Origin of the sequence: Roseiflexus sp. RS-1 (assembly GCF_000016665.1) — a bacterium.
GTDB lineage: Bacteria > Chloroflexota > Chloroflexia > Chloroflexales > Roseiflexaceae > Roseiflexus.
In genome coordinates this window covers 1843372-1901042 of sequence record NC_009523.1, presented here as the reverse complement: position 1 = coordinate 1901042, position 57671 = coordinate 1843372, and the positions used below count along the sequence as shown (strand labels likewise).

At 61.1% G+C, this 57671-nt stretch carries 43 protein-coding genes, 1 pseudogene and 1 riboswitch (2 of these 45 only partly in view); of the genes and pseudogenes, 30 read left to right on the top strand and 14 right to left on the bottom strand.

What is annotated here, in order from left to right:
* Positions 1-272 carry the start of a ClpP family protease gene (locus ROSERS_RS08035; protein WP_011956294.1) on the bottom strand. Its footprint begins 340 nt before the window's first position, so only the first 272 of its 612 coding nucleotides appear in the window; its start codon is at positions 270-272; its stop codon lies off the left edge, out of view.
* A gap of 319 nt (positions 273-591) precedes the next feature.
* Between ROSERS_RS08035 and ROSERS_RS08030 the strand changes: the two genes are divergently transcribed.
* Positions 592-867, top strand: coding sequence for a hypothetical protein (locus tag ROSERS_RS08030; RefSeq protein ID WP_041333317.1), 276 nt, complete (start codon positions 592-594; stop codon positions 865-867).
* Between the two features lie 157 nt (positions 868-1024).
* On the opposite strand, the gene ROSERS_RS08025 is transcribed toward ROSERS_RS08030, so the two are convergent.
* From ROSERS_RS08025 to pruA, 5 genes are all read right to left on the bottom strand, one after another.
* On the bottom strand, positions 1025-2071 hold the full coding sequence (locus tag ROSERS_RS08025; RefSeq protein ID WP_011956293.1) for a 2-oxoacid:ferredoxin oxidoreductase subunit beta: 1047 nt from the start codon (positions 2069-2071) through the stop codon (positions 1025-1027).
* A gap of 354 nt (positions 2072-2425) precedes the next feature.
* Positions 2426-4276 (bottom strand): 2-oxoacid:acceptor oxidoreductase subunit alpha, encoded by a 1851-nt coding sequence (locus tag ROSERS_RS08020; RefSeq protein ID WP_011956292.1) that lies wholly within the window; start codon positions 4274-4276, stop codon positions 2426-2428.
* Between the two features lie 257 nt (positions 4277-4533).
* Complete coding sequence (locus tag ROSERS_RS08015) at positions 4534-5250, bottom strand: expansin EXLX1 family cellulose-binding protein (RefSeq protein ID WP_011956291.1); 717 nt, start codon at positions 5248-5250, stop codon at positions 4534-4536.
* A 54-nt stretch (positions 5251-5304) separates the two neighbouring features.
* Positions 5305-6846: a carboxypeptidase M32 gene (locus tag ROSERS_RS08010; RefSeq protein WP_011956290.1), complete on the bottom strand. Its 1542-nt coding sequence runs from the start codon at positions 6844-6846 to the stop codon at positions 5305-5307.
* 328 nt (positions 6847-7174) lie between these two features.
* Positions 7175-8725, bottom strand: a complete 1551-nt coding sequence (gene pruA, locus ROSERS_RS08005) for an L-glutamate gamma-semialdehyde dehydrogenase (protein WP_011956289.1) — start codon at positions 8723-8725, stop codon at positions 7175-7177.
* A 336-nt stretch (positions 8726-9061) separates the two neighbouring features.
* On the opposite strand from pruA, the gene ROSERS_RS08000 reads away from it, so the two are divergent.
* The 12 genes and pseudogenes from ROSERS_RS08000 (at position 9062) to ROSERS_RS07945 (ending at position 22226) form a co-directional block, all read left to right on the top strand.
* Positions 9062-10954 (top strand): VPS10 domain-containing protein, encoded by a 1893-nt coding sequence (locus ROSERS_RS08000; RefSeq protein WP_011956288.1) that lies wholly within the window; start codon positions 9062-9064, stop codon positions 10952-10954.
* 501 nt (positions 10955-11455) lie between these two features.
* Entirely contained in the window at positions 11456-13414 is a 1959-nt protein-coding gene (locus ROSERS_RS07995; protein WP_011956287.1) for a sialidase family protein, read from the top strand.
* A gap of 500 nt (positions 13415-13914) precedes the next feature.
* Positions 13915-14226 (top strand): GntR family transcriptional regulator, encoded by a 312-nt coding sequence (locus tag ROSERS_RS27335; protein WP_083763274.1) that lies wholly within the window; start codon positions 13915-13917, stop codon positions 14224-14226.
* Positions 14109-14609, top strand: coding sequence for a GntR family transcriptional regulator (locus ROSERS_RS07985; RefSeq protein WP_442969654.1), 501 nt, complete (start codon positions 14109-14111; stop codon positions 14607-14609). Before ROSERS_RS27335 ends, ROSERS_RS07985 begins: the two co-directional genes overlap by 118 nt.
* A 27-nt stretch (positions 14610-14636) precedes the next feature.
* Entirely contained in the window at positions 14637-15923 is a 1287-nt protein-coding gene (locus ROSERS_RS07980) for an amino acid ABC transporter substrate-binding protein (protein WP_011956285.1), read from the top strand.
* A 6-nt stretch (positions 15924-15929) separates the two neighbouring features.
* A complete protein-coding gene (locus ROSERS_RS07975) occupies positions 15930-16799 on the top strand; it encodes a branched-chain amino acid ABC transporter permease (RefSeq protein ID WP_011956284.1) in 870 nt (289 codons plus the stop codon).
* Positions 16800-16813: 14 nt separating this feature from the next.
* Positions 16814-17818: pseudogene (locus tag ROSERS_RS24035) on the top strand (branched-chain amino acid ABC transporter permease).
* Between the two features lie 380 nt (positions 17819-18198).
* The gene (locus ROSERS_RS07965) at positions 18199-18960 is read left to right on the top strand and encodes a cyclase family protein (protein WP_011956283.1); all 762 of its coding nucleotides are present in this window, start codon (positions 18199-18201) and stop codon (positions 18958-18960) included.
* Positions 18961-18980: 20 nt separating this feature from the next.
* Positions 18981-19709, top strand: a complete 729-nt coding sequence (locus tag ROSERS_RS07960; protein ID WP_011956282.1) for an ABC transporter ATP-binding protein — start codon at positions 18981-18983, stop codon at positions 19707-19709.
* Positions 19696-20400: an ABC transporter ATP-binding protein gene (locus ROSERS_RS07955; RefSeq protein ID WP_011956281.1), complete on the top strand. Its 705-nt coding sequence runs from the start codon at positions 19696-19698 to the stop codon at positions 20398-20400. The genes ROSERS_RS07960 and ROSERS_RS07955 overlap by 14 nt, the downstream gene beginning before the upstream one ends.
* A 17-nt stretch (positions 20401-20417) precedes the next feature.
* Positions 20418-21350, top strand: coding sequence for a 3-keto-5-aminohexanoate cleavage protein (locus tag ROSERS_RS07950; protein ID WP_011956280.1), 933 nt, complete (start codon positions 20418-20420; stop codon positions 21348-21350).
* Between the two features lie 24 nt (positions 21351-21374).
* Positions 21375-22226: a sugar phosphate isomerase/epimerase family protein gene (locus ROSERS_RS07945; protein WP_011956279.1), complete on the top strand. Its 852-nt coding sequence runs from the start codon at positions 21375-21377 to the stop codon at positions 22224-22226.
* A gap of 83 nt (positions 22227-22309) precedes the next feature.
* Here the strand turns inward: ROSERS_RS07945 and ROSERS_RS07940 are convergent, their stop codons facing one another.
* Positions 22310-23275 carry a DUF4349 domain-containing protein gene (locus ROSERS_RS07940; protein WP_011956278.1) on the bottom strand — a complete coding sequence of 322 codons (966 nt, stop codon included), beginning with the start codon at positions 23273-23275 and terminating at the stop codon, positions 22310-22312.
* A gap of 995 nt (positions 23276-24270) precedes the next feature.
* Between ROSERS_RS07940 and dnaX the strand changes: the two genes are divergently transcribed.
* From dnaX to recR, 3 genes are read left to right on the top strand one after another with little or no spacing between them, the layout of a single operon-like run.
* On the top strand, positions 24271-26070 hold the full coding sequence (gene dnaX, locus ROSERS_RS07935; RefSeq protein WP_011956277.1) for a DNA polymerase III subunit gamma/tau: 1800 nt from the start codon (positions 24271-24273) through the stop codon (positions 26068-26070).
* Positions 26071-26085: 15 nt separating this feature from the next.
* Positions 26086-26388: a YbaB/EbfC family nucleoid-associated protein gene (locus ROSERS_RS07930; protein ID WP_011956276.1), complete on the top strand. Its 303-nt coding sequence runs from the start codon at positions 26086-26088 to the stop codon at positions 26386-26388.
* Positions 26389-26418: 30 nt separating this feature from the next.
* Entirely contained in the window at positions 26419-27036 is a 618-nt protein-coding gene (recR, locus tag ROSERS_RS07925; RefSeq protein ID WP_011956275.1) for a recombination mediator RecR, read from the top strand.
* A 4-nt stretch (positions 27037-27040) separates the two neighbouring features.
* Here the strand turns inward: recR and ROSERS_RS07920 are convergent, their stop codons facing one another.
* Complete coding sequence (locus tag ROSERS_RS07920; RefSeq protein ID WP_232282792.1) at positions 27041-28258, bottom strand: DUF3048 domain-containing protein; 1218 nt, start codon at positions 28256-28258, stop codon at positions 27041-27043.
* Between the two features lie 577 nt (positions 28259-28835).
* Between ROSERS_RS07920 and ROSERS_RS07915 the strand changes: the two genes are divergently transcribed.
* Complete coding sequence (locus tag ROSERS_RS07915; protein WP_011956081.1) at positions 28836-29798, top strand: IS110-like element ISRfsp2 family transposase; 963 nt, start codon at positions 28836-28838, stop codon at positions 29796-29798.
* 24 nt (positions 29799-29822) lie between these two features.
* On the opposite strand, the gene ROSERS_RS07910 is transcribed toward ROSERS_RS07915, so the two are convergent.
* Both ROSERS_RS07910 and ROSERS_RS07905 read right to left on the bottom strand, forming a co-directional pair.
* Positions 29823-30965 (bottom strand): tRNA-queuosine alpha-mannosyltransferase domain-containing protein, encoded by a 1143-nt coding sequence (locus ROSERS_RS07910; RefSeq protein WP_011956273.1) that lies wholly within the window; start codon positions 30963-30965, stop codon positions 29823-29825.
* An 18-nt stretch (positions 30966-30983) separates the two neighbouring features.
* Positions 30984-33308, bottom strand: coding sequence for a serine/threonine-protein kinase (locus ROSERS_RS07905; protein WP_011956272.1), 2325 nt, complete (start codon positions 33306-33308; stop codon positions 30984-30986).
* Between the two features lie 246 nt (positions 33309-33554).
* Between ROSERS_RS07905 and ROSERS_RS07900 the strand changes: the two genes are divergently transcribed.
* From ROSERS_RS07900 to ROSERS_RS07855, 10 genes are all read left to right on the top strand, one after another.
* Entirely contained in the window at positions 33555-36530 is a 2976-nt protein-coding gene (locus tag ROSERS_RS07900) for a HEAT repeat domain-containing protein (protein WP_011956271.1), read from the top strand.
* A complete protein-coding gene (locus ROSERS_RS07895) occupies positions 36493-37290 on the top strand; it encodes a response regulator (RefSeq protein WP_041333311.1) in 798 nt (265 codons plus the stop codon). The genes ROSERS_RS07900 and ROSERS_RS07895 overlap by 38 nt, the downstream gene beginning before the upstream one ends.
* 67 nt (positions 37291-37357) lie before the next feature.
* A riboswitch (glycine riboswitch) is annotated at positions 37358-37460 on the top strand.
* 132 nt (positions 37461-37592) lie between these two features.
* Positions 37593-38708 carry a glycine cleavage system aminomethyltransferase GcvT gene (gcvT, locus tag ROSERS_RS07890; RefSeq protein WP_011956269.1) on the top strand — a complete coding sequence of 372 codons (1116 nt, stop codon included), beginning with the start codon at positions 37593-37595 and terminating at the stop codon, positions 38706-38708.
* Between the two features lie 42 nt (positions 38709-38750).
* On the top strand, positions 38751-39140 hold the full coding sequence (gcvH, locus tag ROSERS_RS07885) for a glycine cleavage system protein GcvH (protein WP_011956268.1): 390 nt from the start codon (positions 38751-38753) through the stop codon (positions 39138-39140).
* A gap of 209 nt (positions 39141-39349) precedes the next feature.
* Positions 39350-40687 carry an aminomethyl-transferring glycine dehydrogenase subunit GcvPA gene (gcvPA, locus tag ROSERS_RS07880; protein WP_011956267.1) on the top strand — a complete coding sequence of 446 codons (1338 nt, stop codon included), beginning with the start codon at positions 39350-39352 and terminating at the stop codon, positions 40685-40687.
* A 37-nt stretch (positions 40688-40724) separates the two neighbouring features.
* Complete coding sequence (locus tag ROSERS_RS07875; RefSeq protein ID WP_011956266.1) at positions 40725-41633, top strand: phosphotransferase family protein; 909 nt, start codon at positions 40725-40727, stop codon at positions 41631-41633.
* Between the two features lie 12 nt (positions 41634-41645).
* Entirely contained in the window at positions 41646-43199 is a 1554-nt protein-coding gene (gene gcvPB, locus ROSERS_RS07870; RefSeq protein ID WP_011956265.1) for an aminomethyl-transferring glycine dehydrogenase subunit GcvPB, read from the top strand.
* A 759-nt stretch (positions 43200-43958) separates the two neighbouring features.
* On the top strand, positions 43959-44777 hold the full coding sequence (gene murI, locus ROSERS_RS07865) for a glutamate racemase (protein WP_011956264.1): 819 nt from the start codon (positions 43959-43961) through the stop codon (positions 44775-44777).
* 202 nt (positions 44778-44979) lie between these two features.
* Positions 44980-48177, top strand: coding sequence for a clostripain-related cysteine peptidase (locus tag ROSERS_RS07860; protein WP_011956263.1), 3198 nt, complete (start codon positions 44980-44982; stop codon positions 48175-48177).
* 192 nt (positions 48178-48369) lie between these two features.
* The gene (locus tag ROSERS_RS07855) at positions 48370-50658 is read left to right on the top strand and encodes a protein kinase domain-containing protein (RefSeq protein ID WP_011956262.1); all 2289 of its coding nucleotides are present in this window, start codon (positions 48370-48372) and stop codon (positions 50656-50658) included.
* Between the two features lie 7 nt (positions 50659-50665).
* Here the strand turns inward: ROSERS_RS07855 and ROSERS_RS07850 are convergent, their stop codons facing one another.
* Together ROSERS_RS07850 and ROSERS_RS07845 are read right to left on the bottom strand one after the other, a co-directional pair.
* The gene (locus ROSERS_RS07850; protein ID WP_011956261.1) at positions 50666-51307 is read right to left on the bottom strand and encodes a hypothetical protein; all 642 of its coding nucleotides are present in this window, start codon (positions 51305-51307) and stop codon (positions 50666-50668) included.
* A gap of 32 nt (positions 51308-51339) precedes the next feature.
* Positions 51340-52107, bottom strand: a complete 768-nt coding sequence (locus ROSERS_RS07845; protein WP_011956260.1) for an LLM class F420-dependent oxidoreductase — start codon at positions 52105-52107, stop codon at positions 51340-51342.
* Positions 52108-52290: 183 nt separating this feature from the next.
* Between ROSERS_RS07845 and ROSERS_RS07840 the strand changes: the two genes are divergently transcribed.
* The 3 genes from ROSERS_RS07840 to ROSERS_RS07830 all read left to right on the top strand — a co-directional run bounded on the left by ROSERS_RS07840 (position 52291) and on the right by ROSERS_RS07830 (position 54477).
* Positions 52291-53406: an NAD(P)/FAD-dependent oxidoreductase gene (locus ROSERS_RS07840; RefSeq protein WP_232282791.1), complete on the top strand. Its 1116-nt coding sequence runs from the start codon at positions 52291-52293 to the stop codon at positions 53404-53406.
* The gene (locus tag ROSERS_RS07835; protein WP_041333305.1) at positions 53342-53806 is read left to right on the top strand and encodes an NAD(P)/FAD-dependent oxidoreductase; all 465 of its coding nucleotides are present in this window, start codon (positions 53342-53344) and stop codon (positions 53804-53806) included. Before ROSERS_RS07840 ends, ROSERS_RS07835 begins: the two co-directional genes overlap by 65 nt.
* A 71-nt stretch (positions 53807-53877) precedes the next feature.
* Positions 53878-54477, top strand: coding sequence for a hypothetical protein (locus ROSERS_RS07830; RefSeq protein ID WP_011956259.1), 600 nt, complete (start codon positions 53878-53880; stop codon positions 54475-54477).
* A gap of 461 nt (positions 54478-54938) precedes the next feature.
* On the opposite strand, the gene ROSERS_RS07825 is transcribed toward ROSERS_RS07830, so the two are convergent.
* Positions 54939-55172 (bottom strand): hypothetical protein, encoded by a 234-nt coding sequence (locus tag ROSERS_RS07825; RefSeq protein ID WP_157041004.1) that lies wholly within the window; start codon positions 55170-55172, stop codon positions 54939-54941.
* A gap of 376 nt (positions 55173-55548) precedes the next feature.
* Positions 55549-57671, bottom strand: the 3' portion of a protein-coding gene (locus ROSERS_RS07820; RefSeq protein ID WP_442969653.1) for a S8 family serine peptidase. 1189 nt of this gene lie beyond the right edge of the window; 2123 of the gene's 3312 nt are visible here — the last part of the coding sequence; its start codon lies beyond the right edge, outside the window; its stop codon occupies positions 55549-55551.

The window sequence follows — 57671 nt, the reverse complement described above, 5'->3', positions numbered from 1 at the left end:
CACACATCGGGTGAAATTAGTTTCATCGTATCATAGATGGCGAGACCATCACGCACACTGCCGCCGGGGCTGTTGATGTAGAACCAGATGTCGCGATCCGGATCGGTATGTTGCAGGTAGAGCAACTGCGCGACAATCAACGACGCAACTTCATCGTCGATTGGCGTGCCGAGCATGATGATGCGCTCCTGCAACAGGCGCGAGAAAAGATCCCACGAACGCTCGCCGCGCGGGGTGCGCTCGACAATTGTCGGAACCGGTACGTATGGCACAGTCAACTCCTGTATGGTACATTGATTCTGGATTAAAGTATACCATGCTCGTTGAAGGTTGAAGGTTGGGACGTTGCACGTTGAAGGTTGTAAGGTTATAAGGTTGAAGGTTATAAGGTTGAAGGTTGTAAGGTTGAAGGTTAAGGAAGGTTGGGACGTTGGGCGGTGAACGGTGCGCGGTGAAGGTTGCAGGTTGCAGGTTGCAGGTTGGGGTGTTGGGCAGTGAAGGTTGAAGGTTGAAGGTTGGGGCGTTGGGCGGTGAACCTGGACGGTGAACGTTGCGCGGTGGACGTTGAACGTTGAATACGGAGCACGGACTATGACTGCACACGAACCACGCCCCGCGTGTCGGATCGGGGTCACGGCAGAAGACCTGGCGCGTGAGGCGGATCGCGCGGTGTTGTACGGCGCTATCCTGGCAGCGCAGCGACCAGAGGTGCGCATCAAGCCCCACCTCGCAGATGCAGTCGCCGATCTGCTGCCAGCGGTGCGCGCCTATCTCGAAGGCGAGGAGAATGAACTCGCTGCGTATGCGCTGGCGTATGCGCGCGCATGCGGCGCGGAGGCGTTCCTGCGCGCGAAACGGAAGGTATAATCAGGTCGAAAAAGACGCCACACCCATCTGACGCACGCTTTTGGAACAACAAGGGGCAGCCAGAGGCATTGAACGACGCAGGAATGAAAAAGGCAGCCGAAGGCGCTGCCTTTGGCTACCCCTTTCCGGTGCATATCCACGCAGTGTGCAAAGCCCGCTACACAAACTCCTGCATTGCCCGCTCAAAACGTTCGCGTGACGGGCGCAACTCCTCTTCGGGCAGATACGCGAGCGGCGTACTGGTCAGGTGCATCACCTCGTGCAGCGTCTGTCGCTGCGTATTGATGTACAGCAACCCGGTGATAAACTCGTGGTTCTGGCGCGCCTTTTCCAGCAACTCGATCGCGTGCCACTTGTTCGTCGGATCGTAATCGCGCCCCAGTTTGCGCAGTTTGATCATCGGTCCGTCGTGCAGCTGAACGTAACGCTCATCTCCCTCGTCGTAATCGACATGCACCTCATCGAAACGCGGGATAAACTGAATGTCCTGCAAGCGCTCCTCGTGCGCTTTGCCATAGTCGTAGCTCTTGGTCGAGTCGTGGTGGTTGTTGAACGTCACACACGGGCTGATGATGTCGATCACCGCCGTACCGTGGAACGACATCGCCGCCTTCAGCAGTTCGCGCACCTGTTTCGCATCGCCAGCGAAGGATCGCGCCACAAAACCGCAGTCAGCCGCAAGCGCCTCGATGCAGATGTCGATCGGCGGCAGAACATTCGTCCCTGCGTATTTGAGCTTCTGCCCGACATCGGCGGTTGCCGAGAATTGACCCTTCGTCAGACCGTAGACACCGTTGTTTTCGACAATGTACACTACCGGGACATTACGGCGCACCATATGCTTGAACTGCCCCAACCCGATACTGCCGGTGTCCCCATCACCGCTGATCCCGATTGCCAGCAGGGTGCGATTCGCCAGCACCGCTCCAGTCGTCACCGAAGGCATGCGCCCATGCAGCGTGTTGAAGCCGAATGAACGGCTCATGAAGTATGCTGGCGTTTTGGATGAGCAGCCAATGCCGCTCATTTTGATGACCTGGTGCGGCGCCAGCGACAACTCGAATGCCGCTGCGATAATCTGGCTGGTGATCGAGTTGTGACCACACCCCTGGCAGAGGGTGGTTTCTCCACCCCGGTAATCCTGACTCGTCAGACCGATTCTATTGACCTGCGGCTTGCCGTTGGTTTTGGTTTCGACAGTCATACCATACCTCTCATCTGTATGAATGGAATCTGCGCCTGCCAGAGACACGACATGGCAGATTGTAGCAGTTCTCACAATGGTTGAACCTGTTGGACAGGGTTGAACACTCCATGGATGACCGCAACCAACATCGCGCCTCCACACGGCGACCGAAATGATGGTCTTTGAGTAAATAATCCGCTCCAGCCCGCGCAGGCGGGCTTCGCCCTGGCTAGCCGAGGGCTTCAGCCCCACGGCTAGCGCGGGATAGCGGAATAAATGCTCAATCTCCATAATTTCGGTCTACACTACGCCTCGCGCGACATATCAGACACGAACGATGGTCAACATACCTGAGAAATGCTGTAAATAAGGTCATTCCCGCTCAGCCTGTTCAGCACGCATGATTGAATCCACCACAAATTGCGCCGTCATCGGCAGACCATTGCAGATCCGAACCGACCGGACGCGCGCAGCATACTCCGGAGCATGCAGTTGCACCAGTTGCGCCATCTGACCATCCTGGTTCAATTCGACGATATAGACCCGCTCATACCGCGCCAGGAAGTCGGTGAGCGTCGCCTCCAGCGGCAGCGCACGGATGCGCAGATAACTCGTCTGTATCCCACGCGCGCGCAGCATATCACCCGCCTCACGCACCGCCGGGTCGGTCGAACCATAGGCGATGATGCCGATGTCGGCTGCTTTTGCTTCCAGGACGATGGGTTTTGGAACGAGAGTGCGCGCTGTGTTGTGCTTGCGCGTCAGACGATCCAGATTCTGCTGCCAGTCGGTTGGGCGTTCGCTGTAGAGTGCATATTCATTATGTCCAGTACCGCGCGCCAGATGAGCAGCTCGCGGATTCGGGTTGCCAGGAATCGTGCGATACGGAATGCCATCGCCATCGAGGTCCTTGTAGCGCCCCCAATCCTTGAACTGCTCCAGCTCATCCGCGGTCAGCACCTTACCGCGGTCGAACGGCTTCTCAGGGTAGGTGAACGGCTCGGACATCCAGTTGTTCATGCCGAGATCAAGATCGCTCAGCACCAGGACTGGCGTTTGCAGACGTTCCGCCAGATCAAATGCAAGGTAGCCGAACTCGAAGCATTCGGTCATGGTGCCGGGGAACAGGACGACATGGTGCGTATCGCCGTGCCCCATGTAGTAGGCAGAGAGAACATCCCCCTGCGACGTGCGCGTTGGCAGACCGGTGCTCGGTCCCATGCGCTGCACATCCCAGATGACGCATGGAACCTCGGCAAAGTATGCCAGGCTCACGAACTCGTTCATCAACGAGAGACCGGGACCGGAGGTGGCAGTCATCGCGCGGGCGCCGGCCCACCCGGCGCCGACGATAATACCGGCTGCCGCAATTTCGTCCTCGGTCTGAATGATCGCATAGGTCGTTGTTCCGGTTGCGGGGTCGGCGCGCAGGATCGGCGCCAGTTCCGTCATGGCGTCGACCAGACTGGTGGATGGGGTGATCGGATACCAGGCGCACACGGTCATACCCCCCATCAGTGCACCAAATGCGGCAGCCGTATTCCCATCGACCAGGATCAGTCCTTGTGTTTTCTCCATCGGCTCGACGCGGAACCGATCGACCTTCGACAGGTTAGCGCGCACCCATTCAGCCGCCGCAACGACAACGCCATAGTTCAGGGCGATCGGCTTTGGCTTACCTTTGAAGTGTCGTTCAATCGCAGCCTTGATTTCGTTCATGTCGATGCCAAGCAGTTCCGCCACCGCGCCGACATAGACCATATTGGCGATATAATCGCGCAGTTTCGCATCCGCACCCGATTGCCTGACCAGTTCGCGCACCGGCAGCGGATAAAAAAAGACATCCGAACGCGGATTGGTGAACTTCACATCATTCGGGTGGATGCAGACGCCGCCAGGCACAAGCGACGCCAGGTCTTCGTCGGCAGTGCGCTGATTGAACGCAACCAGTATCTCGGTTGTATCGCGACGCGCCGTATACCCATCCTTGCTCACCCGAATGGTGAACCAGGTGGGCAACCCCTGAATGTTCGACGGGAACAGATTTTTGCCGCTTACCGGGACGCCCATCTTAAAGATGGCGCGCATGAGCACGTTGTTGGCCGTCTGGCTACCGGAACCGTTGACCGTTGCGGCGACAATCGAAAAATCGTTGACGATGGGTTCGGATTCCAGGTGATCGAGCGGACGGGGCTGGGTTTCAGTTTCGATAACATGTGTCATAGGTGCTCTCCAGACGTGTGAGGCGGGTACACCGCCAGCATCGTACAGACACACGAGGGTGATGAAGGCCGCCACAAAACCGGCACTCCTTCACCACCCTCTCACGCGCGGGCCGTCATGGCCGTCTGTATGATCGCGTTTCATGCGTTATGAGACCATTCCAGCGACGCGGAGAACTTTGCTCATCGTTCCTTGTTCGATAGCAACGATATTATACCCCTTTTTTGTTGCATGGTGCACAAAGAATGTGGCTTGATTCACGGCGCAGGCGGAAACTGTGCAGCGCCGTTGATCACCCCGCCTTCGATCAGTGGAACGCCCGTGTCGGTCAGAACATTGCCGTACACGTCGGTCACGCGAAAGGTGTAAGGTCCCGGTCCCATGCCGCTACTCGCCACGAAGTAGTTGTCCATCACGCGCGGCACGGTCTGCCATTGACCATCCGAACGCAGATACTCGAACCGGGCGACCGGATTGCGGTGATTGCGGATCTGCACCGCCGTCCACCATTGACTGCTGCCTTCTTTGAAACGATAGGCGATTGGTCCTGTCAACGCCGGACTCACGATGCGCCAGCGAATCGGAACGCGCCCGGCGGAGAGATCGGCGATGCGCGCGAACGCCTGGGGACTCATATCGACATCGCCGCGTGCGCATTCAGGGCACCGATCAACAATGCGCACCACGACCCTGCCCTTCGGACCAATGACTTCAATAAAGGTGCCACACAGCGCCGCATTGTCGTAGTCGGCATGGTTCATCGCCGCGACCATCAGGTCTTCTGGCGATGGATCGAAGGAGCAATTCCCCGTACCATCGGCGTTGTAGTACGTTCCTTCGCCGGTACGATAGGTCGCGTCACGGATAACGAGCGGCAGGTAGACGGTATAGGCGCCGTTCTGCGCTCCGACGACCGGAATGCCGCCTACGATCAGCAGCCATGCGCAGGCAAAAACAAGAATGCGAACGGGCATGTCACCTCCTGCCGGTCACGCCGGAAGATGGCAGGCATCGTCGATCCACGCTGGCTATGCGACCACCTGATGGAAGGGAATGTACGCGATGCCGTATATCTCGCCATATTTGCGCCACAGATACGCCAGGTACGGCTGCACATCGAGCGACCTGCCGGTCGCGCGGCGCAGGATGTCATCAGCGTCGAGAGCGCGCCCATAGCGGTAGACGTGTTCGCGCATCCATTCACGCAGCGTACCGAACTCACCGCGCCCGATCTGCTGCGGGATGTCGGGATGGTCACGCAATGCCGCTTCATACAATTGCGCACTCATGATATTCCCCAGGGTATACCCCTGGAATGCCCCGCCAATCAGACCGCCGTACCAGTGAACATCCTGCAACACCCCGTCGCGGTCATCCGGCGGCGTCACACCCAGATCGCTGCGATAGCGTTCGTGCCAGGCTTCGGGCAGGTCGCGCACAGCGAGCGTTCCTTCCAGCAGCGCCAGTTCCAGGTCGAAGCGCAGAATGACGTGCAGGTTGTAGGTGACTTCGTCCGCTTCGGTGCGAATGAGCGAACGCTGCACTTTATTGATGGCGCGGTAGAATGTTTCAAGCGACACGTGCCCCAACTGGTCGGGGAATGTCGCCTGGAGACGCGGATAGAAGTGCTCCCAGAACGGCAGGCTGCGCCCGACGATATTCTCCCACAGGCGCGACTGACTTTCGTGCATCCCGGCAGATGTGCCGGAAGCGAGGGGCGTACCCTCGAATTCGAGCGCGATCCCCTGCTCGTACATCGCGTGCCCTGCTTCGTGAATGGTGCTGAACAGCGCCGATCCGAGATCGTACTCATCGAAGCGGGTCGTGATCCGCACATCGTTCAGCGAGAATTTGGTCATGAACGGATGCAGCGTCTTATCCTGTCGTCCACGGGTGAAGTCGTACCCCAGGGCGGTAATGACCTCAACGCCGAATGCCAGTTGTTGCGCTTCGGGAAAGAACTGGCGCAGGCATGAATCATCGACAGGCGGTTGAGCGGTCACCTGCTCGACCAGCGGCAACAATCCCTGACGGAGTCCGGCAAAAACCTGTTTGATCGTCGCAGTGCGCATGCCATAATCCGCCATATCGATCAGCGGATCGGCGATATGGTCGTAGCCTGGAAAGAATTCCGCGAAGCGCCGACTGAGATCGAGCGTGCGTTCCAGGTAGGGCAGCACCGCCGCAATATCATTCGCCGGTCGGGCGCGCGACCAGACATCGTAACTGACAGCCATGTGCTGGTACAGTTCAGCCGTGAATGCGGCAGGAATCCGGGTCGCGCGCTCATAGTCGCGCCGTGCAACCCGAATGAGCGCCGCATCGGGCGAATCGGGCGGGAGCGACTCTTCATAGGGGCGCAACGCATCGAGCAAACGCCCGATCTGCGCGTCAGTTCGCTTCTCGTGCGCGATCCGTCCCAGGGTTGCCAGTTGACGTCCACGCGCAGTCGCGCCACCTGGCGGCATGTAGGTCGTCTGGTCCCAGTTCAGCAGCGCGGCAGCCATTTCCAGATCGTAGATTTCGTGGAGACGCGTCTTGAGTTCGGTTAGTTGCGGAGGTATATGCATAGTGAAACCTTATCTGGCTGCAACGTTCAACGTGCAACGACCTTCCCACCTTCATAATACCGGTCAAGAGGACGAGAACGCATATCAACCTGCAACGTTCAACGTGCAACAACCTTCCCACCTTATACCAGTCAAGAGGACGAGAACGCATATCAACCTGCAACGTTCAACGTGCAACAACCTTCCCACCTTCATAATACCGGTCAAGAGGACGAGAACGCATACCAACCTGCAACGTTCAACGTGCAACGACCTTCCCGCCTTCAACCTTCAACCTTCAACCCTCAACCCTCGCCCCTCTCGCCTCATCCCCTCTCGCCTCATCCCCTCACAACTTCTCGGCGACCGTCTTGGCTTGCAGGAAGAGCAGCAGATAATCCCGCCCGCCGGCTTTCGAGTCGGTGCCGGACATATTGAAACCGCCGAACGGATGGGCGCCGACCATTGCGCCGGTGATCTTGCGGTTGAAGTACAGGTTGCCAACATGGAACTCATCGCGGGCGCGCTCCAACCGTTCCCGCGAACGGGAATAGACGCCGCCGGTGAGACCATACTCGGTATTGTTCGCAATCGCCAGCGCCTCATCGAAGTCGCGCGCTTTGATGAACGCCAGCACCGGACCGAAAATCTCCTCCTGGGCGATACGCGCATTGGGGTCCACATCGGCGATGATCGTCGGCGGCACGAAATAGCCATCAGCGGGCGCGTCACCGCTGAACGCCAGCCGACCGCCTTCACGCTGCCCTTCCTCGATATACCGGCGAATCTTCTCCTGCGAACGTGCATCGATCACTGCACCCATGAACGTCCCGCGCTGTGCCGGATCGCCGACCGTCAACCCACCGGTCAACTCGATCACCCGGTCGAGCAACTCATTGTAGACCGGTTCGACGGCAACGACCCGCGAGCACGCCGAGCACTTCTGCCCCTGGAAACCGAACGCGGAGACGACAATCCCCGAAGCCGCCGCCTCCAGGTCCGCAGTTTCGTCCACGATGATCGTATCCTTGCCACCCATCTCAAGAATGGTGCGCTTAAGCCACTTCTGCCCCGGATGCACCTTTGCCGCACGCTCAAAGATGCGAAGCCCGACTTCCTTCGAGCCGGTGAAGCCGATGAAGCGCGTCAGGGGATGATCGACCAGCGCATCACCGACGCTGCTGCCGGGACCGGGGAGGTAATTGACCACGCCGGGCGGTAAACCGCATTCTTCCAGGATTTCCATAAACTTTGCTGCAATGATCGGCGCGGTCGAAGCCGGTTTGAGCACAATCGTATTGCCGGCAACAACCGGCGCCGTCACCAGACCAACCATAATGGCAAGCGGGAAATTCCATGGCGGGATCGCCACGCCTGCACCGAGCGGAATATACGTCAGCCGGTCATCCTCGCCAGGGATGGGGTAGAGCGGCTGCGGCTCGCTCAGGCGCAGCATTTCGCGCGCATAGAATTCGCAAAAGTCAATCGCTTCGGCAACATCGGCGTCCGCCTCGGACCAACTCTTGCTGACCTCGTACACAATCCAGGCATTCAACTCAAAGCGACGCGCACGCATGGCAGCCGCAGCCTTCAACAACAGATCGACACGCTGCTCGACCGGCGCACGACGCCATTCGGCAAAGCGGCGGTGCGCCGTCTCGATCGCGCGCTGCGCCAGAGCGACATCGGCGCTCGCCGCATACCCGACCACTTCGGCAGGTCGCGCCGGGTTGACCGATGCTATGGTTTCGCTGGTGGCGATCCGTTCGCCGTCGATAATCAGCGGATAGGTGCGACCGAACTGCGCCCGGACGTGCGCCAGCGCCTGCTCCATGGCAGCGATATTGGCGGGATCGTTAAAGTCGGTGTACGGTTCATTTCGGAATGGGGGGAGGTCCATCGTCTTCCTCCTGTGGTTCGTTCTCCTGCAAGGCATTATACACGACTCACCGCTGCGTGCGCCCGGATGGTGATCGACGTCAGGTGCAACGCAAACTGAGATTCGGTTGCAACCTGATCGTTCATGTGAACGTAGGACTTCATGTGGAGCAGATAGAGGAAAGGGAAAGGAGAGTGACATGGCGCGGATGTCCCGCAGAATCAGGATCATCGCCGTGATCAGCGCGCTGGCGCTGCTCGGCGCGCTGGGGCTGGGGTTCGCCCTGTTGCGCCCGGCGGAGGAAGAGAACCCGCCAGCACCGCGCGCCCGCGCCTATCCAAAAGGGGGTTCGCCCTGTTGCGCCCGGCGGAGGAAGAGAATCCCTGGGAGTTTCTCGGTCCGGCCGACGATGACGTGACATCGCTGGTATTTGATCCGACGACGCCGACCACGCTGTATGCAGCAACCCGGTTCCGCGGCGTCTACAAAAGTGAGGATGGCGGCACCACCTGGCGGTATCTTCGCGGGTCAGGCTTCAGAGGAAGATCGCTCGCTATCGCCTCGACGACACCGACCACGCTGTATGTCTATGGCGAGAGAGGCGTGTACAAGAGCGCAGACGGCGGGGAAACCTGGCGCGCGGTCAACCGGGGGTTGGAGTTGGGGGAATGGAATTGGGTGTCTGCGCTGTCCATCGACCCGACGAACCCCCGCGTAGTCTTCGCCGGAACCGACACCGGCGTGTACAAGAGTGAAAACGGCGGGGAAAGCTGGCGCAAGGCCGAGGGATATTTCCCAGAGATAAATGCGCTGTCCATCGACCCGACGAACTCGCAGGTGATCGTCGCTGGAACCCGCAATGGCGTGTACAAGAGTACAGACGGCGGGGAAACCTGGGACAGGATCAGCACATGGAGAGCGAATGCACTGTCCATCGACCCGGCGAACCCCCAGGTGATCGTCGCCAGAACCGACAAAGGCGTGATCAGAAGCGCGGACGGCGGAGCGACCTGGCGCGCCGCAGACGGTCTGCCAGCAAAGAAAATGTCGAGCCTGTTGCGCGCTCCAACCGGAGTGATGTACGTGAGCGATTGGGAAGACTGTTCGCACCTGTACCGTAGCACTGACGGCGGCGCTACCTGGAACAGGGTCGACATTATCGAAATTCTGCTCGCGTCTCCGCTTGATCGCTGTCCGGGGGGCGCGGGGAGTAAGCTTCTCCTGCTGGCGGTCGATCCGAACGCGCCAGCGACGCTCTATGCTTCTGTTTCATTCTCAGGTCTCTCAGGTCTCTTGCGCAGCAGCGATGGCGGCGTCTCCTGGCGACCTGCCGGGTTGCCTCGCACCGTCCGGAGCCTGGCGCTGACACCGTCATCGCTCTATGCGGGCACGAGTGGGGGCGGGGTGTACCGCAGCGATGATCGCGGTCTCACCTGGCGCGCCGCCAGCGAAGGATTGACCGGCTTTGATGTCTTCGAGCTGGCGGTCGACCCGACCACGCCGACGACCCTGTACGCTGCAACCGATAATGGGGTGCACAAAAGCGATGATAGCGGCCTCACCTGGCGCGCCGTCGGGTTGTCCGGTCAGCGGGTTTGGACGCTGGCGGTCATCCCGACCACGCCGACCACGCTGTATGCGGGCGTCGGCTATGGCGACGAACCCGGCGTGTACAAAAGCACGGACGGCGGGGAAACCTGGCGCGCCGCCGGGCTGCCCGGTCAGCGGGTTCTGACACTGGCGGTCGATCCGACCACGCCGACCACGCTGTATGCAGGCGTCCGGGAAGGGGGCGTGCAGCGCAGCGACGATGGCGGCGCGACCTGGCGCGCCGTCGGGTTGCCGGGTCGGTCGGTACGGGCGCTGGCGATCCATCCCGTCGAACCCGCAACCCTGTATGCGGGAACGGACGATCGCGGGCAGGACGCGCTCTTCCGCAGCGCCGATGGCGGCGCCACCTGGAGCGAGAGCATCAGGACGACTGGCATAATTGCCGTGGTCATCGACCCGAACGCGCCAGCGACAGTGTACGCTGCGAATGAGAACGGAGAGATACTCAGAAGTACAGATGGCGGCGCCACCTGGAGCTATTATCCGATATGGAGCCATTATCCGATATTGACTGCGACGCCCCTATCCCTGCTCCTGGTCACCGACCCGGCGCAACCGCCGACCATCTATGTCGGAACGCTCATCAGCGGCGTGCAGCGACTGGCGATTGATAAGGCGCGCTGGGCGCCGTATCCGTAATCGGGCGGCGCGCGGGGTGGCGGCGCGGCGCGGACGATGCCGCGATTGGACCAGACTACTTATGGGAATTGAGAATTGAATCCGTATGCGCCTCTTGCCGTCGGGCTGATGGGGATTGAGAATTTATTCCGCTATACCGCGCTAGCCGTGGGGCTGAAGCCCTCGGCTATGCAAGGCAAAGCCCGCCTGCGCGGGCTATACCGGATTATTTCTTCAAAGACCATAAGCCCTCGGCTATCCAGGGCGAAGCCCGCCTGCGCGGGCTAGACCGGATTATTGATTCTAAAGACCACTTCAGCAGGTCGCATCGGGCTGACCGACGCAACGGGCGGGGCGGCGCGATCCCTTCGCCGTCGATCATCAGCAGACGAGCCGGACCGGACTGCACCCACACGAAGATCGCCGCCGCCAGTGCAACGTAAACTGAGATTTGGTCGCAACCGAGTCGTTCATGGTAGACGCAGGACTTATTGTGGAGCAGATGGAGGAAAGGAGAGAGATATGGCGCGTCTGTCACGCACAACCCGGCTTATCGTCGCGCTCGGCGCACTGGCGCTGCTCGGCGCGCTGGGACTGGGGTTCACCCTGTTGCGCCCGGCGGAGGAAGAGAATCCCTGGGAGTTTCTCGGTCCGGCCAACGATGACGTGACATCGCTGGTGTTCGACCCGACGACGCCGACCACGCTGTATGCAGCAACCTGGTTCCGCGGCGTATACAAAAGTGAGGACGGTGGCACGACCTGGCGGTATCTTCGCGGGTCAGGCTTCAGAGGAAGATCGCTCGCTATCGCCTCGACGACACCGACCACGCTGTATGTCTATGGCGAGAGAGGCGTGTACAAGAGCGCAGACGGCGGGGAAACCTGGCGCGCGGTCAACCGGGGGTTGGAGTTGGGGGAATGGAATTGGGTGTCTGCGCTGTCCATCGACCCGACGAACCCCCGCGTGGTCTTCGCCGGAACCCGCAATGGCGTGTACAAGAGTGAAAACGGCGGGGACACCTGGCGCAAGGTCGCGGGATCTGTCACAGAGATAAACGCGCTGTCCATCGACCCGACAAACCCCCGCGTGGTCTTCGCCGAAACTGGCACTGGCGTGTACAAGAGTGACGACGGCGGGGAAACCTGGGGCAGGATCAGCACATGGAGAGCGAATGCACTGTCCATTGACCCGGCGAACCCCCAGGTGATCGTCGCCGCAGTCAGTGATGGCGTGTACAAGAGCGCAGACGGCGGGGAAACCTGGCACGCCGCAGACGGTCTGCCAGGAATGAGCGTGTTGAGCCTGTTGCGCGCTCCGACTGGGGTGATGTACGCGACCAATGCGAGGTCCCTTTACCGCAGCGCTGACGGCGGCGCCACCTGGAGCGAGATCGAAGTCGCTACGCCTGTTTTTCGTTCGGGTACGCTTCGCGAAGAGGTTTCTTTCGGTGGGGTTTCACTTCGCCTGCTGGCAGTCGATCCAACCGCACCGGCGACGCTCTACGCCAAGCGCACGCTTAGCCTTTTCAGCGGCGGTCTCTGGCGCAGCAGCGATGGCGGCGTCTCCTGGCAGCCTGCCGGGTTGGGTTCCATCATTCTGAGCCTGGCGCAGACGCCGTCGGCGCTCTACGTGGGAACGTATGTGGGCGGGGTGTACCGCAGCGATGATCGCGGTCTCACCTGGCGCGCCGCCAGCGACGGGCTGACCGGCTTCGATATCTTCGCGCTGGCGGTCGACCCGACCACGCCGACGACCCTGTACGCTGCAACCGATAATGGGGTGCACAAAAGCGATGATAGCGGCCTCACCTGGCGCGCCGTCGGTTTGCCCGGTCAGTTGGTACAGGCGCTGTCCGTGATCCCGACCACGCCGACCACGCTGTATGCGGGCGTCGGCTATGGCGACGAACCCGGCGTGTACAAAAGCACGGACGGCGGGGAAACCTGGCGCGCCATCGGGTTGCCCGGTCAGCGGATCCTGACACTGGCGGTCGATCCGACCACGCCGACCACGCTGTATGCAGGCGTCCGAGAAGGGGGCGTGCAGCGCAGCGACGATGGCGGGGAGACCTGGCGCGCCGTCGGGTTGCCCGGTCGGTCGGTACAGGCGCTGGCGATCCATCCCGTCGAACCTGCAACCCTGTATGCGGGAACAGACGATCGCGGGGAGAACGCGCTCTTCCGCAGCGCCGATGGCGGCGCCACCTGGAGCGAGAGCGTCAGGACGGATTCCGGCATAACTGCCGTGGTCATCGACCCGAACGCGCCAGCGACGGTGTACGCTGCGAGTGAGATGCTTCTCAGAAGTACAGATGGCGGCGCCACCTGGAGCAGGGAGAAGGGTTCTTCGCTATTTCGGAGCCCCTCCTTCCTGCTCCTGGTCACCGACCCGGCGCAACCGCCGGCAATCTACGGCGCGTCCATCAGCGGCGTGTGGCGGCTGGCAATCGAGAAGGCGCGCTGGGCGCCGTATCCGTAATCGGGCGGCGGGCGGCTCTCAGGGGTAGAGTTCCTGGAAGTGATGAGCGGTGTTCTGCGTTCTCCACGCTTTTGCCCCTCATCCCCCCCAACCCCCTTCTCCCACACGGGAGAAGGGGGAGTTTGGTCTTCCTGATGCCCTGAAACGGGCGATGGCACGCCGGGGTTTTCCAAAAAATCTATCCCTGTGAGGTAGCGCGCGAGGATTGCGGCACGCCGGATGGTTGCGCTGCGGATCGGCGCGGACAATGCCGCCGTCACGCACGCGGCGATTTCTTTTCGGGTGTGGTCGGGGCGGCAGGTCGGGCGGCGTCGCTCACCGCCGCCCCCCACCCGGTCGTCCCACAAGCTGGGGGCAAGGAAAATCCTCAAGACCCCTGGTCGTAAGTTACTTCTTTCCATCCTTGACACCATCACGATCTCGGATATAATCGTTTAGAAATTATAAAAATCTCCGCGCTCTCCTTCATACCTTGCCCATGCAGCGCCCGGAGTCTTGATATGTCATCCACACGAGCGAACAGGGTCAGTCCGCCAACCGTCACGCAGTACGTGATCGAAACCGTGCGCGCCGATATTCTGAGTGGACGGTATCCTATGAACTCACGGCTCGATCAGCAGGCAATCGCCGCCGAACTCGGCGTCAGCATCATCCCCGTGCGCGAGTGCCTGCGGCAACTCAAGGGTTGGTGCAGATTTCACCCCGACGTGGCGTGTTCGTCATCGAGTTGTCGATCGACGAGTTCCGCGAGATCTACAGCATCCGCGAAGTGCTCGAAGAACTGGCGATTCAGCAGGCGCTGCCGCACATGACCCCGGCGCACCTCGACTATGTCAGCCAGATCAACGCACGTTTCATTCAGGCGATCCAGGACCGGGCATTCGCAACGGCGCTGGAGATCAACCAGGAGTTTCACCTCGCGCTGTATGAACCGGCGCAGCAACCGTTGCTGATCGACCTGATTTCAAGCCTGTCGACCCGCTCGATGCGCTACCGGCAGATCTATGTCAATCTGCCCAACCGGGCGCAGCAGGCGATTGTCGATCACGAGACCATCCTCGCCGCCTGCCGCAACTGGGATGTCGTTGCGGCAGGTCAGGCGGTGCGCAGCCATCTCCGCCGCACCCTGGAAGGGGTGCTTGCCACCCTCAAAGTATCGCCCGAATCTGATCACCATCCTTCAGACTGTTCGTAAGATGGAGTTTCAACAGGAGGTCAACGTATGACACATCACACGTTCCGCCGACAGATGCTCTGGGCTATGCTGGGTGCGTGGATTGTTGCGCTCGCGGTGGGTGCATGCGGTCAGGCGCCAGCTGCACCGGCGCCGACGACCGCACCGGCTGCGCCGACGACCGCACCGGCTGCGCCGACGACCGCACCGGCTGCGCCACAGGGAGCGCCGATCAAGATCGGTTGCTCCCTGCCATTGACCGGCGCCTTCGCCGACACCGGCGTCTGGGTGCAGCGCGGGTACGAACAATGGGCGGAGGATGTCAACGCTGCGGGCGGGTTGCTCGGTCGTCCGGTCGAACTGACAATCTACGACGACGAGAGCAAAACCGAGAACGCGGTCAATCTCCTCAACCGCGTTATCTCGGTCGATCAGGCGGATCTGTTGTGCGGCGGGTATCCTGGCACCGCCGCCGCCGCGCAGATGGCAGTCGCCGAAAAGAACCAGAAGGTCTATGTATCGATGGGCGGGCACATGGCGTCCTTCTCGCAGGGGTTCACCTATGTCTTTGGCGCGCCGCCGCTGATGGGGCAGTGGTGGTACGAAGGATTGTACGGATGGCTTGCCTCGCTCCCCGAAGCGGAACGACCAAAGAAGGCAGCGGTCTTCACCATCAACAATCCGGTCGGCGCTGCCATTCTGGAACCAATGCCGGAAAAACTGAGCGCCCTCGGCATTGAGATTGTTGTGAATGAGCGGTATGATGTGCCGTTGACCGATGCGGCGCCGCTGGTGACGAAAGCAAAAGGGGCGGAAGCGGACATCTTCTTCGCCAACGGCTTCTTCCCCGACAGCGTACAGATTGTGAAGGCAATGCGCGCCCTCGACTACAACCCCAAACTGATCGCTCAGGGGGTCGGATCGATCATTCCTGCCTGGGTGCAGGAGTTGGGCGCGGATGGATACTACGTCTTCTCCGGCACCGCTGTCCACCCGTCGTTGCCGTTCGAGGGCATTTCCCGGCTGAATGAGGTTGCCAGGGCGAAATACAATGCGCCGGTTGCGCCGATCTACTTTATCTTCGGCTATGCCTGGATGCAGGCATTGCAACGCGGCGTCGAAGGCGCGCAGACCCTCGATCAGACCGCCATCCGCGACTGGTTGAAGGCAAACCAGATCACCACGGTCGCCGGAACATTCACCTTCGACGAGCGCGGTCTGCCGCCGCCGTACAACTATCTGACCCAGGTGATCGACGGCAAAGTGGAACTGATCTGGCCGCCCGACGTGCGCACAAAAGAACCGATCTATCCCAAACCGGCGTGGGGGCAGTAGACGGCGATGCTCTACGAACTGGCGCAATCGCTTACCGGTGGCTTGCTGATCGGCGGCGCGCTGGCGGTGTTGAGCGTGGGCTTCAGCATGGCATGGGGCATAACCCATGTGCTCAACGTGGCGCACTGCGCCTTTGCGGTGCTGGCTGCCTATCTTGGCTATTGGGCGCTCAACCGGTGGGGGATCGACCCGCTGCTGGCGCTGCCGGTCATGCTCCCGACATTCTTTCTGCTTGGCGTGGCGATGCACACGCTGCTGATCCGGGCAACGGCGCGACGTGCGCACGACCTCGGTCTGGCAACGATGGTGCTGACCTTCGGACTGGGCATTGTGATTGAGAACGGCATGCTCCTCGCCTGGACACCCGACCCGCGGGTGCTGAAGACGGCGTATAGCGCCTTGACGCTACGGGTCGGTCCGGTGATCGTTCAGGCGCCGCATCTGATTGCGTTTGGTCTGGCGGTCGTCACCATCGGCGCATTGTACCTCTTCGCCGAGCGCACGTTTATGGGGAAGGCGGTGCGCGCAGTATGGCAGCAACCCATGGGCGCGGCGTTATCGGGGATCGATCTGGATCGGGTCACGACCATCGCATATGGGATGGCGGTCGCAACGGCGGCGGTTGGCGGTGTGGCGATGTCGTTGCTCTACACCTTCGACCCCGCCACGCATCTGAGCTGGCTGGTCTACGTCTTTCTGGTCGTCATTCTGGGCGGGGTCGGCAGTATTCTGGGATCGGCGCTTGCGGGATTGATCATCGGTCTGATTATCGGTATCAGCAGTGTGTTCATCCCGCTGGCGTGGAATAATCTCGTGCTGTTTGGACTGTTGATTGTGCTGCTGCTTCTGCGTCCGCAAGGATTGCTGCAACGGTAGAGCAGGTGACGAGGATGCGCCGTGGTGCACTGCGATCATTCGGTTTGCCGGCGCCGGATGCGTTGATCGGCATCGGGGTTGCGCTGGCGCTCGCCGCCGTGCCGCTCGCCGGGCCGGGCATCTATCTGCTCGGCTTTCTGTTCACCATTTTCATGTATGGTGCACTGGCGGGCAGCTGGAATATCATCGGCGGGTATGCCGGGTACCTGAGTTTCGGCCACGCGGCGTTCTTCGGGTTGGGAGCGTACACCACGGCGCTGCTCCTGTTCTATTTTGGCTGGTCGCCGTTTCTGACATTGCCGATTGCAGGGGTGCTCGCGGCGCTGTTTGCCGCGCTGGTCGGCTACCCCTGCCTGCGCCTGCGTGGACCGTACTTCAGCCTGGTGACGCTCATCCTGGGGCTGGCAATGTAGTCCCTGACGCTCAACCTGCCGTTCACCCAGGGGTCGAGCGGGCTGTTTCTCCCATTTCTGCGCGTTGACATTTATACCAGTCACGTGATCTTCTACGAAGTGATGCTGGGGCTGCTGATCATCGTCACGGCGGTTCTGCGACAGATCACGCGCACGAAGATGGGTGTCGGGCTGACTGCCATCCGCGAGGACGAAGATGCTGCCGGAACGCTCGGCGTCGATGCGACGCGCCTCAAGTTGCAGGCATTCATGCTCAGCGCTTTCTTGACGGGTCTTATTGGTGGCGTGTATTCTTACTACAAGAGTTATCTCGATCCGTCATTTGTCTTCGCAACATCGATCTCAATAACGATTGTGCTGATGGCGCTCTTCGGCGGTCGGCTGGCATGGTACGGTCCGCTGGTCGGCGCAGTTGTGATCTCGATCGTCAACGAAATGCTGACAACGCATGCGCCGCCGCAAACCGCGCGGATCGTGTTCGGTGTGCTGCTGATCGGCGTCATCATGTTTCTGCCGGACGGGTTAATGTCTATCGCTCAGCGTCATCTTCCGACGCTTGCAGTACGGCGTGCGCGGCATCCGGCAACGCGCGACGAGGTGGCATAGGGCGAGGACGCTTCCGAAGACCAGGTGATGGTCACCCCGGAAGCGGGGCAGGAACGGTGCAGGTGAGCGTCACTGTCCGAGACGAGGGCGATGCTGCAGGCATCCAGACTCCTCCTGTTCCCCCGGTGGGAGAAGGAGAGCGAGGGGATGCTCTCACGTGTAGATTTTGGCAAGTCCCTGAGTTGCATCGCCTGTTCCGGTCATTGGGACGCCTGAACTCCCCCTTCTCCCCTTGTGGGAGACGGGGGCAGGGGGGACGAGGGGCAACGGTGCATGGGAATGCAGAACATCACCCATCTCTCCTAAGAAATCCACCTTGAGAGGGCAGGGGGTGAGGGGACAAATGACCCCTCCCCTTTCAGAACAGAAGGAGGATCATGATGAAAATCTTTGATCTCAGCGTTCCGACCGAGATGAGTCCCAGCGAAGTCGAGCCGGTGCAGGTCGAGCATATCGATCACAAACAGACGGCGGCGTTCATGGCGAGTTTTTTTGGCGCAACGGTCGATGATCTTCCTGAAGGCAACGGGTGGGCGAACGATCAGGTGACAATTCGCGCCCACGCCGGCACCCACGTTGATGCGCCGTGGCACTACTACCCGACATGTGGCGGCGCGCGCGCCCGCACCATCGATGAAATGCCGCTCGAATGGTTCTACGGCGATGGGGTTGTGCTCGATATGCGCCACAAGCCGCGTGGCAGTCTCATCGACATCGACGATCTGCGCACAGCGCTCGACGCGATTGGGTATACGCTCAAACCGGGCGACATCGTGCTGATCCAGACCGGCGCGGATAAACTATGGGGACAGGCGGAGTATTTTGCTGCCGGCGCTGGCATGAGCGCTGCCGCAACCCGCTGGTTGATCGAGCAGGGCATTCGCACCATGGGCATCGACGCCTGGGGGTGGGATCAACCGTTCTGGGCGATGAAAGAGCGCTTTCAGCAGACCGGCGACCCCTCGGTGATCTGGGAGGCGCATCGTGTCGGGCGCGACCTTGAGTACTGCCACATCGAGAAACTTGCCAACCTCGACGCGCTGCCGCGTCCTTTCGGGTTCAAGGTCGCCTGCTTCCCGGTCAAACTCACCGGCGGCAGCGCCGGTTGGACGCGGGTCGTGGCGATTTTTGACGATCTGTAAGCCATCTAGCGGGACGCGCTATGCTGCGAGGTGTTGGCATCACCAAACGTTTCGGCGGCGTTACGGCGCTGCGGAACGTCAGTTTCGAGGTCGGCGCCGGCGAACTGGTTGGACTGATCGGTCCAAACGGATCGGGCAAGAGCACCCTGTTCAGCGTGATCTCCGGGTTCCATCCGCCGGACGAAGGCGCCGTTTTCTTTGATGGGCGCGACATTACCGGCGCCAGACCGCACACTGTCGCACAGATGGGGATCGCACGAACGTTTCAGATCGTTCGCCCCTTCACCGGTATGACCGTCGTCGAGAATGTGCGGGTCGGTGCGCTCTACGGACGCGGTGAGCGCAGCATCGCCGTCGCCGACCGCCGCGCCAGGGAGCTGGTCGAATTCGTCGGGCTGGAACAGCGCGCCGATACGCTGGCGCGCAACCTGACGCTGGCGGAAAAAAAGCGCCTGGAGATCGCACGCGCGCTCTCGATCCAACCGCGTGTGCTCCTGCTCGACGAGGTGTTTGCCGGACTCAATCCAACCGAAGTGCGCGGCGCTATCGACCTGATCGCCCGCATTCGCAGCCAGTTCGGCGTGACCATCATCATGGTCGAACACGTCCTCAAGGCGCTGATGGAAACCTGTGAACGCATCATCGTGCTGAGCTACGGCGAAAAAATTGCCGAGGGCGCACCATCCGCCATTGCTGCCGACCCACACGTGATCAGCGTCTATCTGGGAAAGACGTATGCTGCACGTTGAGCATCTGAATGTCGCCTACGACACGCTTCAAGTCTTGTGGGACGTGTCGCTGGAGGTGCGCGAAGGCGAGATCGTCGCCCTGATCGGCTCGAACGGCGCCGGTAAGACGACGCTGCTCAAGACGATTTCGGGACTGATGAAGCCGTTGTCTGGTGCGATCCGATTCATGGGCGAAATGATCACCGGTCTCCCCCCGCACGACATCTGCCGACGCGGTGTGATTCACGTTCCGGAGGGACGCGCTCTATTTCCGCGTATGCGCGTTATCGAAAACCTGGAACTCGGCGCTTACCTTCCGGCTGCACGCGCACAGCGCCATCACGCGCTGGAGCGCGTCTATCGCCTGTTTCCGCGCCTGAAAGAACGCTGGCGGCAGGATGCTGGCACCCTCAGCGGCGGCGAACAGCAGATGGTCGCCATCGGGCGCGCATTAATGGCGCAACCGAAACTCCTCATGCTCGATGAACCGTCGCTTGGTCTGGCGCCGGTGCTGGTGGAAGCGATGATGGAGGTTCTGACACACCTGAATGCAGAAGGAATGACCATCCTGCTTGTCTCACAGGAAGTGCACCAGGCGCTTGACATTGCTCATCGCGCATATGTAATGGAAAATGGACGGATCGTGCGTAGCGGATCGGCGGACGAACTACGCGCCGACGACGCTATTCGCAGTGCGTATTTGGGATTGTAACTAGAAAGGAACGAGCGGTGAACAAGGTCATCATCACTGCCGCGCTGACCGGCGCGGTCACGGTGCCGACCCAGACGCCATACCTGCCGTACACGATCGAGCAACTGGCAGAGGATGCAGAGCAGTGCGCGCGCGCAGGCGCGGCGATCATCCACATCCATGCACGCAACCCTGCCAACGGCGCGCCATCATCGGACATGGAACTGTTTGGCGAGATCCTGAAAGCGATCAAAGCCCGCACCGATGCCGTCATCTGCACCACAACCGGCGGCGGCGTCGGGATGACGCCAGCGGATCGGGTGCGCGTCGTACCGATGTGGCAACCCGAACTGGCAACGTGCAACATGGGGTCGATGAACTTTTCGGTGCATCCGGCAGCGAGGCGCTTTGCCGATAGCGACTACAAGTTTCCCTGGGAAAAGCAGTGGCTCCTGGGAAGCGAAGATTTTATTTTCCCCAATACGTTCGCCAGCATCAAACATTTCCTGGGTGAGATGAAAAAAACCAACACCCGCCCCGAGTTCGAGATCTACGATGTCGGGCATCTCTACAACCTCGATTTCATGGTCAGGGAAGGGCTGGTCGAAAAGCCAATCTGGCTTCAATTCGTCATGGGGGTTCTCGGCGGCATTCGCGCAACCCTGTACGACCTGACCCACCTGCTCGACACGGCAAACCGGCTCTTCGGTTCCGAAAACTACCACTGGTCGGTCATTGGCGTTGGGTATCCGCAGCAGTTCCATATGTGCACGGCAGCGATCATGCTCGGCGGTCATGCGCGGGTTGGTCTGGAAGACAACATTTTCGTCAGTCGCGGGAAACTGGGCCGTAACCATGAACTGGTAGAAAAGATCGTGCGTATCGCAGCCGAGTTCGACCGTGAGCCGGCGACGCCGGCTGAGGTTCGCGCATTCCTCAATCTGAAGGGGAAGGACCTGGTTGGATTCTAGGTTTTGAGGGGAAGGAGTGTATTTGTGCGATGTGCGTACTTCACCGCCGGTCTGCCGGAGTATACGCCCGAAGAGGCAGTGGCGGCGCTGCGGGATGCTGGCTACGACGGGATCGAATGGCGCGTCACCGATCAGGCGCCATCGGCGGATGGGCGCCCCGGATTCTGGGCGGGAAACCGATGTACCTGGCCACTGACGACCTTTGTGGAGGATGCCCCACGCATCCGCGCACTGACTGAAAGCGCCGGATTATCAATGCCAAATGTGGGCGCCTACGTCACCTGCGATGATCTGCCGGCGGTTGAGCGGGCGTTGCAGGGGACGGCAGCACTGGGAGCGCCGGGTGTCCGGATCAACGTACCGCGTTACGATGGAACGTCCCCCTACCTGCCGCTCCGTGAGCGCAGTCGGGCACAGTACCGCGAGGTGGCGGCGATGGCGCGTCGCTACGGCGTGCGCGCCTTGATCGAAATCCATATGGGCAACATCACGCCGAGCGCCAGCGCTGCCGCCGCATTTCTGGAGGGTTTCGATCCACGTGATGTGGGGGTCATCCACGATGCTGGCAACATGGTGTACGAGGGGTACGAACAGTACCGGTTAGGGCTGGAAACGCTCGGACCATACCTGGCGCACGTTCACATCAAGAATGCGCGCTGGGAGCGTACCGGAACGCGCGCAGACGGCAGCGTGGAATGGCGCGCAACGTTCGCTCCGCTCCGCAAAGGGATTGCCGATCTTTCCGGGCTCATGCGGGCGCTGCGCGCGGTTGGCTACGATGGGTGGCTCTCGTTCGAGGATTTCTCCACCGAACGACCGACTGCTGAACGGATCATCGACAACCTGGCATACGTCCGGCATCTGCTGGCGGCGTAATCGCTGGCGTTCGGGTTCGCAGGACACATGCAAAGCAGGCGAAGGGGTTGCCTTCGCCTGCTCTCTTGTGGATGCACCATCGGCTACTGTGACGCGCCACTGCCCGTTTCGCCGCCCGATGGAGGCATCGGCGCCGACGGCGGTGTCGCTGGCAGCGTCGGTTGCTCCGGTTTCTTCCCGCCGCGCGTGATCTTGCGCCAGCTCCAGCGCCCGAACAGAACCACCGGCAACCAGACCGGCGTCCAGATACCCAGAACGATCAGCAGGTTCACCAACCCCTGCCCGAATTCGAGCAGGCCGCGCAACGCCTCACGCGCCACATTGATCGGCTGCCATGCATCTTCCTCGATGATCGACGGCGGCGGCGGCACGGGGCGCAGTTCTGCGGTGATGGTCGACATGGCTGCGCTGCGTTGCAGGTATTGCATCCGCCCCTTGATCCGCTCAATCTGCTCCTGAACATCGCTCAACGCCTGGTTCACACGCAGCGCATCTTCAACCTTGTCGGTACGCTGCAACAGGTCGAATAGACGGTCACGCGTCGCTTCCAGGTTGCGTAGCCGCGACTCGAGATCGACATACTCTTCGGTGACATCTTCGCCACTGATATTACGGCTCAACACCTTCTTCGCCAGCCCTTCCACGCCGCTGAGCGCCTCATCGAAACGCGCCGCAGGCACGCGGAAAACGATGGTTGACCGCATCGCGTCGCCGGTGCCATACGTTTCTGTGCTCACCACAAAGCCGCCGAGTCGCGCCGCTGTCTGGCGAATGGCCGCTTCCGCTTCGCCAACGTTCACCACTTCCAGGGAAATCGAGGCATTCTTGATGATCAGACGGTCTGATGCCGGGATGTCCTGCGAGGGCGCAGGTTCAGGCGCTGCGCCACTGCCGCGTTCCAGCGCCGGCGCCCCGGCGGCTGGCGCTGCCGTCGGTATTGGAACAAACTCAGGCTGAGCTGGCTGACTTGCCGGTAATGACGCTACACTGCACGAAACCAACGCCAGCGCCGACACGACAACGATGATGATGAATCTGATAGAAGCCATGGTCGTGCCCTCCTGGTGAGTTCGATTGACGCTGCGACAAGGGAGAAGCGTGTGTGATGCAAGCGGCCGCTCTTACGCGCTTGAACCTGTCGTCATGCATATAAACGCGCGATCAGGGAATTTTGTTCCGGGATCGGATGCCGATGTTGATCGGCATGATATGGTCTTTGAAGAAATAATCCGCTCTCGTCCGCGCAGGCGGGCTTCGCCTCGCCTGGCCGAGGGATTTAGCCCCACACGGCTCATTCAGCATGGCGGATGTGTAGCAGTTCCCATAGAGGTTGAACGCTCCCAGAATTGCACGCCCCACACGGCGACCGAAATGAATTTCGGTCTACGAGAGAAGTAATCCGCCATCGTCCGTCGTCGGGCATAATGCGGGCTAAAGCCCTCCCTGAGCGCGTGGAAGCCCCTGCGGGGCTGGAGCGTCTCTGCCGGGGTGCACGCCGGAGGCGTGCGCACCTGAGGTGGCGTCTCTCCTATTCCGGAAGGAAGGCGCACGATTCTCGCCCGCGCAGGCGGGCTTCGCCTTTCATAGCCGAGGGCTTATGGTCCTTGAAGAAATAATCCGGTATAGCCCGCGCAGGCGGGCTTTGCATTCCATAGCCGAGGGCTTATGGTCTTTGAGTAAATAATCCGCTACAGCCCGCTCTAGCCCGCGCAGGCGGGCTTCGCCTCGCATAGCCGAGGGCTTCAGCCCCACGGCTAGCGCGGTAGAGCGGAATAAATGCTCAGTCTCCATCAGCCCGACGGCTTGTGCGGTAGAGCGGATTTAATGCTCAATCTCCATCAGCCCCACGGCAAGGAGCAAATACCGGATTATAGCCCTGTCTAACAAGACCAATCTTTGCGAGAACTGCTATAAATTCTCAATCTCCATGATATGATGCCCTCGCTCCCAGGAGAAATATGAACACGTACCCGACGCCACAGGTTTGCCCCTCAGGAGCGCCTCAGGTATAATGCCCCAGAGATCAAACGCGGAGCAGACAGGCATGACCGTACAGGCGCTCTACCGCCGCTACCGATCACAGACGTTCGATGAGTTGATCGGGCAGGAACACGTTGTCCGCACACTCCGGAACGCGATTGCGGAGGGCCGGGTTGCGCATGCCTACCTGTTCACCGGTCCGCGCGGCGTCGGTAAGACGACCGTTGCGCGTCTGCTGGCGAAGGCGGTCAACTGCACCGCGCCGCCGGCAGAACGTCCGTGTGGCGTGTGCGAGTCGTGCCGCGCTATTGCCGAAGGACATGCTGTTGACGTGATCGAAATGGACGCTGCATCGCACACGAGCGTCGAAGATGCGCGCGAGATCATCGAGCGCGTGCAGTTCCGCCCGGCAGTTGCGCGCACCAAGGTCTACATCATCGACGAAGTGCATATGCTCTCGACGGCGGCGTTCAATGCGCTGTTGAAGACGCTCGAAGAGCCGCCGCCGCACGCGCTCTTCATCCTGGCGACGACCGAGGTCCACAAGGTGCCGGCGACGATCCTGTCGCGCTGTCAGCGTTTCGTCTTCAACCGCCATACCGTTGCCTCGATTGCGGCGCACCTGCGGTCGATCGCGGCTCAGGAAGGCGTCACTCTGGAAGCGGGCGTCGCCGAAGCGATTGCCCGCGCCGCTACCGGCAGTATGCGCGATGCGCTCAGTGTGCTCGACCAGTTGATGGCATACGGTGGCGGAACCATATCGCTCGAACAGGTGCGGAACCTGCTTGGCGCCGGCGAAATGCAGGAAGTGACGGCGCTGGCGGACGCACTGATCGCCGGTGATCTGCCGGGCGCGCTGCAGGTGATCGCCAATGTCGCCGCTGCGGGCGCCGACCTGCGTCAGTTTACCCGCGATCTGGTCGAGCGGCTGCGCGCCGTGATGCTGCTCCGCGCTGGCGCCGATCGTTCGCTCCTTGATGTTGCCGAAGAAGAAGCAGTGCAGATCGAGCGTCAGGCGCACAGCGCTGATCTCGGCGCCCTGATGCGTTGGGTCAAACTGTTCAGCGAACTGGATTACCAGTTGCGCGTCAGTTCCTATGGTCAACTCCCGCTCGAACTGGCGGTTATCGAGGCCGTGATCGCACCGGCGCCGGCAACGGCAATGGCAGGCGCCCCGACTGTTGCATCGCGTCCCGTTGTTCGCCCCGAACGCAAAACGCCGCCGTCTCCCCCGGCAGTACAACCAACGACCGGAACATCCGGCACCCCCCCCATCATCGAGACCGCGTCCCCTTCCGGTGCTTCACCCGTTGCCGAACCAGCGCCCCAACCCGGTATTCCGGCAGACATGGCAACCCCCCAGACGTCGCCACCCCAGCCGGTTGCGCCAGACGACCCGCGCATCCAGCATCAGGCGCAAACCCGGCGCGCGTCCGAACCGCCGGTCGAAACCGGCGAAGGCGTGGCCGCCGCGAATGCCGATGCCGCCGCGCTGGAACAGATCGAAAGCATCTGGCACAACATCACGCGCGATGTGCGCGTTCACGACAAAACCCTCCAGGCGTTACTCAACAGCGGCGTTCGCCCGGTCGATGTCAAGGATGGCACACTGATCCTGGAAGTGCCGAGCGAGTGGTTTGTTGCCAGGCTGGAGAAGCCGGCGGTACGCCAGATCGTCGAGCAGGTGATCAGCAAACACATGGGCACGATGTTTTCCATTCGCTGCGTTGTCGAAGCGCAGCGGCGCGAGAATCCCGGCGCTCTGCGCGAGCAGATCCGTGCAACGCGCAAAGATCCGCTCGTTCGCGCAGCGCTCAACATTTTCGACGCCGACATTATTGCTGTGGAAGATCCGAATGCATAATCAAGGAGCACCCGCATGAACCCGCGACAACTGGAACAGATGGCTCGCCAGATGCAGAAGGAGATGATGCGCATCCAGGAGGAACTGGCGAATACGACAGTGGAAGGAACAGCAGGCAGTTATGTGACCGTCACCATGAACGGTCATCGTGAGATCAAATCGATCAAGCTCGCGCCGGAAGTGGTCGATCCCGACGATGTCGAAACGTTGCAGGACCTGATCGTTGCCGCCATCGCCGATGCCAGCAAAAAAGCGCAGGAACTGGCGGAACAGCGTCTCGGACCGCTGGCTGGCGGCATGAAGTTGCCGGGTTTCTAGAGGGGCGCCTGGAAGCGCACACCTGTCCGTATGCACCAGACGCACGACATCCAGATCCTGCCCGCGCCGGTCATCCGTCTGATCGAGGAGCTCAACCGGTTGCCCGGCGTAGGTCCCAAAACGGCATCGCGCCTGACCTTCTTCCTGCTGCGTGCGCCCGATGACCTGCCGCTTGCCCTGGCGCACGCTCTGACAGCGTTGAAGCAACAGGTGCAGTTGTGTTCGCGCTGCTATTTCATCACCCAGGGTGATCTGTGCGCCATCTGCGCCAACCCTGCACGTGATCAGCGTGTTATTTGCGTGGTCGAAGAACCGCTCGATGTGGTGGCGATCGAACGCACTGGCGTGTACCGTGGGTTGTACCACGTGCTGCATGGGCGCATTGCGCCGCTCGAAGGGATGAACCGCGAGGATATCTACTTTGACGAACTCCTCGACCGGGTGCGCGCCGAGCCGGTTGAGGAGGTGATTATCGCCACCAATCCGAACCTGGAAGGCGAAGCGACAGCATTTCACCTGCAACGCGCCCTGGCGCCGCTCGGCGTGCGCGTGACCCGCCTGGCGCGCGGATTGCCCACCGGCGGCGACCTGGAGTGGGCCGACCCCGGCACGCTGGGTTCGGCGCTCGAAGGGCGGCGCGAGATGTAGGGCGCTACGAAATGGTCAGATTTTCAAGCGATGGGAGCGCGACGATCCAGATCTGACCGGCGTTGAACGCGATCTCGTTCCCGGAAGCGTCAAGGAAGAGCAGACGATCCTCTGGCGCACCCTTTTGCCACGTCACCTCACGCTCGACGCCATCCATAAAGACGCGCGCCTTGCCGCTGCCGATCACCATTTGCTCGATCCGTCCTTTGTCATCGCCGGGGATGGGCTTCTCTGGAACTTCCATCACAACCACATTCTTCACCCGCAGTTGCTGCCCGGTCACCGCATCGATTGCCGGGCGCCCGCGGCGCAACCGCAGATAACTGTTAGTCGCCGGGTCATACGTCCATCCTGCCGGGTCTTCCCGATAGATGAAAAAGTACTCGATCCGTCGGGCAGGCGGGCGCGCATCGGGCGGGGCGTCCGGCTTGAAGAGAAAGCCAATCTCCGGATCGCCGAACGGCTCCGGCGCAAGATCGCGCAACGCCCGTTCGAGCGCAGCGCTGTCGGTGTACAGATTGTGCGGCGCAGAACGTTGCGCGATGCGCGCAAAATAGACGCTCCTGTTCTGGAACAGCGCATCGACATCCACCAGGCTCGTCGTATTCCGAAGAGTTTCCAGCGCCTGCGGCGCACCACCCGCGTGCACGTACAGACCGCGAAACTCCATTGCCCATTGCACAAAGTAGAGCCGTGCGCTGCGCACCGGACCAATCGATGAGGCCTCCGGCGTGATGCCCGGAGCATAAACCGCCATAAAGCGGGTCAATCCAAACTCTGCCAGCGCCTCGAACACCACTGCCGCCTTGTCGAGACCCGACTGCGGATATGCATTGGGATGATTGTCGATCATCACCACAATCGGGCGTTGCCGGAGAGCGCCACGCGCCAGCGCCGGCGCGCCGGTGATCGGATCGAGCGTCACAACCGTCGGCGCGGCGGTCGGCGCGGACGTTGGCACGCTGGTCGGCGCGGCGGTCGGCGCGGACGTTGGCGCACCGGTCGGCGCAGCGGTCGGCGCGGACGCTGGCGCGCTGGTCGGCGCAGCGGTCGGCGGAACAGTGGTTGGCAGAGCAGCAGTCGGCGCAGACGACGTGACCGGAGGGGGCGAGCTGCACGCGCCGGTGATCAGGGCAACCAAGAGACCGGGGAGTACGAGAATGGCGGAGCGACGCAGCATTGTCACCTTTCTGAACGATTCGGCGAACATGTTCACACGCATCGATAATCCTTAAGTAACGTTGAAGGTTGGAACGTTGAAGGTTGAAGGTTGAAGGTTGAACGTTGCACGTTGAACCTTGAAACGTTGCACGTTGAACCTTGAAACGTTGTACGTTGAACCTTGAAACGTTGCACGTTGAACCTTGAAACGTTGCACGTTGAACCTTGAAACGTTGTACGTTGAACCTTGAAACGTTGCACGTTGAACCTTGAAACGTTGTACGTTCAACCAACACCTGGCATTACCGACACCAATGGGCACACGGTATTGTACCATAGAGTCCACTGCAAAAAGGGCAGGTCACCGCTGAGGCGCAACGTTCACAGCGGCGGATTCCAGAGCGAGTCACGCACCCGTATGCTGCGCCATACATCCATCATGGTCCGTTTGGAGGGTTCTCTGCGCCCTAGTATAATCTAACGGGACACGGTATACCGTTCTGCGCCAGGTTCACGAGATCGCCGCGGAGTGTTGGGTAGCCGTGTCCTTCAACGCGACCAAGCCGAACAGTTATCTGGGCCCTCAAACCCGCATATGCTAGCAAGGCTGGCGCCGTTTTCCTCAGGAGGTTCTGTGTATGGCTTCCCGTGAGTCGCTCTTTATCGGCATTGATGTCTCCAAACAGACGCTGGATGTGGCGTTTGGCGCCGACCCGCACGCGCCACGCGAGACGATACCGTCTACCGACGAAGGTGTCCAGCTCCTGGTCACGCGACTCCAGCGCCTGCAGCCGACCCTGATTGTGCTGGAGGCGACCGGCGGGCTGGAGCGCATGGTGTTCGCCCAACTGCTCCAGGCTGGCGTGCCGACGGCGCGGGTGCAGCCACGCCGCGTGCGCGCCCTGGCGCACGCGGAAGGACGCCAGGCGAAGACCGACCGCCTGGATGCCCGGTTGCTCGCCCGCTTTGCCGAACGGGTGCGCCCGCCGCACCACCAAGCGACGGACGAGCAGCGCGCATCCTTGCGCGACCTGCTGGTCCGGCGGGAGCAGGTGATTCAGATGCGGACGGCTGAGATCAATCGGTTGACGGCTGCCGCGCCGAACCTCCGCCCGGGCATCCAGCAGCATATTGATTGGCTGGATCAGGAGATCCGTGCGCTTGAGCAGGAACGCGACAACGAGGCGGAGCGCACCGACGAGGTGCGCCGGAAACGGGAGCTGCGCGAAAGCGTGCCCGGCATCGGCGCGATCACCGCACTGAACCTGCTGCTCCGCCTGCCCGAACTGGGGACCATCAAGCGCACGGAAGCGGCGGCCGTTGTGGGCGTTGCGCCGTATGCCAATCAGAGCGGCGCACAGCACAAACCCCGGCATATCTCCGGCGGCAGGAGGGATGTGCGCAGCGTGTTGTACATGGCGACCCTGGCGGCCACGCGGCGCCGTCTGGTCAGGCGCGCCTTCGATCAGCGCCTGTGTCAAGCTGGCAAGCCGCGCAAGGTCGCCATCGTCGCTGCGATGCGCAAGCTGCTGACTATTCTCGGCGCAATATTGCGTCAGCAAAAGCCCTGGGATCCGGCTGTGCATACGAGCGCCCCTTGACAAGCAACACAGTTACTCGGCGTCTCAGCGGTGCGTTTTTGCAGCGAAGTCACCATAGCCGCGCGTGGTGACGACATCGGCAAACGCGGCATCGTAGCGCGCCGCCATACACGACCAGTCGTACCCGACGACGATAGCGCGGAAGTCGATGCGCTTCAGATCCGGCAGCATGGCGATCATCTCGCACAGACGATCCGCCAGGTGGTCATCATCACGGTAGAGACAGGTTGGGTGAAGGTGGGAGGGGATCAATTCCGGGTAACTCAGGCGATCTGGCAGTAACGGTACGCACCCGCAATAGATCGCTTCCACGACTGCAATGCCGAAGAACTCCTGGATCGCAGTGCTGACGACAATATCCGCCTGATGGAGCAACCGGCGATAGGTTTCCAGATCGGGCGCGTATCCCCATGCCAGCACATAACGCTCCAGTTCGTCGCGCGCTGCCAGAAATGTCGGGTGGCGTGGATTGATATGTTCGCCAAGCACGATCACGCGGAAATCGATGGCGCGCCGCTTCAACTCCCGTAGCGCGGCAAAGAAGGTTTCGGGTCCCTTATCATACTCCCAGCGACTGTTCCACAACAGCGTCGGCGTTTGATGAACCGATAATCGCTCCGATGCGTCCGGCATATCCAGGCGGGCAAGATCGATTCCAGGCGGCAGAACGCGCGCACGCGCCGCAAGTGCATCAAGCAGGTCACGTTCCTGATGATCATGGTACCGTCCCGGCAAATCCGGCAACGCAGCAAAGAAGGAGTCGCGGTGGAAGGCGGAGTTGAAAAAGATCGCGTCGGCGGCCAGAGCGGATGTGTAGTTGATCCACGGAAACGCCAGGTCGCGTGTGCGACCCGGCGGCAGGGGATAGGTCAACTGATTTTCGTGCATGTAGAGCGCAACGGGAACATTCACCAGTTGATCGCGCGTCAGTCCGAGGAAAGTCGCCACATCGAGCATATCGGTGGCAACGATAAGATCAACAGGTGGCAGGGAGCGACGATGCACCTCACGCGCGAAGGTGATCGCCGCTCCCCGCATGCGCCAGCGCCATCCGCCGGCTGGCGACAGCGTCAGAAGCGTCACCGCATGCTGGCTATGACGCGCAAACCCCTGTGAGACAGCGGCGTGCGAACCGCCGTGAAAGGCATCGAGCCAGAGTATGTGCATCCCGCTGGATGGTCAATATCACTTGCGCGCACTCCAGGTCGCATTCGCGCATGATGTGCCGTCGAGTTGCGCCGCCAGCACACCATTCGCCAGCGACCCTGATACAAACGTGCCGCTGACGCTGACGACATGGTTCGGATTACCGCCGGTAACCGGATGGAAGACGCCGCCACTGATCGCAAACGTATTGCCGCTGATACGGATGCCATTCGGGAAGTTCGGGTACGTCTCGAACGGACACGACGGACCATCAACCGAGATGCGATAGATAGCGCCATTGCGCACCTCGATCTCGAAACGTCCTGGCGGATAGGGGCCGGTTGTCGTTGTACCAGAATTCGTGCCGCGCCATGTCCCATCGTAGGGGCTGGCTTCCGGGGTTGGCGTCGGCGGCTCTGGTGTCGGCGTCGGAACCTCGGTCGGCACCACCAGGTCCTGGCGTGCCGTGAAGTCAACATAGAAAATCTCACCGGGCTGTCCACTCAAACGGACCCGTACCTGATGACCGGCCTGCTCAGCGGGAGTTGTCGGCTTATTGTTGACCGCATACACCGCAATACCCCACTCTCCCTCGCCGAGTCCACAGATGCGATAATTGCCGGTATCGTAGAAATGCTTCGCCGGAATCGTTCGTCCCCGATTATCCACCTGCACATAGAAACTCTGGAACAGACCACCATTCGCCTGAACCACGCGCCCCTGGATGCAGGAGCCGCCATCGCCCTCCGCCGGATTGATCGTACCGCGCCGGGCGGTACCACGGAACAGGTCGCCACTTCCGCCAATGCCGAGCACAACACCCGTTGGACCGGCAGGGGCGGCCGTCGGACCGGTTGGCGGTTGCGTCGGCGCCTGCGTTGGCGGATTCGGATCGGGCGTATTGGTGGGACCCGGTGTATTGGTCGGACGCGGCGTATTCGTGGGACGTGGCGTATTCGTGGGCGCGGGCGTATTGGTTGGCGCCGGGGTTTCGGTCGGCGTGGGTGTATCGGTGGGCGGCAGCGCCGTCGGCGATGGTTGCAATGCAATCGCCGTCTGTGTATTGGCGCTATCGACCTGATTGACAATCGCGCGCGCAGTGGCAACCTCCGCCGTGCGGCGCTCGGCTTCCGCAGTTTGCAGCACGACGGCGGTTTGCAGCAACTGTTCGTTATCGAGCGGCGCTGCGGTTGGCAGGAGAGTCATGGTGGGCGGCGTCTCGATCACCCCTACTGCTCCGCCCGGCGTCAACTGCGTTGGAGGTTGATCGCCGCCACGCCCAAACGCGAGAAACCCGCCAATCACCGCCAGCGCCACGACAACCACCCCTGCCAGGGGCAGCAACCATCCAGGGCGCGCAGCCGACGCAGGTGTTGGGGCCGGTTGATTCTGGGTGGTGCTGGTAAATGCGCGCGTACCAGCGCCTGATGGAATGGCGCCGGCGCCGACATATGCCGCCTGTTGCTGTGCCTCGTCTGCAACCCGCACAACAGTTGGCGGCGGTTCCTCAAGAAGCACTGTGGCTGCCGCGCCGCCGCGCGCCGCATCGCGCAGCGCAGTGCGCATCAGCGCCGCCGACTGGTAGCGCTGGTCGGGGCGTTGCGCCATTGCCCGCATCAGGACTGCCGCAATCGCTGGATTGACGGCAGGATTCTGAATATTGGCGGGAACCAGCGGATCCGGCTCGCCATTGATGATCGCCGCAGCGCGGGTCAGGGCATCAGGCGGCGGCGCACCGGTCAGCAGATGGTACAGCGTGGCGCCGAGCGAATAGAGATCGCTGCGCGGATCGGTTCCGGTTCCCTTGATCTGTTCAAGCGGCGCATAGTGCGGCGTATACCCGAAGACGCTGGCGGTCGATGCCGTGCGGGTCATTGCGGCGGCAGCGCCCTTTGCCAGCCCAAAGTCGAGCAGAATAATCTCGCCGCGGTCGGTGAGTTTCAGATTCTGCGGCTTGATGTCGCGATGAATGATCGGCGGCGTATGCCCGTGGAGATATTCCAGCGCATCGAGCAGCACATCCGCCCAGCGGAGCACATCGGCGACCGGAAAAGGACCCGCGCGCTTGCTCAGGAGCGTCCCCAGATCATCGCCGGGGATGAATTCCATCACCAGAAATTGACCATCCTCCTCGACAAAGTGATCGCTTACTTTGGGCAATGCCGGATGCCGCAACCCGGCAAGCAACTGCGCTTCGCGTTCGAACGCCCGCCGCGGCGCCTCGCCCGATACAAGGGTTTGCTTGAGCGCGACGATGGCATGCAGACGGGTGTCGATTGCCTTATACACAGCGCCCATCCCGCCGCGCCCGATAGACTCGATAATCTTGTACCGTCCCTGCAAAATCTGATTGGGTTCAAGCATAGCGGATACCCTTCCAGGCATGCGCCGCGATGTGCAATGACAGACACATAAAGCCAGCAGAGTCGCTTCTCCGCCTGACCAAGTATAGCACGGCAGATGAACCAGTACATTGCCAGATTGATGACATTCCAGTTAAGGCGTCGATGACGTTATCCGTGAACTGAATGTAATGTTCTGCTGCTTCTCGTAACCGTCAAAACAGCGTATAACCAGATCGGGAAGACAACTGCACCCAACGGTGTTTCCATGATCACGATTGACCCGCTGCGCTGGTTGAAACGTCGACGTGCCACGCCTGTGGCGCCGCACCACCACGATGCTCTTGTCGGTCGTGCGCGCGACATTGGGCTGACAGGTCGCTGGGAGATGCTCGATAACCTTCCTGCACCGGATCGCGATGCGGTCGCAGTCCGGCTGGCGGTTCAGGTCGATGATCCGCTTCCATTATTCCGATGGTTATGGCGGCGGGCAGCAATTGCTCCTGATCATCTGCTGACACTTGCGCGCTGCCTCAGAGCGGTGAGTGACAGCGGTATGCTCTGGCCCATCCGGGTTGGAACAGCGCTGGCGGAAGGTCGCGCAGGCGATATTGCAACCGGTCCGGTTCTTCAAGCGCTGCTCGACTGCCTCCCTGCACTCGATGCTGCGCTTGATCGAATCGTGCAGCGCAAACGATCACCGGTGCGTGTGCTGCAGCGTTTGTTTCGTGCGCTGCCGCTCGACCTGGCAACGCCGCGCCTGAGTCGTCTGGCATTCGACGAGGCGACCCCTGCACCACTGGCATGGACCGCCGCAGACTGGTTGGTGGAACGGCTCTCAGCGACGGATCCGCTCGACGCCCCTCCCGCAACACCTGCATCCCGTCTCCGCTGGATCTATGTCGAGGCGCTGCGCGGCGGCGCCGGACTCCAGACGCTGGAAGTGTCTGAGGTGCGCGCTGCACTGGCGGCGTTTGCCGATTCCGCTGCTGGCGCCGCGCGATGTGAGCGACTGGGAAGTGCAGTGCTGACGAATACGGCGCTCGCGCCGACCGTTCGCCTTGCAGCGCTTGACCTGGTAGTGCAGCAGGAGGCGCCGCCCTGGACACAGATTGTAGCGCTGTGCTCCGACGAGAATGAAGCGGTACGACGTGGTGCACTGGCTCGAATCGGCGCATGTTCGGGACGCGAGGCGATTGCAACGCTGGTGCGGCTGGCATTGAATGTCGGCGCTCCGGGTGATGTGCGTTTTGAGGCAGTTATGCGCCTCAGCGTCGAAGCGAGGTGGGACATCGCGCCGGTGTTGCAGCGGTGCGCTATTGACGGGTCACTGCCGCTGGCGGCGCAACTGCGCGCGGCGGCGGCGCTGGCTCGACGTTCCGTCAATCTGCCGCGTATGCTGGCGATCATCCGCGATCCGCAGGTGCGCGTCGAGGTGCGCGCCGCCGCCGCGCGCGCGGCAGCGTTTCCGACGATGGCGCCCCATTTTTTCCGCCTTATGCTGGATTCTGCGACGCCTCCACCGGTGCTCATCGGTATGTGCCAGGCGCTGGCAACCCCTGCCTGTCGCACGGCAGCTCAGCGTGGGCGTCTGATCCTCATCCGTCTGCTCAACGCTGCACGCGCCGATGTGTCGCTAACGCTGACAATTATCAGGGCACTGGGAGCGATCGGCGGCGATGAGGCAGTGTCGGCGCTGGCGCCGCTGGCAGGCAGGAGTGCGATTGAGCGCTTGCAGAGCGTTGTCCCATCCGATGCGCTCGACCTGCCGGTTGGAATCTGCCTGGAACAGGCACTCATTCCGCCGCCAATGATCACCCGCCTGCGCTGCGCTCTGGCATGCGCGCCAACCATTGCGGAGCAACCGACGACACTGGCGCAGTTTCTGGTAAACGAGGCGAATCTGGTGCGGTGCGCTGCGATTGAGGCGCTGACCGTCTGCGGCGGAGCGCGGGCGCGTGAGGCGATCCTGATCGCGCTGCGTCACCCGGCTGCACCAGCAGTCGCCGCAGCACTGGCTGTATCGCTCGACACGTCCGGCAGCTCTCACGATCTGCTGAAGGTGTTCGCCGATGCTGGCATCGACCCGACCATACGCTGGCACATCGTTGATCGGCTGGCGCAGCGCGCCGATGGACCGGCGCTCTTACGCGACGCCTGGACTCAGCGCGACCTTGATGCATATGGACGTGAACTGATCATCGATGCGCTGACACGTTATGACGCCGGGGCTTCCGCGTCGTTCCTGGTGCGACTCGCAAGTGACGCCGATCTTGCCCCTGTGGTGCGCGAACGGGCGCTGGCAGCGCTTGAAGGGGTGACCGACGCGGCATTTGAAGAAGCGCTTGTACAACTGATTGGCGATGGGCATCTTGATCCTGGACTGCGCGGCAAAGCAGCGGCGAGTCTGCCGGTTTCGCTCACCCCCGCGACACGCGCGATGCTCCGCGATCTGGTGCGCACCGATCCTCCGCCAACGCCACTGCTCATCGGCGTCCTGCGGGCGCTTGGTCGCTGCCGGGATGCTGCTGCGCTTCCCATTTTCCTGCGCTACATCCTCGATGAGCACACAGAAGTAGCCCAGGCGGCCATCGAAGCGCTTGCCGCCTGCGGCGATTCCAGCATCACTCCGGCGCTCGTGCGCGTTGCGCTGAGTCCGCAGGCGGGCGCCGCCACAAAGTTGAACGCTGTCGAGGCGTTGGTACGGCTCGGCGATCAGGACGCAGTTCGCCTGCTGCGTCCCTATCTGTCACATCGCTCAATCATTCTGCAAATGCGCGCATTTCGCTTACTGGCGGAGACGGCACAGATCGGCGGCGAAGCGGAACGCCTGGCGCGCGACCGGCTCTGTCCTGCGCCACTGCGTCTGGCAGCGTTGAACCATCTGTCCGCCGGATCGTCATCCGAATCGTTGCTGGCAGCGCTGGTTGGCGATTCCGGCGAGGACCCGACTATCCGTGCGGCGGCGGCAAGTCGACTGCATGCACCCGGGCATGTCTCGACCCTGGTCGGGGTGGCGCTCGATGCAACCGCACCGATGATAGTGCGATCAGCATGCATAGCCAGTCTGGGCGCCTGCAATGCGACCGACGCCTGGTTGGCGCTCAGTACGCTGGCCAGTTGCGAGGAAGAACCCACCATACGCGAACTGGCGTTGCACGAACTGGAACATCTGACGGTAGAGCCGCTGAGCGATAGAGTAAACTATGGAGCACAAAAGCGCCACGATCATGATCGTCGATGACGATACGGCGATCAGCAGTCTGATCAGCCACCAGCTTCGCAGCCTTGGATACCGCACCGTGTGTCTGCAGGACGGTCTTCAGGCGCTCCAGCGCCTTGCCGTTGTTCAGCCCGATCTGGTGCTGCTCGACGTTATGATGCCGCATATGAGCGGCTGGGATGTCTGCCGCCAGATCCGCACGTGTTCTGGTACGCCGATTATTCTTCTGACAGCCAAGGATGCCGACGCCGACGTGATGACCGGTTTAAGTGCAGGGGCGGACGACTATATTGTCAAACCGTACCGGATTGCGCAGTTGCATGCGCGTATCGAGGCGGCGCTACGAAGGTCGGCGCAACGTTCACGATCACGTTCCACCACGCACACCGCAGCGGAAGTCGTCGGCACACCCTCGCCTGCACCGGCGGCAACGCCAGCGCAGACATCTCCGACTGCTTCGACTGTGGTGACGGCGCCACAGCAGCCGCCACGTCCCCGGCTTAGCGCAACCCTGCGCGAGGAGCGCCGCCGACGAGGGGTATCGCTCTACCAGGCGGAACAGGTCTGTCGCGTGCGATGGGATTATCTCCAGGCGATTGAACAGGAACAATGGGAGTATGTGCCACGCGCACATCGACAGGCGGCGATACGAGCGTATGCCGCATATCTGGGCGTTCCCCTGCGTCATCCCCGCCCTTCCCGCATACCGCTCGCGTCGGTGGTGGCGCCGGCGGTCGCCGTCATGGTCATGCTGGTAGTTGCGGTCATCTACTTCCTCTGATGCCTGCGCTCTCGCAAACGAGACCAGCGGGTGTGGTATACTGAAAAAGAGAATTTCATAACAACGGACGACGGGCGTGGGAGAGAACCGCGCAAGCGGTCGCCGAAGGAGCAAGCCGGGGTTGCCGGACCCTGCGCGAATCTCTCAGGCGAAAGGACTGCGCCCTGACGACCCTCTGGAGAGCCTGTTCATACGGGCGCCGACGGAGTAACCCGTTATGCGGGGCATCTCTCAGGTCAACGGACAGAGGTCAGGCGCGATGTCTGACCCTGTCTCTTTTTATTTGACGAGGAGGTCGCCTGATGAGTGAGGCGGTTGGGTTGCGTCGCACGCCACTGTACGAGCGTCATCTGGCGCTGGGTGCGCGGATGGTGGCGTTTGGCGGTTGGGAGATGCCGGTTCAGTACAGCGGGATCATCGAGGAACATCGCGCAGTGCGCGAAGCAGCCGGTCTGTTCGATATCAGCCATATGGGTGAGGTGGAAGTGCGTGGACCAGATGCGCTGCCGTTCCTTCAGTATCTGGTGACGTATGATGTTGCCGCGATCCCGCCTGGTCGGGCGAATTATGCGCTGATGTGTCGCCCCGACGGTGGGATTATCGATGATACGTTCATCTACAATCTCGGTGATTATTACCTGATCGTCGTCAATGCCGCGAACACCGCAAAAGATGTCGCGTGGATGCACGAATGCGCAAAAGGCTTCAACGTTACAGTGTCCGATGTTTCAGACCAGACCGGCATGCTGGCGCTCCAGGGTCCGCTGGCTGAGGCGCTGCTGGCGCAGGTCGCCGACGCAGATCTGGCGGCGTTGCCATTTCACGGTGTTATGCAGGGGCGCGTCGTGCACACGCCAGCGATTGTGGCACGCACCGGTTATACCGGCGAAGATGGGTTTGAAATCTTCGTCGCCGCCGGAGATGTCACGCGGGTGTGGGACGAACTGCTCGATGCCGGGCGCACTATCGGGTTGAAGCCATGTGGTTTGGGGGCGCGCGATAGTCTGCGCTTCGAGGCATGTCTGGCGCTCTATGGTCATGAGATCACGGAAGAGACCAATCCATACGAAGCACGGCTCGGATGGGTGGTGAAACTCGACAAAGGCGATTTTATCGGGCGTGAGGCGTTGCAGCGCATCAAGCAGGAAGGAGTCGCGCGGCGTCTCACCGGCTTTGAGATGGCAGGGCGCGGCATTGCCCGCAGTGAATATGAAATCCGTGATCTCGAAGGCGCTCCGATTGGCAGGGTGACGAGCGGTATGCCCTCACCGACGCTGGGAAAAAATCTTGGCATGGGGTATGTGCCGGTCGCGTTCTCGACCGAAGGGAGCGAGTTTGATGTCGTGGTGCGCGACCGACCGGTGCGCGCCCGTGCGGTCAAAATGCCGTTCTACCGTCCACGCTACAAGAAGGGCTGAACGCCTGTTGTTTTGCATCGCTCTATCGACAGGAGGATTCCTATGGCTTTCAAGACGCCAGCCGAACTGCAGTACAGCAAGACGCATGAATGGATCCGGATCGAAGGAGATGAGGCGACGGTCGGGATTACGGATTATGCGCAGGATGCCCTCGGTGACGTGGTGTATGTCGATCTGCCGCAAGTCGGTGCGCGTTTCGAGGCGGATGGCGTATTCGGCGCTGTCGAATCGGTCAAAGCGGCCTCCGATCTGTATCTGCCGGTTGCCGGTGAGATTATTGCCGTGAATGAGGCGCTGGTGAACAATCCTGAGTTGATCAACAAAGACCCATACGGTGAGGGGTGGATCGTGAAGATCAGGGTTGCTCCCGGCATCGGTGCGTTGATGAGCGCAGATGCGTATGCAGCGTATGTGGATACGATCAAGCATTGAGAACTGGGAACTAAGAACTAAGAACTGAGAACTAAGAACTAAGAACTAAGAACTAAGAACTAAGAACTGAGGACTGAGAACTGAGGACTGAGAACTGAGGACTGAGAACTGAGGACTGAGAACTGAGGACTGAGAACTGAGGACTGAGAACTGAGGACTGGGGATCAGGAACCGGGAACTGAGCAGCCGGAAACAGGATGGAGTCGCAAATGACACACTATATTCCGATTACAGACGCAGATCGTATCGAGATGATGAAGACGATCGGCGTCGAACGTCTCGAGGATCTCTTTGAGGCGGTGCCGGCGGAGCATCGTTTTCCGCCGCTCCAATTACCGGAACCGCTCTCCGAGCCGGAACTGCGTCGGGAGTTGAGTCGGTTGGAGCGGTTGAATGCACAGGCTGGCAGTCACCTGATCTTTCTTGGCGCAGGCGCATACAACCATTTCGTGCCAGCCGCGATCGATCAAATCTTGCGGCGCGGTGAGTTCTACACGGCATATACGCCCTATCAGCCAGAGGTCAGTCAGGGTACGTTACAGGCGATTTTTGAGTATCAGAGCCTGATCTGCGCACTGACCGGCATGGATGTGGCGAACGCTTCGCATTACGATGGCGGTACGGCGCTGGCAGAAGCGGCGATCATGGCGATCAACGTTGTGCGCGGACGGCGGAAGATCGTCGTTGCGCCAGGGGTGAACCCGCAGTATCGCGCGGTTATGCGCACGCTGTTGCAGGGTGTCGATGTTGAGATTGTCGGTGATGAAGATCCAGAGGCGTCGCTTGCGGATGTCGCATCGCTGGTGGATCATACCACGGCGGCGCTGATGGTGCAAAGCCCCGATTTCTTTGGCGTACTGCATGATCTGCGACCGCTGACCGCCGCAGCGCACGCAGCGGGTGCGCTGATGGTTGCGCACTTCGACCCGATTGCCCTTGGTCTGTTCCAGACGCCGGGCGAGGCGGGCGCCGATATTGCAACTGCCGAGGGGCAACCGCTGGGCGTCGGTCTGTCGTTTGGCGGACCCTACCTGGGCATCTTTACCTGCCGCCAGCAGTACGTTCACAAAATCGCCGGTCGTCTGGTGGGCGTGACCCGTGATCTCGAGAATCGCCTGGCGTATGTGCTGACATTGCGCGCGCGGGAGCAGGATATCCGACGTGAGCGTGCGACCAGCAATATCTGCACCAATCAGGGTTTGATGGCGCTGGCGGCTGCGGTGTACCTCAGCCTGCTCGGACGGCAGGGGTTGCGGCGTGTGGCGGAGTTGTGCTATCACCGGGCGCACTATGCCGCTGCGCAGATTGCGCAATTGCCAGGGTATCAGGTGCTTGATCGGGGTCCGTTCTTCAAGGAGTTCGTCGTCAAAACCCCGCGCCCGGTTGTTGAGATTAATGCGGCGTTGCGGAACCAGGGCATCATCGGCGGCTACGATCTCTCCGGCGATTACCCGCACCTCGGCGATGCGATGCTGCTCTGCGTGACCGAGATGAATACACGTGCCGATATTGATGCGCTGGTGACTGCGCTGCGGTCGGCGGCATGAGCGGCGCCGGGCGCATATCACCGGATTGAGGGTGACGATGGACCTGCGACCCGAACTGATCGAGGCGGCGGTGGGCGCTCGCATTCGTGAACTGGTCTCCATGGGGGGTGATCGCTGGATGCTGGCGCTCGCGGATGGTCAGCGGAGCGTGGTGCAACGATTTTCCAGCACCGATGCGCTGACAACTGCTGAGGTAGCGTTGAGCCAGTTGCGCAGCGAGATCGATCTGCCGATCCCGCAGATCCGGCGCCTGGATGTCGCCGATGCGTCGTCAGAGGCGCCCCTGGCGCTCTTCATTGGGATCGACGGCGAGCCGCTGGCACGGAAGTTGCCGCAGATTCCCGACGAGTCGCTCTATCAGATCGGGATGCGGTTAGGGCAGGTTGTCTATCGCATTCATCGCGTTGCGGGCGGACGTTATGGTGCGTTGACCGGCGATGACCCGTGCGCCGCCGACGAGGAACGCGCGTATATTCAGGCGCGCCTCGATCACGATCTTGCTCAGGCGATTGCGCTGGAAGCGTTGAGTGAAGAAGAAGCCGCCGAAGTGCGCAGGGTGTTGCAGCAGTTTCTGCCGCCTGGTCGTCAGGCGGCGCTGTTGAACGGCGGATTGTCGCCGGAGACGCTGCTGGTGGCGCACCGCGATGGGCGCTGGACGCTCGGCGGGGTGTTGGGGTGGGAACACGCCCTTGGCTGGTGCCCGGCATGGGAGCATGTCACCTTTCTGGATGCCTGCGAAGGAGAACGCTGCTTCAGTCTGCGCGTCGGGTACGGCAACGGATACGATAGCGAAACGCAACGCGCCTACGAACAGGTGCGTGAACCGGCGCTGCGTCCATATCGGTTACTCCTGGCGCTGCGGCGAACTGTCGAACATGCCCGGCGCGGCGCCCATGACGACGCTCGCCGAAACAGAACTATTCTGCTGAGACTTGTGCGTTCTTGAGGAGACGTAGCGATGCATAACCACGAACCGCCGATCTTTGAGTTGTCAGGACCCGGTAAAATTGGCGTCAATCTGCCGCAGATCGATGTACCGCAGAGCGAACTGCCCGCCGATCTGTTGCGCGCCGACGATCTCGCCGGTTTGCCGGAGTTGACCGAGCCTGAAGTCATCCGGCATTACACGCGCATCAGTCAGCGCAATTTCGCCATTGACACGACCATGGTCAGCCTGGGGTCGTGCACGATGAAGTACAACAGCAAACTCCACGAGGAGGCTGCGCGCCTGCCCGGTTTCGCCGCTGCGCATCCGCTCCAGGGCGATGAACTGTCGCAGGGTGCGTTGCAGTTGATGTATGAACTGCAGGCGTACCTGGGTGAGATCTCCGGCTTTGATGCAGTTTCCCTGCAACCGGCAGCCGGGGCGCAGGGTGAGTTGACCGGTATTCTGGTGTTCCGTGCATACCACCGTGATCGTGGCGATCACGAGCGAGTCGAGGTACTGGTTCCCGACTCGGCGCACGGCACGAACCCGGCGACTGCGGCGATGGCAGGGTATCGCGTGGTGGAGGTGAAGAGTGATGCGCGCGGGAATGTCGATCTCGAAGACTTGCGGCGCAAACTGTCGCCGCGTACCGCTGCGCTGATGCTGACGAACCCGAATACGCTGGGGTTGTTCGAGGAGCACGTTGTCGAAGTTGCACGCCTGGTTCATCAGGCAGGCGGGCTGGTGTACGGCGATGGCGCAAACTTCAATGCTCTCCTTGGCATTGCAAAGCCGGGCGAGTTGGGGTTCGACTTCATGCACTATAACCTGCATAAAACGTTTACAACCCCGCACGGCGGCGGCGGTCCCGGATCGGGAGCAGTGGGATGCACTGCAGCGCTGGCGCCATTTCTACCAGCGCCGCGTGTGCGCCGTGTTCCGCACGAGGGTGAACCATTGCCGCCAACCGAACGTGGCGTCAGTCTACGTCCCGCCGGAGCACCGGCACTGCCAGAGGGCGCATATGAACTATTCGCACCGGAAAAGACGATCGGACGGGTGAAAACATTCCACGGCAATTTTGGCATGCTTGTGCGGGCATGGACGTACATTCGCTCGATTGGCGCCGTCGGTCTGCGCAGGGTGAGCGAGACGGCAGTGCTGAATGCGAACTATGTGCAGGCGCGCCTGAAGCATGTCTATCCGGCTGCAGTTGATCGCACCTGCATGCACGAAACGGTGCTGCAAGGGAAACTGGCAGCCGCGCCGGAGGTGCGCACGCTCGATATTGCCAAGCGCTTAATCGACTACGGGTTCCATCCGCCGACGGTCTATTTCCCGCTGATCGTGCCTGAAGCGTTGATGATCGAACCAACCGAAACGGAGTCGAAGCGCACACTGGACGCATTCTGTGATGCGCTGCTGGCGATTGCTGAGGAAGCGGCGCGCGACCCGGAGATTCTGAAGCGCGCTCCGACTACAACGCCGGTGCGTCGGCTCGATGAGGTGCGTGCCGCACGCCAGCCGATCCTGCGCTATGATCCGACCGTGTTTGCGCGGTTACGGGAGGAAGGCGTCCGATAGCCGATAGCCGATAACCGATAGCCGATAGCCGATGGTCGAGAGGGTCACGGTTGGAGTTCGCGTTCCGCGCAGGCGGGCTTCGCCCTGGAGAGCGGAGGGCTGATAGTCTTTGAGTCATTATTCCGCTCTCGCTGGCGCAGGCGGGCTTTGCATTCCATAGCCGGGGGCTTATGGTCTTTGAATACATAATCCGCTCTCGCTGGCGCAGGCGGGCTTTGCATTCCATAGCCGGGGGCTTATGGTCTTTGAATAAATAATCCGGTATAGCCCGCGCAGGCGGGCTTTGCCCTGGTTAGCCGAGGGCTTCAGCCCCACGGCTAGCGCGGTAGAGCGGATTTAATTTTTCAATCTCCATCAGCCCCACGGCGAGGGCGCATACCGGATGTATTTCTCAATCTCCATGAGACCGACGGCACAAGGCGCATACCGAATTATGGCGGTTCTCAGATACGTTGACCATCGTCCGGGGCTGCCCCGTCCAACGGTCCTTGCGGGAACTGCGCTCTCCATCTCCACGCCCTCGGCGTCTCTGCGGTGTATGTATTGTTCACCGCCGAGACGCGGAGCACGCGGAGAGGATGGCGCACGAGGCGTCTACTTTCGATGGTGTGTTCAACCCTGCCCAACAGGACTAATCTTTGCGAGAACTGCTATAACGCTCAATCTCCATCGTTTCGGCATAGAATGAGTAGAGCCAGGAGCGGTGCATCTGGATTGGGAAGCGCCAGATATCGGCATCGTCTGTGGTAGAGAGCAGGAATGTCAGATCAGAGCGCGCGACCTATTGGACTGTTCGACAGCGGTATCGGTGGAATGACTGTCCTGCGCGAGGTGCGTCGTCTCCTGCCAGGGGAAAATTTGCTCTATCTGGCAGATCAGGCGCGCTGCCCATACGGATCGCGTTCGCCCGATGAACTGCGCGCAATTGCCGCCGCGTGCGCGGCATGGCTCATCGCGCGCGGCGCAAAACTCGTGGTAGTCGCCTGCAACACTGCCAGCGCGGCGGCGCTTGCCGATCTGCGCCGTCGCTTCCCGGCGATCCCCTTTGTAGGAATGGTGCCGCCGGTGAAGCCAGCCGCATCCCGCACCCGCAGCGGCGTCGTCGGTGTCCTGGCAACGCCGGCGACCCTGGCAGGCGACCTGCTGCACGATGTAATCAGTCGTTGGGCGGAGGGGGTGCATGTCATCGAGCAGGCGTGTCCCGGTCTGGTGGAACAGATCGAGGAAGGCGCGCTCGATTCGCCGGAAACAATGGCGTTGCTCCGTGGCTATGTGACACCGCTGCTCGACGCTGGCGCCGATACCATCGTTCTCGGCTGCACCCACTATCCTCTGCTTGTGCCACAACTGCGCGCGATTGCCGGCGATGATACGCTGATCCTCGACGCTGCACCTGCGGTGGCGCAGCGTGTGGCGCAGATCGTGCAGGAGCGCGGTCTGATGCGGAATGTGAACACCCTTTCAGGCGCAATAACCTGCGCCACAACCGGCGATCCGGAGCGTTTCGCCAATCTGATCCATCGCCTCGACCTGCCGTGTGATCGCGTGGAACAGGCGGTCATCACCATTGACGCATGAGCCTCGCTATTCACCTGCGCGCCTCGTGCCACAACAACCATTCGTTCTTACATCGTCTTTCGTACTCGCCATCACGAATTGCTCTCCGCCAGCGTTCTTTTTAGTACGGGGCGGCTCAGGATCGCACTGCGCAACCTCGACAGATCGTTGTGCGTATGAGACAATCGGGATATGGTTGCAACATCACCAAAACGGAGGAATCATGCCAGCATACCTTGTTGCGGTCAGCGGCGCGCAAGCCGGGAAGCAGTTTCCGCTCACCGACGCTCCATGTTCGTTTGGACGCAACCCGGATAACGCGATTGTGGTTGCCAGTGCACGCGCATCGCGTCGCCATGCCGAGATCCGCCGCGAAGGGGGAGACTTTATTCTCTACGATCTGGGGAGCGCAAACGGCACGCTGGTCAATGGTCAACGCATCGCCGCACCGCACCGGCTCCGCAGTGGCGACCTGATCGAGATCGGCGATGAGACCTTTCGCTTTGAGCAACCGCAACCTGCGGTCGATGCAACGCTTATCGCGTCACCCGGTCCCATCTCTGCTCCACCAACCGCACCGGCAACACCACCGCAACCGGCGCAGGGATTTCGGTTGCCCCCATCGCAACCGCCCTCCGCACCACCTCCTTCCCAGACGCCGCCTGCGCCGCCACCGTACCAGCCACCCCCCGCGCAACCGCAGGGGTTTCAGGTTCCGCCCGCACCACCGTCGTACCAGCCCCCCCCCGCGCAACCGCAGGGATTTCAGGTTCCACCCGCAACCCCGTCGTACCAGCCCCCCCCCGCGCAACCTCCATCGGCAGCGCCGCCTGCGCGCAAAGGAGGCATGCCACGATGGCTCATTCCGGTAGCGCTCATTCTCGTTGTGCTGGCAGTGGCGTGCGTCGGCAGCGCCGTCGTTGTGACGCGCGGGATCGATGGGTTGATCCAGAACACAACGCCGCAGAGCGGTGCGACGACCAGCGTTCCATCCTCGCCTACCCCGCAAAACACAGGTGGAAGCACCCCCGTGCCGCCACCCGTAACTCCGGTTGCACAGCCGACCGGCGACAGAGCCGCCTGGACCGTGCTCGTCTACCTGGATGGCGACAACAATCTGGAGAGTGACGCCGTCATCGATTTCAACGAAATGGAACTCGTCGGCTCGACCGATCAGGTCAGGATCGTCGTGCAGTTCGACCGCATCGGCGCAGCCGCCCCCTGGGACGATACGTCCAACGGCGACTGGGAGACAACCAAGCGTTTCCTGGTCGAGCGTGATGACGACCCGGATACTATTCGCTCACGCGAAGTGGAGGACCTGGGTGAGTTGAATATGGGCGATCCGCAGACCCTGGTCGACTTTGCAGTCTGGGGGATGCAAACCTATCCCGCCGAGCGCTATGCGCTCATTCTGTGGGATCATGGCGCATCGTGGGCAGGGATCGCGTTCGATGACACCGACGGCAAGGATGGGATCAATATGCCAGAACTCGACGCGGCGTTGCGCACCATTCAGCAGCAGACGGGGCAGCGGATCGACCTGATCGGCTTTGATGCCTGCCTGATGGCGCAGATCGATGTTGCGCTGGTTGTGGCGCCGTATGCCGATGTGTTTGTGGCATCCGCCGAACTCGAACCCAACACCGGTTGGGCATGGGACCTTCTGCTGCGCCGTCTGGTCGAAAATCCGCAGCAGGACGCGGCAACGTTCGGCGCGGGAATTGTGGAATCCTACCGTGAGTTCTATGAGAGGCGCGACGATCCGACCGTGACGCTCTCGGCGTTCGACCTGACCCGCGCCAACGACCTGCGTCAGAAGTTGAACGCTCTCTCGGATGCCATGCTGAAAGGAATGGGCGATTCGTACACTGCGATTGCCGAGGCGCGATCATTCGTCGATGTGTACAGTCAGCCTGCGCCTGAAGAGTTCAGCGCCGTCGATCTGGGACATTTCGCCCGTCTGGTTGTTGATCGCGGAGCGCGTCCAGCGGTGGCGGATCCGGCGCGCGCGTTGTTTGAGGCAATCGATCAGGCGCGTATCGCTGAGTGGAATGGCGGATTCCACGCCAACTCGACCGGATTGTCGATCTTCTTCCCGCAGTATGCCCAGCTCTATCCGCCAATCTACGGGCAGGGATCGCCGTTGCCACAACAGACGTCGTGGGGCGATTTCCTGAACGCATTCCACACTGCCAACACCGGTCTGCGAAGCGCTGCCGAGATCAGTTCGCTCTCTGTGTCGAACACGACCGTCAACATTGACAACCCGATCACCGTTGAGGGGGTTGTGACCGGCGACAACATTGCCTACGTGTTCTTCTTTGCAGGCATTCCCAACAATGATCGGAGCGGTGTGTTGTTGACCAGCATCGACTTCCTGTACCCGCCGGGAAGTGTGCCGGGCAGCAGTATTCCCCCCTGGACGGGCGGCAGCACGCGCCTCAGGGTCAACTACAGCGGCGCACAGTGGGGGTTGACCAATGGACGGGACACTATCCCGGTGCTGTTGGGACCGGCGAAGTATGGCACTGCGCTCTATGGCGTCGAAGGGATCTATACCGTTCAACGCACGAGGGAGCGGATCGCCGCAGCGCTGGTGTTTACCGTTGAAAGCGGAGCGCCAGAGTTGATCACTATTTACGGGTTCCCGAAGAATCAGAAACAGGAAGCGCAACCGTTCGAGATTGTGCCGACGCCGGGTGATACGTTTACCGCAGTGATCCGCACATATACGGTGAAGGGTGATCGTCTGGAACCGGGATTTGTCGAAGGAGACACCCTGACGATCGGCAACCAACCGCTCGCCGTGCAGCGCATTCCGTTACCGGCTGGCGCGTATGTTGCCGGTTTTCTGGTGCGTGATATTGCCGGACGCTTCAGTTATCAGTATGCGGATATTAATGTCAGCGCCGCCGGTTCTGGCGTCAACGTGCCATCGCCGGTGCAGACGTCGCCTGGAACCCAGTCCGGGTATCAGTTGTACAACAATCCGCAACTCGGCTTCTCAATCGAATATCCGACAGACTGGGCGACACTCGACACCGGCAATGATCATATCTACTTCTACGATCCGGCGGCAAACGGCAACGTCTTCGTCAGCGTCGATGTCTATCAGACGGGTCTGCCGGTTAACGAAGCCAACCAGCGATTGCTGGAGTTCTTCCTGGATTCGCTCCAGACCCAGCAGAACTTCCAGCAGGCGCCCGGCGATCCGCTGCGGCTTGGCGGCGAGGTCGGACCGTCGGCGCGCTACCAGTACACCGATCAGAACGGCGTGACCTTCAGCGGGATCGTCATCGCAGTAACCAGTCCACGCACCGGCTTGAGTTATCTGGTATCGGTTCAGGCGCCGTCCGCCGATTTCAGTCGCTACGCTGATACGCTGGCGGCAATCGTCGACTCGATGAAGATCAAATAGCAGTCCACCCTGCGTTCAACCAGATCACGTCAGGCACAAGGGAGAAGGAAGAGACGGGGCGCGCCCCGTCTCTACGACCTTCCGTCAGATTCAGGTTCCGCTGCGTCGGTGCGTTGCATCTGTGCTTACCGTTTCTTCACTTTCAGTGAAGCGGTATAATGAGATGTAAGCGCCGTTGAAGCTGACACATCTATGCCTGCGCCTGAAACAGTTCTGCAAGATCGCTATCGGATCGTTCGTGTCATCGGGAAAGGCGGCACAGGAGCGGTGTATGAAGCCATCGACCTGCGCCTGGGGAACCGTGTTGCGCTCAAGCAAACCATCATTCCTGCGGAACAGACGGTCAACTTGCTGGAGCGCGAGGCGCGCCTGCTCGCCCGACTGCGGCATCCGGCGCTGCCAAGGATCATCGATCACTTCGTTGATGGCACCTACCAGTACCTGGTCATGGAGTTCATCGGCGGCGACGATCTGGGCGCCTTGCTGATCCAGCGTGACCGTCCATTCGAACTGCGACGCGTTCTCGAGTGGGCTGATCAACTCCTGGATGCGCTCGACTATCTCCACCGCCAGAATCCGCCGGTTCTCCACCGCGACATCAAGCCCCAGAACCTGAAACTGACCACCGATGACGACATTGTGCTGCTTGACTTTGGGCTGGCAAAAGGCGGCGCGGGAAGTCAGAGCATGCATCGCACCAATGAGAGCATCTTCGGGTATACCCCGCACTACGCGCCCCTGGAACAGATCAACGGCGCCGGTACGGAAGCGCGCAGCGATCTCTACAGCCTGGCGGCAACCCTGTATCATCTTCTGACCGGCGTTCAACCGCCGGATGCGCTGACCCGCGCGACGGCAGTACTGCGTCGCCTGCCCGACCCGCTGATTGCGCCCGATCTGCTGAATGCGGCTATCCCAAAAGAGATGAGCGCCCTCCTGATACGGGCGCTTGCGCTCAACCTCGATGAGCGTCCGGCAAACGCTGCGGATATGCGCGCCTCACTGGCAACGATTCGCGCCGGACAGCACACAACTGCCCCGGAGCGCATGTTCATCTACCCTGCCGATGCTGACACGCTTTCCGTCGCGCAGGCGCACGAGCACTATGGCGCCGGGAATGTTCAGAGCCTGACGCCAACCACGCGCCCATCAGATACACAGGCAGCACAGCATCCCACACCCTCCGGCGCGCTGACGCAGAGAACGCCAGCAACGCAGCGCAGCGCTTCCGGCGGCGCCGGTCGCTATGCCGCGCTATGGCAGCGAATGCGCGCAACCGGTCTGCGCGGCTGGCGTGCGCTCCGCAGCTACGCCGACCGGCTGCCGTCTCCCTGGAACCGGTATGCGCTTCCGGCATCCGGCGTTCTTGCGCTGTTGCTCGTAATGTTCAGCGTATCGCTGATGACCGATCTGGGTCGTCCTGATCTGGCAGCAATCCCTTCGCCTGAGATGCACTCCGCCATCCCGGTTTCCACGCCGGTGGCGAGTCCGGCGTTGCACACGTCGCCGACCACGCAGGCGCCGGTTCAGGTCTTCGCACCAGATGGAACCACCGCCACTACGAGCAGTTCACCCTCCATTGCTCAGCCGATTGCTCGGCGGGTGACGCCAGACGAGGTGTATGCCGTTACGCTTCCCGTGACACTGACTGTTGAAGGTGAGGCGCTCGATCAGGCGCGCGTGTTCAAACTGGAGTCGTCGGAAACCGGCTACCTGCTTCCCCTGGAGGTCAGCGGCGGCGACAGCGCCCGCGTCACGCTGCTTTTGACCATGCTGCCATCCGCTTTTCGCGGTGAGGCGACACTGACGCTCACTATCGATGGCGTGCCGCAACCGCAGATCAGCGTGGTTGTGCGTGATTTCCTGGAGCGGCGAACGGTAGCGGGGGTGCGCCGCGAATACCGCTATACTGAGCGCGTCGGCGTGGATGAACTTGGCGCATACACCAGTCTGTACGCTGCACCGGATGCCGCCAGCGACCGTTTTGCCGTGCTGCGCAATGATGATGTTGTCGAGATACTGCGCAATGATACAGACGGATGGTACCAGGTTCGCATTCGACAGAGCGGGAATTCTTTCCATCTCGGCGCTGTCGGCTGGATCGAACGCTGGTTGATCGATAATCAGCGTGTGCCGCCGCTGGTCTTCGACGGCATTCTGGGGCAAACGCCTACTGATCGCGCTGTGCGCTGCGGTACACAGTTCCACTCGAGCATCTACGGCAGCGTCGAGGACCGAAGGGGGCAGGGTATTGCGGGGGCGACGTTGACCGTCACCAGCGCCGATGGGCGCAATCAGTTCAGTGTACGCACCCGCGCCAACGGCACCTATACGGTACCCGGTCTGGGATGCACCACCTGGATCGTGCGCCTGGCGTCGGTAGCCGACTTCCCCGAATTCCAGGCAAATGAGGTGCGGGTGACGAACCTCAACGGCGGCAGGTATACCGCAGCCGAGGTGCGTTTCCGCCAGCGACCCTGACTCTGCTTTACGAGTCTAGTCCGACAAGCCGCCGCATCTCACGCGGATCGATGGGGGTGAGCGACGCAGCGACGCGCAGCAGGTCACTGCGCGCCATTCCCACCCCAAGCACGAATAATGTCCCCGGCGCGCCATCATCAATGACGATCAGCGTCTGATCGCTCTGCGTGACGATCCGGGCGTTGTATGCGCCAAGACTCGTCCGCTCGATTGTTCCGCTCAAACTGAATGGCTCGACTGCGCCACCGCCGATGACGATCTTGGCGCCGTTACCGTTGAACGTCACCAGGTAGAAGCCAATGTCGCCGTCACCGACTTCATCATCGCGCGCAATGCGGGACTCGGCGGGTGATGGCTTCATGCCATCAGGAATGAACGAGGGCCACTGATACCGGAAACGCGCCGGATCGCCGCGTTCAAGCGATGACGGACCGGCGGGTGAAGGACGGGCTGCCAGGGGTGATGCTGGCGCCGGTTGAACCCCTGGCGCAGACGGGATAGAGGGAGTCGGGCGCTGCACCGCAACCGTCGGCAGGGGAAGCGTCGGTGCGGATGAAGGCGGCGGAGCGCCACAACCGACCAGTACTCCCGCAATCAGCGCCAGGGCAAGCCGGTGCAACAGGTGTGTGTTCTGTGCAAAACGCATCATTGGAGTTGTAGCGGCGCAACGGCGCTGCGCCCCTACGACCGATCGCGATACGTGACCAGACGCTCGACGGCGGCGAAGTTCCACGGTTCGCCAATTCCCAGAATGATATGTGTCGCACCGGCATCGACGAAGGCATCGAGGCGGTCCAGGTCGCCGACGCTGATGGAGACGGTACGCTCAATGCCTGCCGGGTCGCGTCCTATTTCGCGGCACCAGCTGTCGAGCACCTGGTTTTTGTGACGATAGGTTTCAGGCGGACCAAAACCGTTCCACATCGTCGCGTGTTGCGCCGTCAGTTTGAGCGTGACCTTTTCACCGCCGCCGCCAATCAGAACAGGCAACGGCTGACGCAGCGGCGGCGGATTCAAACGTTCCAGCCGCTGTTTGATCTGCGGCAGCGCTCGCCCCAGGGCGCGCAGGCGATCCGGCGCCGTGCCGAATTCGTATCCATATTCGTCATAGTCGCGCTGGAACCACCCTGCGCCAATGCCGAGGATCAAACGACCGCCGCTGATGTGATCGACAGTGCGCGCCATATCGGCAAGCAGGTGCGGGTTGCGGTAACTGTTGCAGGTCACCAGGCACCCGATCTCGGCGCGACTCGTCAGTGTCGCCATGGCGGTCAGCAGCGTCCATCCTTCGAAATGGGCGCCTTCGGCGGGTCCGTAGAGCGGAAAGAAGTGATCCCAGTTCCAGATCGAATCGACGCCGAGCGCCTCGACCTGACGCACAGCATCGGCAAATGATCGGTATGAGGTGTGCTGCGGATGCAACTGGACACCGACACGGAGAGAGGGCATGATGATTCCTTTCCTGGCAGGTTGTTGACGATTACTATCATACACGAAATTACACCACAACGATGCAGATCGTGGATGGTGCGTCGGGTTGCGGTAAAGCGCACTGCTTTGAACCGCCATTGACATACAGGTGAGGAGGGTGTATTATTGTGAATGATTTCACGAAAAGGAATGGCATGATGCATGATGATCGACATTCAACCAGACATCAAGGCGCGTAACACGCCGGTATTCGATAGAACTGTGACGGAGCGGCGCGCCCGCCCGCGTGTCGTGATCGTTGGCGCGGGTTTTGGCGGGCTGGCAGCGGCGCGCGAACTGGCGGACGCCGACGTCGATGTGTTGATGATCAACCGGACGAACTATCACGGCTTCTGGCCCCTGCTCTACCAGGTGGCGACCGCCGGATTGGAGCCGGAGTCGATTGCGTACCCGGTGCGCGCAATCCTGCGCCGCTACCGCAATGCCGATTTTCTCCTTGCTGAAGTGAACGGAGTGGATTTCGAGCAGCGCGCGGTGCTCACCGACGTTGGTCCGGTGATGTATGACTACCTGGTGCTGGCAGCCGGGAGCACAACCAATTTCTTCGGCAATGAGCGGTTCGAGCGGTATACGCTTGGGATGAAAGACCTTGACGAGGCGCAGCGGTTGCGCAACCATATTTTGACATGCTTCGAGCATGCGGTGGCGGAAACCGACCCGGCGCGACGTGCGGCGCTGCTGACGTTTGTTGTGGTTGGAGGCGGTCCGACCGGCGTTGAACTGGCGGGTGCGTTCATCGAGTTGATCCGCCATGTTATGCGGAAGGACTACCCCATGCTCGATGTGTGTCAGGCGCATGTGGTGCTGGTCGAGGCGACCGACCGGGTGCTGGCGACATTTCCGGAGTCGTTGCAGCGCGCAGCGCTGGATCGTCTACAGCGTATGGGTGTGGATGTGCGGTTGAGTGCACCGGTTGCCGATACACGTCCGGGGGTGCTGGTGTTCAAGGATGGCACAGAACTGGAAGCGGAGACGATCGTCTGGGCTGCGGGGGTGCGCGCATCACCGCTGGCGGAGGCGCTTGGCGTGGCGCTGGGACGCGGAGCGCGGGTGAAGGTCGAACCGACACTCACGCTGCCCGGTCATCCTGAGGTATTCGTCATCGGCGATATGGCGTATCTGGAAGGATACCGTCCCGGCGTACCCTTGGGCTGCGGGGGTGCGCGCATCACCGCTGGCGGAGGCGCTTGGCGTGGCGCTGGGACGCGGAGCGCGGGTGAAGGTCGAACCGACACTCACGCTGCCCGGTCATCCTGAGGTATTCGTCATCGGCGATATGGCGTATCTGGAAGGATACCGTCCCGGCGTACCCTATCCGATGGTTGCGCCGGTGGCGATCCAGATGGGGGAGCAGGCGGCGCGCAATATTATCGCGCGCACCAGGCGCAATCCGATGAAGCCGTTCCGTTACTTCGACAAGGGGCAGATGGCGACGATCGGGCGCAGCGCAGCGGTGCTCGACGCCTTCGGCATCCAGTTGACCGGATGGCCCGCATGGGTTGGATGGCTGTTCGTTCATCTGATGGAACTGGTCGGCTTTCGTAATCGGGCGCTGGTGTTGCTGAACTGGGCGTACAGTTACTTCACCTATGATCGCGGCGTGCGCCTGATCTTTGGGATTGGAGCGCACGAAAAAAAGATGGAAAGCGTTCTGTGAGGGGAACAAAGTGAACCGCCTGCGCGTTATGAGCAGTAGAAGAAACATTGTGCAGCGTGCTGAGGGATGGTATGCGTTTCATTCTTCTCTGTCTCATAATTGTGCTGATTGTGGCGGGATGCGGTCGCGCCGGGACATCGGCGCCTCCAACAGTTCCATCGCCACCCGACGCGACCCAACCACCGGCAGCGACAGCCGCGCCCGGTCAACCGCTGCTGGTGACGGCAACCCCGCCACCGACGGCGACGCCTGTTGCGTATCCTGTTCTGCAACCAACGGAGACGCCTGTGCCAGCACCAGATCAATCATCTGATACAGGTCGCCCTGTACCACCGTACAACGCGCAACCGCTGACTCCGCCCTACGGCGCGGCAATGGAAGCGCAGATTGACGCAGCGAAGCAAGACCTGGCGCAGCGCCTGGGAATCGATGCGTCGGCGATTGAGGTCGTGGAAGTGGACGCGGTCACCTGGCCCGACACATCGCTCGGTTGCCCGAAGCCGGGCATGATGTACCCGCAGGTGCTGGTTGAGGGTGTGCTGGTGCAACTCCGCGCAAACGGGCAGATCTACCGCTACCACGGTGATGGGCAGCGCCGCTTGTTCCTGTGCGACGCGCAGGCTGAGCCTCACGGCGGGCACACCAGGCGCATGCCGGGACGCGCGCTGTGATCGAGCGCGGTTCAGGTATAATTGACTCCACAAGATGATTTCACTGTAGATGCGCAGCGTTCCATATTGAGTCGCTCAAACTCATGCTTGCCGTGCATCATGTTTACAGCATTTCTCAGATACGTTGACCATCGCCTGTGTCCACCGTGTTGCGCGAGACGTCCGGTTCCGTCAGAGGGTAGACCGAAACTCATTTCGGTCATGGTGATTGCGGTCACCCGTAGAGTGTTCAACTTTTGTGAAAACTGCTATAAGAGCCTATCCGAATAACCCGACAGCACGCAAGGCGATCAAGCCACAGGCGAAGAGGTGCACGAGTTTTTCGGATAGGCTCTATAGCGAAATGCAAAATGATTGAGCCACGTGCGTGCCGGGTGCGCGGGCGTCTCGCCCGCATGACGGTATGAGGCGCGCAATTCCGAAGGTCAACTGTTTTGCACTTCGCTGTAAGTTCTCTGCGATCAGTAGTGCGTTTTTGCAGTGACGTCATCATCCGACTCAGCAGATCCATCGGTCGAAGCAGGTGTGTCGTTATGAAGCGTATGATCTTCGTAGAGCGCACAGGGCGGATCGAGGATCTGGATCGATCCTTCGATCTGGCGTTCTGGCAATCTCTGGAACCATGTGACCGGTTTGCGGCTGCCTGGGAGATGGTCGTCCATGCATGGCGGGTAAAGGGCGTCGATGTTCGTCAACTCCGACTTCAGCGATCTGTTGAGACATTTCAACGCAGGCGGCGTAAGGTATCTGGTCGTCGGAGGTTACGCCGTCGTGCAATACGCTGAACCCCGGTATACAGTTGCTGCCGGAGGAAAAGGGGTCAAAACGCCAGCGCAGACGATACAAAGGCAAAAACAGGTGACGCTGTGATCTCCAAATGAGTCTCCTGAACAGGTCATGCCCCGGGGGTATCCGTTGCCCGTTCTGCGTGCGGTGACAGGTCGCATCGCACACGTCTTATCACTCAACCCTGTTCCTCTTATACACACAAAACCCGTCGGCAGGTCTTTCCTCCGCCGACGGGTTCCTTGCCGACGGAGATTTTACAGCGCCTCCGCCACGCGCCGCCAGTTACGGTCGCACGACCTCACCACTGAAGGGATCAATGTACGTGCCGAAGAACGCCGGGCTGGTCAGTTCCGCATAGTTCGTCCAGCGCCCGACGCGCACGCCCTGCGCCCGGAAACCGATGGTGACGGTCTGCCCCGGAGCGCCGGGGGTCGTCTCGATGTACACATCGTTCGAGTTCGCCGTGGGAATTGTGCCGATGATCGGACCAACACCGTCGTTGCTGTAGATGTTCGCCCCGCGATTGCCGAAGGCATTTTCGGCCCCGACGGTGACATAACCGCCATCGCCGCTGGAGAGAATCGGACCGTAGGAGTAGGTAATATCCTCCACGCCGTTCAACCCGATCCAGATCTGGAAGGTGTTCCGCTGACTGTTATTGCTCCAGTTCGGTGCGTTCTCCCATTCCAGGATCAGCCAGCAGGCGTTCGCCGGGTTGCTGCACGGACCGAAGCCGACCAGGTACGCATAGTAACTGCCGCCAGCACTCCCGTCGAGATCGGTCCAGAAGGCTCCCAGGGTATTATTCGGGCGGGCAGTGTTGGGGAAGGTGCGATTGATGAACTGCACATCTGCCGCTGTCCCGCCACCAACGACGGCGTAACCGTTACTCACCATACCAATAGTGTCGTAGGTTTGCCCACCAAACAGGAATGGACGCGTCAGAGTAAGGTTAACGATGGTCTCGTCGCCGAGGGGGACGTTGGGCGACGCGCCGAGTCCAGCAAGCGACAGATAGCCGTTGAAGGTCAGACGACCTGCACTCACATCAGGTGGTGCTGCTCCGGTAAGGGTCCCGCTGAAGGTCAACCCATTGTCGACCTCAGTTGCGCCACCGGTGACGCTCCCGCTCACCAGCTTCAACTGGCGCGGCATTGTATCGTTCAGCGTCACAGAAGCGTTCTGGAAGGTGGTGTTGGTGATCGAGATGGTGCAGTCGGTCGTTCCACGCAACGCCAACGTTGCCGGATTGCACTGCTTGTCCATGCGAATATCGGGTTCGCCGCGCACGATGGTGATCGGGAAGCGCACCCGGCACCCGTTGCGCTCGGTGAAGACGACGACCGCATGGCGCACCTGACCCACCGGCACATCACGGGCATCAACTGTGATGTCGAAGGTGTAGGTGCCGTTAGCTGGCACGAAGAACTCGCGCGGCACCGTGATCGTGAAGTCGCGCGGTTGCCCTGCCCGGTACGAGATGGAACTCTTGTAGAAACTATCGTACCCGGACACTTCGCGCACCGTTCGGCTGACGGTAATACGACCCGGCATCTTCGGCACATACAGGCTCGGATAGTTCGCCTTCCACAGTTCATCTTTCAACGCCACATAACCGGCACCGGTTTCGTCGAAGGTCAGACCAGGATCCCACGCCTTGCGGAGATCGATGCGCCCTGAACCGGCGTCGAACGGTGTGAACGGCGTTACCCCGTCTTCCTTGAAGACGCCTGCACTCCTGGCGCTGGTCATCAGGGCTGACTTGATCTGCCCAGGCGTCCAGGTTGGATTGAGCCATTTGAGCAGGATCGCAGCACCGGCGTTGTGCGGGCTGGACATCGACGTGCCGCTCAGAAATGCGAATTGTGGCACTGGTTGTCCATATTCGATGGCGGTGTAGCCAGCCAGAATATTGACACCCGGTGCGGTAACGTCTGGCTTGCTGATACCAAGGGTCTGACCGGGACCGCCGCGTGAGCTGAAGCCCGCCATCACGTCACCCTGGATTGGTCCGGGTGCGCCAGGGGTGAAGGTCGCCGTCGCGCCGGGATTGGCGGTCAGGAATGTCAGCAGCGCAGTGCCGTCGGTGTTCTGAAGGTGAACGGTCGGAATGACATGGAAATCGGCGTCGAGACTGTTCGGCGTCGGATTGTACAGGATCATGCCAATCGCGCCGCCAGCTGCCACGTTCGCGCTCTTCGCCACCCGTGCGATCACTCCACGCCGACACACCACAATCTTCCCCGTAAATGTTCCTGGGAGCGCCGGGTTCTGGCACAGTGGATCAGCCGTGTTCACCACAATCGGCGCGGGCGTGGAAATCCCGGCGCCACTGGAAGCGCCAACAGCAGTGAACGTACCACTTACTCCCTGAACCGTCAGCGTGCTGAGGTACGACCGATCCG

Excerpts from the sequence above, each read along its gene's own strand:
- ROSERS_RS07910 (WP_011956273.1), bottom strand. The coding sequence starts at position 30,965 with ATGCACATACTCTGGCTCGATGCCTTTCACGGCGGTTCGCACGCCGCT.
- ROSERS_RS07860 (WP_011956263.1), top strand. The coding sequence starts at position 44,980 with ATGCCAGCATACCTTGTTGCGGTCAGCGGCGCGCAAGCCGGGAAGCAG.
- ROSERS_RS08030 (WP_041333317.1), top strand. The coding sequence starts at position 592 with ATGACTGCACACGAACCACGCCCCGCGTGTCGGATCGGGGTCACGGCA.
- ROSERS_RS07875 (WP_011956266.1), top strand. The coding sequence starts at position 40,725 with ATGGACCTGCGACCCGAACTGATCGAGGCGGCGGTGGGCGCTCGCATT.
- ROSERS_RS07905 (WP_011956272.1), bottom strand. The coding sequence starts at position 33,308 with ATGCTTGAACCCAATCAGATTTTGCAGGGACGGTACAAGATTATCGAG.
- ROSERS_RS07930 (WP_011956276.1), top strand. The coding sequence starts at position 26,086 with ATGAACCCGCGACAACTGGAACAGATGGCTCGCCAGATGCAGAAGGAG.
- ROSERS_RS07980 (WP_011956285.1), top strand. The coding sequence starts at position 14,637 with ATGACACATCACACGTTCCGCCGACAGATGCTCTGGGCTATGCTGGGT.
- ROSERS_RS07845 (WP_011956260.1), bottom strand. The coding sequence starts at position 52,107 with ATGCCCTCTCTCCGTGTCGGTGTCCAGTTGCATCCGCAGCACACCTCA.
- ROSERS_RS07920 (WP_232282792.1), bottom strand. The coding sequence starts at position 28,258 with ATGCGTGTGAACATGTTCGCCGAATCGTTCAGAAAGGTGACAATGCTG.
- gcvT (WP_011956269.1), top strand. The coding sequence starts at position 37,593 with ATGAGTGAGGCGGTTGGGTTGCGTCGCACGCCACTGTACGAGCGTCAT.
- ROSERS_RS07900 (WP_011956271.1), top strand. The coding sequence starts at position 33,555 with ATGATCACGATTGACCCGCTGCGCTGGTTGAAACGTCGACGTGCCACG.
- murI (WP_011956264.1), top strand. The coding sequence starts at position 43,959 with ATGTCAGATCAGAGCGCGCGACCTATTGGACTGTTCGACAGCGGTATC.
- ROSERS_RS07975 (WP_011956284.1), top strand. The coding sequence starts at position 15,930 with ATGCTCTACGAACTGGCGCAATCGCTTACCGGTGGCTTGCTGATCGGC.
- ROSERS_RS08015 (WP_011956291.1), bottom strand. The coding sequence starts at position 5,250 with ATGCCCGTTCGCATTCTTGTTTTTGCCTGCGCATGGCTGCTGATCGTA.
- gcvPA (WP_011956267.1), top strand. The coding sequence starts at position 39,350 with ATGACACACTATATTCCGATTACAGACGCAGATCGTATCGAGATGATG.
- ROSERS_RS07840 (WP_232282791.1), top strand. The coding sequence starts at position 52,291 with ATGATGATCGACATTCAACCAGACATCAAGGCGCGTAACACGCCGGTA.
- ROSERS_RS07855 (WP_011956262.1), top strand. The coding sequence starts at position 48,370 with ATGCCTGCGCCTGAAACAGTTCTGCAAGATCGCTATCGGATCGTTCGT.
- ROSERS_RS07850 (WP_011956261.1), bottom strand. The coding sequence starts at position 51,307 with ATGATGCGTTTTGCACAGAACACACACCTGTTGCACCGGCTTGCCCTG.
- dnaX (WP_011956277.1), top strand. The coding sequence starts at position 24,271 with ATGACCGTACAGGCGCTCTACCGCCGCTACCGATCACAGACGTTCGAT.
- ROSERS_RS08020 (WP_011956292.1), bottom strand. The coding sequence starts at position 4,276 with ATGACACATGTTATCGAAACTGAAACCCAGCCCCGTCCGCTCGATCAC.
- ROSERS_RS07830 (WP_011956259.1), top strand. The coding sequence starts at position 53,878 with ATGCGTTTCATTCTTCTCTGTCTCATAATTGTGCTGATTGTGGCGGGA.
- ROSERS_RS07915 (WP_011956081.1), top strand. The coding sequence starts at position 28,836 with ATGGCTTCCCGTGAGTCGCTCTTTATCGGCATTGATGTCTCCAAACAG.
- ROSERS_RS07940 (WP_011956278.1), bottom strand. The coding sequence starts at position 23,275 with ATGGCTTCTATCAGATTCATCATCATCGTTGTCGTGTCGGCGCTGGCG.
- ROSERS_RS07995 (WP_011956287.1), top strand. The coding sequence starts at position 11,456 with ATGGCGCGTCTGTCACGCACAACCCGGCTTATCGTCGCGCTCGGCGCA.
- ROSERS_RS07965 (WP_011956283.1), top strand. The coding sequence starts at position 18,199 with ATGAAAATCTTTGATCTCAGCGTTCCGACCGAGATGAGTCCCAGCGAA.
- ROSERS_RS07895 (WP_041333311.1), top strand. The coding sequence starts at position 36,493 with ATGGAGCACAAAAGCGCCACGATCATGATCGTCGATGACGATACGGCG.
- ROSERS_RS07960 (WP_011956282.1), top strand. The coding sequence starts at position 18,981 with ATGCTGCGAGGTGTTGGCATCACCAAACGTTTCGGCGGCGTTACGGCG.
- ROSERS_RS08010 (WP_011956290.1), bottom strand. The coding sequence starts at position 6,846 with ATGCATATACCTCCGCAACTAACCGAACTCAAGACGCGTCTCCACGAA.
- pruA (WP_011956289.1), bottom strand. The coding sequence starts at position 8,725 with ATGGACCTCCCCCCATTCCGAAATGAACCGTACACCGACTTTAACGAT.
- gcvH (WP_011956268.1), top strand. The coding sequence starts at position 38,751 with ATGGCTTTCAAGACGCCAGCCGAACTGCAGTACAGCAAGACGCATGAA.
- gcvPB (WP_011956265.1), top strand. The coding sequence starts at position 41,646 with ATGCATAACCACGAACCGCCGATCTTTGAGTTGTCAGGACCCGGTAAA.
- recR (WP_011956275.1), top strand. The coding sequence starts at position 26,419 with ATGCACCAGACGCACGACATCCAGATCCTGCCCGCGCCGGTCATCCGT.
- ROSERS_RS08025 (WP_011956293.1), bottom strand. The coding sequence starts at position 2,071 with ATGACTGTCGAAACCAAAACCAACGGCAAGCCGCAGGTCAATAGAATC.
- ROSERS_RS07955 (WP_011956281.1), top strand. The coding sequence starts at position 19,696 with ATGCTGCACGTTGAGCATCTGAATGTCGCCTACGACACGCTTCAAGTC.
- ROSERS_RS27335 (WP_083763274.1), top strand. The coding sequence starts at position 13,915 with ATGTCATCCACACGAGCGAACAGGGTCAGTCCGCCAACCGTCACGCAG.